Consider the following 57,671-nt stretch of genomic DNA (forward strand, 5'->3'; position numbering starts at 1 on the left):
CTAGTGAATATCTCGTCCCATCTTTCAAACGGTAAGTTTGTTGTTACTATTAGAGAGCTTTTTTCGTATCTTTGACGGATTAACTGAAAAAATAAACTCTCTTTTTCTTTATCCATTTTTAAATAACCAATATCATCTATTATAAGTAAGTCTATTTTTGATAATTTCTTAAATTTTTGTTTTAGATTACCAGACTCTATTGCATTGTATAATTCATCAACTAGTTCAATTGCATTGACAAAACGAACAGATTTACCGTTTTCACAGGCTTTAATACCTATTGCAATGGATAAATGACTTTTACCAAGGCCGGGAGGCCCAATAAAAACTACATTTTCTTTCTTTTCCATAAAACTTAAAGTAGCCAAATCAATAACTTTCGTTTGATTAATATGTTTGGGAAAGTTGAAATCAAAATCTTCGATTGTTTTATATGCATCAAAACAAGCATTTTTAATATTCCTCATTTTTAGACGTTCCATTTTTCCTTGCTCTTCGAGCACCAAAAGCTTGTACAAGAATTCTCTATAACCAATTTTATTTTCTATGGCATAATTAACTTCTTCATCATATCTATCATATATATCGGGAAGCCTAAACTGTTTTAATAGGCGCTCTATATCAGTATTTATATTAGTTTCATTCTTCATTTTTAGCCCCTTTCCCATAGTAAGAAAGATGTCTTATTAAACCTTTTTCATTCACATTAGTATTCTTATCTTTATTAGATTTAGTCAGTATTAATTCTACTCTCTCATGCTCAATTATTAGCTCTAAATATTTTTCCTTAATTAAAGATTTTATTCCATCTATTTTCAATACGTTACTATCTATACAATGTTTAAGAATGATATCCAAATCAGAAACATCATATAGATCTTTTAGTTTTAAAAATTCTCTTGCATGAAAGTGAGGCTGCTTTGTGACCCGTGAAGCCAATCTGTAAAACTCATTACCATGTTTAAATGTTTTTTCAAATACTCTTCTAATTTCAGGAATAGAACTTGGTACTCTTACTGCAATATCCTTATAATCATCTTTATCTTGAATTTTTCTATTTTTACCCTGAAGTATATTCCATTTTTTAATGAGAACTAAATCAAAATTATATATTTCTAGAATATATCCATATACTATTCTTATTTTTACTTGTCTATCCACATATTTAACGGGAACACTATACTTATTAGTTCCAACCATAACATAAGAGTCCGTACTAACAATCCTTATTTCTAATTCTGTGTCAATAACTATTTTCTTATAAAGTCCCTTTAAGCTGCTATTTTCTTCATTAAACATTTCATCAGGTATTCTTTTAGTAGTTCCATGAATCTTTTTATTCCATGACCTCATAAAATGCTTAATTTCTAAGTTAAGTTCATCCACATTGTTAAAGCTGCTTCCTTTAATGAATTGATTTTCAATGTATTGAAATGGCTTTTCTATTTTCCCTTTTGTCCTGGGTCTTAGAGGCCGGCAGGCATTCGGCTCTGTCCCAAGATATGTGAATAACTTTAAAGCACTGTGGTTAAACTCTATTTCTTCGCCTTTTTTATGACTTATTACTAATGCCTTTGGATTATCTATAAGAAGTTCCTTAGTTACACCTCCAAGTTCTATAAATAAGTCTTGTATAGCTTCATAAATGGCTACGCCATTAGCTGATAGCGAACATACTGCAGCTTTTTTTCTAGAATAAGATAGTATCATGGTAAAACAGTATATTTTAACATTTTCACCAGCTATAACTGTTATGTATTCTCCCCAGTCAAATTGTGCTTGATCTCCTGGCGGAGTTTCAAATCTAACAGTAGCTCTTTGGCTAATCCTACCTTTTTCTTCATTCAGAGTTTCAAGATATCTATATATTGGATTTATAGTTCCATCGTATCCTAATTTACACAATTCATTATAGATTCTTGTACCATTGAAATCATATCGCTTATCTAAAAACCATTCTCTAATAATATCTTTAAATTTATCAATTTTAGTTACTCTTGGTGATCTTGAATATTTTGGTTCTTCCTCCTTTTTGATTAAACTTTTAACAGTATTTTTTGACATATTAAGTTCTCTAGCTATTTGCTTTATTGGAATCCCTTTGTTATACATATTTTTCACTGTATGCCAATCTCTCAAGTCTTTCACCTACACTCTTATGCCTCCTTCATGAGTTTTTTACCTCTCATAAAGGATATTATTTTAAAGTGAAGGGGTCAATTTTCAGTGTAAAAAGGGGGTCAATTTATATTGTAAATCAACAACACCTTCAGCTATGGAAGGTGTTTTGTGTTCAGAAACAAAAATTGGAGAATTCCGGGGAACTCTCCAATTTTACATCATCTTTATGTAACTGTTTACTAAGAACAATATCATAACAAATAATAAGGCAAACAGCTCGAACAATTTATGTAATGTCTTCCCCTCCGAAAGAATTGAGCAAATACCAGGCAGGCCTTCTGGCTCGGATTCATCCTACTTCCCCGCCTTCCCGGAAATTTACTCCAGTGGCATATTGAGGTTTCGTTCTCCATACAGCAGCGGTGGGCTGCAGTGTTTGTACACTTTTCCTTTTAACTGTCAAACTGACAGCACCTGATACGAAATATTAAATTTTTACAAATAATTTGTTACTTTTATATTAATTATAGAGGATAGAATTGGCAGAGTCAACATTCTTTCAGATTATTTAGAAAATTATTCTTGATCTTATACAAAATTTATATAATATCAGCTGTATACTTATTACATACAATTATTAATAGATAAAAGTTAAAATTTAAGAGTCGACAGTATCAGTGGATTTTCGGCATTAGCTGAAATTTTCACTCTACTATCAGCTCTTTACTATACACTTCAAACCAAATTTACTAAAATATTTTTTGAAATACTCCATATTCTCCATGTCAAATCCAGCTTTTGCCGTGACTTCATTTTTAAGCTAATAAAATAATTTAGTATATTCAGCCTGCGTATTTGCAAAATGATACACATATACTACATTTTCTATATGCTTATAAATTGCCGCATATTTTCCACTAATAACCATCCTGTATCCTTGTTCATTCAGCCAATTATCAGGTATTTTAGAACCAGAATCCGGATATTCTTCTAATCTTTCAATAGCATCTAAAATACTGTCACTCACTTTAATTGCTGATCCTACACTAAATTCAATGCAGTAATAATCTTCAATAGCTTTTAGATCCTCCCAGGCAGCAGGCAGAATTTCAACCCTGTATCTCATTTACACGTTCCCTTAAAACGTTTCTAGCTTCTGCAATGCTCATAGTCTTTTCGCCATTGATTCTCTCCTGCTCTGCCTGCAAAACCTTTGCTCTAAGCTGTAAAATCTGTTCTCTCTTTTCAAAAGCATCTATACTCATTAAAACAACGTCACCCTCACCATTTTTAGTTATATAGATTGGCTCTTTTGTTTCATGAGCTAATGCCGATATTGCTGAATATCCATTTCTAAGTGCCGCCGATGCTTTAATAATCATATTTTCCACCTCTTTCATACCATTATCATGATATAATTATATCAAAATTTTTCTATGCAATCAACAGTTCCGAAAAAATCAATTCCACTATCTCGCTTTCAAAAGCCTACAGTATGGTTTTCCATACCGCATCAAAATCGTGTATTCTCGCCAAAATCTTCACGCCCTTAAATGTTTATCTCTTTGTTTTATTACACCAGATTTTTATCAGTTACTGCATTAATATTTAATTTGTAATTTTACCAATTACAGCTTACAACTCACAATTAAATTTAAGAGCCAATAATAAAAATCAAGAGCCAACAGCACCTGGCGGATTCTTGGCACCAGCCAGAAATCTTCCTCTGCCATTGACTCCTGACTCTTCACTTAAAACTCAATTTACAAAAAATATTCCTCCATTTCCTCTACCTGATATAGGGCAGAATCAGTTTCACCATGCTTTCTATTAAATCCAATTCTCTCTTGGAGCACCTTTCAAGAAGCTTGTATAATATGGCGTTGTCCTCTGTTTTCGGCAGCTGATACTTTTTAAGTTTTTCCTTTATCAGCATGTCTTTAATTTGTCCCTTATGTTCTCCGTATATTAAATAATCAGTGGTAACATGGAGACAATTGGCTATCTTAACCAGAGCTGTGAGACTCATCTGCCTCTCTCCCCGTTCCAGCTGTCCCACATAAAGCGAAGATAAATCCACTATCTCAGCAAATTTTTCTCTCGTCAAATTCAATTCTTCTCTTTTTTCACGTATTCTGCGGCCTACTTCCACCCCATCGATTGATTTCCCCTTTTTCATTTGTCTTCACTCCTGTCATTAGCCTGTTACTTTAACTTTATACGCAACAAATGATTAAATAAACAATCTATGTGATGAAAAATAATATATGCAGTGTGCATAACTATCATATGAAATCCCCGTCAATATCTGCATTGGCAGGATGAGCTCAGGCATTGAATCCAACAAAATAAAATAATATCCCGGAATTTACTCTCCAGGATATTCGGCCAAATCTCTATTTTCATTTTGTTCCAGCTGACCTATGCAGATCCTTAGCAGATTAGGTATTTCAAGTTCCCTGTCTCCTGCTCCACAGCCGCAGCTTTCCATGCTCATGAAAGGGATTTCCCCGAAATCATCACAGAGAGTTGAAATTACAGCTGCACCTGTAGGAGTAACAAGTTCCGCCTTCACTCCTTTTGAATACACCTTTATACCCCGGAGCAGCTGTACCACCGCAGGTGCCGGAAGCGGTATGATTCCGTGGGCACATTTTGTAAATCCGGTACCTATATGGATGGGGGAACAGTATATTTTTTCAATACCGAGCAGTTCCAGCCCTGCAACGGAACCACATATATCTATTATTGAATCCAGAGCCCCGACTTCGTGAAAATGTACGGCTTCCACAGTAGTATTATGTACTTTGGCCTCTGCTTCCGCAAGGTTTGTAAATACCCTCATTATGTCCTTCTTGACTTTTCCCTTGAGTTCACTTTCCTGTACAATAGCTCTGATATGGCTCAGATGTCTGTGGACATGGCCTTCCTCTACAATGACCTGCACCTTGGTGCCTGATATTCCATTTTTCAACACACGCCTTGACTTTAAATCAAAAGGTACTTTCAGTTTCATGAGCTCATTTTTCAAAGCTTCCAGACTTAATCCCGCATCCACCAGTGCTCCTAAAATCATGTCCCCGCTTATTCCTGCACTGCATTGAAAGTAAGCAATTTTCATGTTTTATCCTCCCCAGAAATGGCTGTGAAGGCATCCCAAATCCTCACCTTCACAGCCCTATTAAATAATTTGTTCTATAAAGTTCTAACACATATCCTGCCATTTTCTACTGTTGCTGCACTTCCCCTGCTGTCAGGTCCGCAGCCGTCTGTAACAATAATTGCCAGACCCACGTGGTATTTTATTATATTTGATAATACCCTCATCATTCTGTCAGTACCCGATCTATCTTCCAGCATGGATTCTTCATATATTTTCCTGGCTGTATCTTCATCGCTTCCAGCTATAAATCCGGGGCCTCCAGGTATTGAAACAACCACAAGACCTTCTCCAACACATTCAATATCCTCATTTGAAGAAGATATGTCCGCCCGGGGCGATCCAATTATGCCCCCGGTAGACTGATGAACACCGTCAATATCAATGCTGACACCCAATGCTTTTATATAGGAGGGTGATATGTTTCTCACCCTCTCAGCCAGCTGATAATCAATAAAAAATGGATCTTTTAATCCGTTGAATTTTATTTTTGTAAGCTCCAGCAGTTTATCCTGGCTTTCCTGTTTCCTGTCTCTATCACATATTCCGCATATAGCTATGGGATATGATTCCACAGTTACAGTTTTCTCCAGAAAAGTTGTAACGCCTTCTATATTATACACAACTATTCATCCTAAAATATTATACTTCTATATTCTCTTTTGCAACAAATTCGGTACTGCTTATTCTGACCGGTTTCTCCACGCCCGGCACAATCTCATCTGCTTTTGCTATGATTTCCTCTTCCGACAGCTTTTTAACCGGAGTCTTCAGATAATCAAAGGTAATACCCACACTTGCCAGCTCTGCCCGGGCCTTTTCAGTAATATTGTCAAAAGCTATGGGGCTGCCCAGATATCTGGCAACAGACAGAACCACAGGGGAACATCCTATGTGTTTTCCCGGAACCATGCCTGCCTTCAATGCATCAATGGTATATTTTGCAATGACCTCCTTGGGGGCAACTATACATGGAATATGCTTTTTAAGAGTTTTTGCATATTCTCCCGAACCATGAGCTGTATCTCCTGCTTTGAATTGTCTGGTGGGAAATACCCTGCCATATTTCTCGGCAACGGTCATTCCAATTCCCACGGATATGAATTCTCCTGTATACCCTATGAGCACATCCTGATCTTTCATTATCTGCAGCTGTCCAAAAATAGGGAGAAGTATTTCTTCCATAGTAACTACATTCATCATTTCAGTAGCTGAATTATTATTGACAGCTCTGCCTGTCATGACTGCATTGTGAACCGGTATCATCTTTTTTGCAGGATTTGGTCCTCTAAAAAGCTTTCTGCCGCTGTAATATTTTTTCCACTGTGCAAGGTGAGGTTCTTCACCTATCAGCTGATCCGTAACTTCCATTTCCTCCATGGGAATCATCCCGAATTCCCTGTGGATCTTTCCGTTGTCCGATGCGGCCATCTTGATTATGGCACTGTCCAGTACAATTCCATCACTGCTGGTGGTGCAGGCATCCATATCAAATACATTTATCCCTGCAGGTCCCTTTATCTGCTGGGCTATTTTTTCAATTGCCTCATCTATCTCCAGTCCTGAATTTTCAATATCTTTTATATCTACAAATACTATATTCAAAGGAATTAAAATGCCTCTTACCTGGCCCTGTTTTATTATTCTGTATAGCAGTTTTTTCATGACTTACTCCCCCTCAATGTTTTCCCAAAGGTGGTCTTCTGTCTTCTATCTCTTCACAATCTGCAGTTTCCACCTCTTCAGTAGGATGTATAATATTGATTACCTCCAGGATTGCCTTTTTGGCTTTCCCGTCTTTATCAATTCCCTTGACTATGACAGTGTGCATGGTTTCAGGAACTCTTGGTATGACAACGAGTTCAACTTTTTCCACATCTTCCCTCTTTGCCAGTTCCTCTACTGAAAGTTCTATTCTTCCTGTCCTAAGGGACTGCATTTTTGCAGATTTCAAATTTTCGAGACCCCTGATTTCAATAGTTTTATCCGGAGTATTTTTTACAACTGCTCTCTTCATCTTTTCAATGAATTCCGGAAGCTTGGTATGCATCAATTTCATATACTCTCATCTCCTCATTTCAAATAATAGTTTAACGTTTCTCCGCCTATAAACAGAAGCAATTTTAACTCCAAACAGGCAGCAGCACATGCTGGAATATTCAAACAATCTTTTGTTAGATTTCACTTCATCCAATGTTAGAATTATAACAGCAGATCTTCTCCAAAGTTTAAAATTCTTCTATACGCTAATCACATTTTTTGAGAAGTTCTTCCCAGTTTTTATCCACTTCTTTTTGGATTGCCTCTATCATGTACTCATTCCCGGACTTAAACAGATGCTTGAACCTTCCCTGTGGTTTCAGCCATTCAGTTATGGGAAGCTTCTTCTTTGGCCTGTAATTTAAAATATATTTACCGTCAATTATCTCGTACAGGGGCCAGAAACAGGTCTCAACAGCCAGATCAACTATGTCAAGTTCTTTCTGAGTATCACATCTCCAGCCTCTTGCACAGGGTGTAAGTACATTCATAAATGCCGGCCCTTTGGTATAAATCGCTTTTTCAGATTTTTGATAAAGATCCTTCCATTTTGAAGCAACGGTCTGGGCTGCATAGGGAATATGATGTGCAGCTATTACACTGGTCAAGTCTTTTCTGTACTGCTGTTTTCCCGGAACTGCTTTTCCCTGGGGGGAAGTGGTGGTACTTGCACCAAAAGGAGTAGCCGAGGATCTCTGAATTCCAGTGTTCATGTATGCTCCATTGTCATAGCAGACATAGACAACATCATGTCCCCTTTCCATAGTTGCAGAAAGCGATTGAAGTCCTATATCATAAGTTCCTCCATCTCCGCCGAAAGTTACAAATTTATAATTTTCCTTTATCTTCCCCTGCTTTTTAAGGGAATTATATGCGGTTTCCACACCGCTTATAGTAGCTCCTGCATTTGCAAATGCTGAATGAATAAAGGAATCTTTCCAGGCAACATAGGGATACAGGCATGTTGAAACCTCCATACATCCAGTGGCATTTGCAACAACTGCCTTGTCTTCAGGTTTCAACGCCTTAAGCACCCATTTTGCAACTATTGGTGCCCCGCATCCGGCGCACATCCTGTGGCCTGCAGTTATTCTATCAGCTTTTTTCGATAATTCTTTCAAATTCACCGCCATTTTATCTCCTCCTATTCTCTAACACCCAGATAGTTGTAAGTTTCATATTTCCCTGCGGCTATATCTTTTTGAAGTCCCGTGTAAACTTCCTTGATACTGTCTACAGTTACATCTCTTCCGCCTAATCCGTAAATATAGCTTTTCACGATCTTATTGGCTCCGTTTCCATATACGGCACTTCTCACTTCTTTGAAAAGAGGTCCTCCCGTAGTGGCAAAGGAATCCGTTTTATCCAGGACAGCCAGTGCCTTTACATTCTTGAGTGCCTCTGCTATTTCAGGTGCAGGGAAAGGTCTGAATACCCTGAGTTTGACAAGTCCCGCCCTGATTCCATTTTCCCTCAGCTCATCCACTGCCACTTTCGAAGTACCTGCAGAAGATCCAATAACAACTACGGCAATTTCTGCATCATCAATTTTATACTCTTCAAAGAAATTGTACTTTCTCCCTGTGATTTTTCCATATTCAGCTGCAGTTTCAAGAATAACTTTTTTGGCATTTATCATTCCCTGGGCCTGAAGCCTTTTGTGCTCGAAATAATACTGATTTCCGTCAAATGCTCCAAAGGCGGCAGGAGTATCTCCGAGAAGAGAATAGTCAGCTTTATGTTCCCCCACGAATTTCTTCACTTCTTCTGCTCCAAGAAGCATCATATTTTCGATTCCATGACTTGTTATGAATCCATCATAGCAAACCATTACAGGCAGTCTCACCTCCGTATTTTCAGCTACCTTAACTGCCTGTATAAAATTGTCGTATGCCTCCTGTACATTCTCGCTGTATATCTGCAGCCATCCCGAATCCCTGGCACCCATGGTATCACTGTGGTCATTATGTATGTTGATGGGACCGGACAGTGCCCTGTTAACCGCCGCCATAACTATGGGCCTTCTCAAAGATGCTGCAATATAGAGGGGCTCCCACATGTATGCAAGTCCATTTGAGGATGTGGCAGTCATTACTCTTGCCCCGGCTGCCGAAGCACCTATACAGGCACTCATCGCACTGTGCTCTGATTCTACTGGTATAAATTCTGTCTTAACCTGTCCATTATTTACATATTGTGAAAAATACTGCGGCACTTCTGTAGACGGAGTTATAGGATAAGCTGCTACTACATCAGGTTCAATCTGCATCATTGCGGTTGCAACAGCTTCGTTACCGCTTAAACTTACTCTTTTTGCCATATTCATCACCCTTTCCTGGTTATTCCTCAACCAACTGTATGGCGTCAAATTTACATTGGGCAGCACACAATCCGCAGCCCTTGCAGTGATCATAATCAATACCTTTTACTTTTTCGTCTTCAACTACTATGGACATATCCGGACAGAAAGCCCAGCATAAAAAACAATTTTTACATTTTTTATCATCCCATACCGGCTTTGCAGTTCTCCAGTCTCCAGTTTTAAATTCACGGGCATTTCCCGTATCAATAATTATTCCACCGGGAGTTGTATCCTGCCATTTACATTCTGTAGAATAATAATTTTTATCACTCATACTTTTCGTACCTCCTTCATGGATCTCCTCAAAGCTGCCATATTCCCATCTATCACCTGAGGTTTGGTTGCAAACTTGTGCCTGAAGGAACCTTCCATATTTTTTATGAATTCCTCTTCCTGCATAACCCCGGATATTTTGACTATGGCTCCCAGCATAGGTGTATTGGGAAAGTTTCTGCCAAGTTCTTCCTCTGATATCTTTCTGGCATCAATGGTATATATATCTCCCTTAAAATCATCAAAATATGATCTTATTTCTTCCGGTTTTTTCGATGTGTTTATCACCACTGCACCGGATTCTTTCAATCCATTTGTAACCTTTACACTGCTTATGAGAGTCTCATCCACCACCACTACATAATCCGGCTTATATATATTGCTGTGTATTTTAATAGGCAGATCACTTACACGGTTATAAGCAGTTATAGGGGCTCCCATTCTCTCCGGACCGTACTCGGGGAAACCCTGAACATATTTGCCTGTATTAAATGCAGCTTCTGCCAAAAGCAGAGAGGCTGTTTTAGCGCCTTGTCCTCCTCGTCCATGCCACCTGATTTCGATAATCTTACTCAATTGTTTACCTCCCTTATAAAATTTAGAATAAAAAATTACACCTTATTGTCTTATGAAAGCAATTTTAATGCCAAACTGCATGCATGAATCAGCTGATCCCCGGCTTCCGCTGGGATTTGTCCATAAAGAGGCTGCAGAGGATGCCGAACCTCTTCCCGTTAAAATGTTATAATTCAAACATTTTATAACAATATACTAACAATTATGGATACATCAGAATTTACGCAGGAGAATAATAATTGAAAAATACTTTAAAAAAGCATTTAAACAAATACGCTAATATGCTCTTGAGGCATATTAGCGTATTTTTATACAGCCATATTTATATAGCTAAAAATCTTTCTGTTTCAATCTGTATGCAACCTGATAGTACTTGATGTCTATACCCTTTTTATTAAGCACTTTAGCTATCTTCCTGGGGCCAAGCCCTTTTTTCCTCAATTCCAAAATAATATGGTTCACTATTTCAGGATCATCATTCACTTTCAATTTATCATCAGATCCTCTGTTCTTATTACTATCGGCGGTATAGATGGAATCCACGGGAAGGTGCTGGACATCCACCAGTACATTCAGATTTTGATCCTTGACATTGCTTATAAGCGGTGCAGCACAGTCTATACTCTGATTGATTATGTCCCTGAACTGTCTTATATTTCTTGGATAGTATTCATTCAACAATATTTTCTTTGCTTCATCTGAAAAAATCACATTCAGATTTATATTGTACTTGTCATATACGTTGGCCTCATACCTATTTATAAACTCAGTAAGTATTTCAATTTTATCCTCAACAGATCTTTCCCTCAGCGGCGGAAGATACAGATCATACTGACCCAGCCTCTGATATAATTCCGGCAGCAGTACTTCTTCCAAATTTTTTGTAGAAGCTGCTATCACTATGACATTTACGGGAATATCCCGGTTTCCTCCAATACGCCTTATGGTTCCTGATTCTATAGCCTTAAGCAGAAGATTCTGATAATTATTGAGAGCATGGGCCTCATCTAAAAACAGTATCCCATTATTTGCCATCTCAAACAGTCCTTTTTTATCCTTTGAACCGGTAAAAGATCCCTCGCTGCATCCGAATATCTCCATGGCAGCAATGTCGGTGTTGGTAAATTGGGCACAATTTATTTCAATAAACGGGGCATCTGGTTTTATGACCCCTATTTCCTTGGCATAATAATAGATGCACCTTGCCAGAAGTGTTTTACCCGTTCCGGATTCACCAGTTATAATACAGTGTCTGGGTCCTCCGAGAGCTCCAACGGTTTTTCTGGCTTTTTCAACAGTTGTCCCCAGACTTGAATTGGAGCCTATGATATTGGAGAATGCATCATTTTTGCTTTTCAGGGAAATCTTATGCCTCAGTTTTCTTATTTTGTTGTTCAGATTTTCCATCTCTGTAATATCAGAAAATATTGCAAAACCGCCTTCTAATTTTTTATCTATGAATATGGGTTTTGCCTTCACCATGTATTTTCTTCCATTTGTATGGTTCACCTTTCCATAAAACACCATTGTTCTCTTGTCTATTACCTCCAGCAGTGCAGCTTGAGGGTAATATTGGGATATGTGTTTTCCTATCATGTCTTCAGGCTCACATTTTACATATTGAGCAGATATTCTATTTGCAAAGACAAGATTTCCCTGTTTATCTACAACGTTTACTCCCTCATTTAAAGAATCGATAATATCTGAAAATATATTATTAAGTTGTGGAAATTCAAAACACTTTTTCATCTTATCAACACCAATCTAATTTTTAGGGTATTTCGATAAAACCGCACTGGATATCCTGTCAACTATAACGTCCAGCTCCTCCTCATTTTCAGTTAAACAACCAATGCAGGCCCTGGCTGCTTCCACTGCTTCCACATATGGTCCCGGCACGTTTACCACCAGAGTACCTCCCTGCCTTGCTGCAACAAGTTTTGACCACATATGGCCGTTTTTTCCGTATATCTCCTTATATTTATATTCACTTATACATCTTTCTATGGCACTATGGGTAAAATCCCTGGCCAAAGTGGATACATATCTGTGTCCTCCGCCGGAGCCTCCTATGAAAATTACCAGATCCACATTTTCGTCAATGCATTTTTTCAGCTGCTCCACTATTTTATCCTCATTGTCGGATACCGGCCTCACACGCTTTATTTCACATCCCGGGTACTTCTCCAGGATAAGCTGCATTATGGCGGGACTGTTGGTATCGGTTACAACTCCACTTAACACTTCATTGCCTGTAGGTATTATAACAACACTATTTATCAATATTATTCCACCTTTCCTTCTGGCATCCATACTGCTGTCCCTTCGGAATACTGTTCACATCTACTTCTACTATTTTCCTCGCAGAGTCAATTTTAGTAAGTTCCGTTGCCGTAATCCCCTCCACCGCAGAAATCGCCTTTATTATTCCACTTTCATCTTTTAATATGGCTTCCGGATCTATATTATAAATGTCCATCTCTATAGATTCACCGGTTACTCCAATTACCCTTATGCCCCTCTGTATAAATTCCGAAAGCTTTTTCTCAAGCTCAAAAGGCTTGAGTCCTCTTACATCCACTCCTTTTATTCTTACCACTGTCTTATCTATGTATGCTATTACTGAATTGTCCATATTTGGTTCACTCCCCATCAGCTAATTTTACTGTACAAAATTTAAATATACACTTTTCTCAATCTTACCACAATTCATTAAAAAATATCCATACTCTCAAACTAAAGCTTATTTATAATACTTGCAAGATATGCTGCTCCAAAACCGTTGTCAATATTAACTACACTTACTCCGCTGGCACAGCTGTTGAGCATAGAAAGCAGTGCAGTCACTCCTCCGAAATTTGCTCCATATCCCACACTTGTAGGCACTGCAATAACGGGCTTATCCACTAACCCTCCTACCACACTTGCCAGTGCACCTTCCATTCCTGCAATGACTATAATCACCTTTGCCTGTCTTATAATGTCCATTTTATGAAACAATCTATGTATTCCAGCTACACCTGCATCAAACACTTTTTCCACTTTATTGTCGAATATTCTGGCAGTTTCAAAGGCCTCCTCGGCCACCGGGATATCCGAAGTACCTGCCGTAACTATGGCTATATAGGACTCGGTTTCCTTCTGCTCTTTTTTCCTTATGGTTATGGTTCTGGCCTCCTTGTTATATCTTGCACAGGGGCAGAGTTCCTTCACTGCCTGGTACATTTCCTCGTTTGCCCTGGTTCCCAATATATTATTTTCTTTGGTAAGCATAAATTCCACAATTCCCCTTACCTGCTTCACGGTTTTTCCTGCACAATATATGACTTCAGGATATCCAACCCTTATTTCTCTGTGATTGTCTATCATGGCATATCCCAGGTCCTTAAAAGGCAGATCTTTCAGCAATTCCACACCTCTATCCACGTTCACTTTCTGCTCTTTAATGTCTTCCAGCAATTTTCTCAAATCATTTTCATCCAATTTTTTCACCTCATAGACAAAGTTTACTATTAAATTTAAATATCGATTTTATCAACAACATCAATTATATTGATTATAATTACAATTTTCAACTAATTATGCCCAGCAGCTCATCCGTCATGCCGAGCTGCTGAGTTAAAGCTCTTAATACTGAAACTCACTTTCACCTATGAACTCCCTTAAAATAGAATTTCCGGGAACAAATTTTTTATCCACTTCTTTAAAAAAATGAAGAAAGCTCTTGAGTCTCAAAGCCTCATAATACACGGAACTGGAGCTCTCTATTTTTTCCAATTCTCCAAGTGCATAATTTTTTAATACACAGAGTTCATATACTAAAGTGGAATTAAACATTACATCCGCATTCTCCTGGAATACAAAAATATTCTTTTCCTCTCCTCTTTTTACAGAAGGCCACATTTTCAGTGTATCTTCACCATTATATCCTCTGAAAAGATAATCTCTCACCATTCTTCTTATAATCCTGACATCTGTGGTGGCTATTCTGTTATGATTGTCCAAATTTAACTGGGTAAGAGCGCTTATATATATTTTGAACTTGTTCTTTCGTGGAATGGCCGAGGTAAGAACTTCATTCAAACCATGTATTCCCTCAATTACAATTACACCATTTGTGGGAAGTTTTATACTCCTGCCTTCCCACTGCCTGACTCCCTTTTTAAAATTAAACACTGGAAGCTCAACTTCACCGCCTTCCATGAGAGTCTTCAGATGATGATTGAAAAGTTTTAAATCAAGAGCATATATGGATTCAAAGTCATAGTTCCCATTTTCATCTTTGGGGGTATGCTCTCTATCTACAAAATAATCATCCAGTGATATTGGAATTGGTTTAATTCCATTTACCCTCAGCTGAACAGAAAGTCTCTTTGCAAAAGTGGTTTTTCCCGAGGAACTGGGACCTGCAATCAGTACAATTCTTACATCCTTCCTGTCACTTATCATATCGGCTATATTAGCTATTTTCTTTTCATGAAAGGCTTCTGCCACCTTTATAATGTCCCTGATTTCTCCGTTTTCCACCTTGCTGTTTAAAGATCCCACATCTCCCACATCCAGTATATTTCCCCATCGCTCTGTTTCATAAAATATTCTGCTTAATTTTTTATATTCTACAAACTCAGGCAGGTGACAGGGATCGGATTCCACCGGATACCTGAGTATAAAACCCGGTTTATAGTACATGAGATCAAATAATTTTATAACCCCTGTGGAAAAAGCCATGGAGCCATAAAAATAATCATATCTTCCATCCAATTCGTATAACTTCACTTCTTCTGTATTTACATGATTTAAAAGTCTTACCTTGTCCTCCATATTATAGCTTTTGAAGATCTCCACAGCTTTTTTCCTGTCCATACTTATTTTCTTTATGGGTATATCCAGCTTTATTATACTCTTCATTCTATCTTTTATTTTCTCTATATCTTTTTCTGAAAGTGGACTATCCTTGTGTATTTCTCCAAATATTCCCTTGCCCAGGGAATGCTCTATGGTCACCCTTGCATGGGGGAATAAATCGTATACAGACTTAATCAACACAAATTGAAGGGTTCTCACATAAGTTTTATTCCCGAGCTCATCTCTTATATCTACAATTCCAAAATTTCCAGATTCTTTTAGCGTACTCGTAAACTCAGAATATTTTCCATTTACTCTGGCCAGTACTACAGGTATATCCTGAGGTCCGTAATTGTCTTTAAATATTTTATATAAAATTGTATTATATTTTATTTTGATATTTTTACATTTCAATTTAAGATCTAACATATTATCTTTATTGTTTTTTAAGGTATCAATATCACTGTAACTTAAATCAGTGGTCAATTCACCCATAAATTTCATCCCCTTAATTTTAGTGTCATTATCATTATACTTCATATTTGTTGAAGAATGTTCTTATTTTGCTTATATTTTTTTGTATTAATGTAAGAATATAAGTGGATAGAAAATTTATGAGCACTTAACTTGAAAGGTGGTATTTTATGTTTACAATACTTTTTAGAACAATTATATTATATTTATTCGTAGTAATATCCATGAGACTCATGGGCAAAAAACAAATAGGTGAAATGGAACCTTTTGAACTGGCAATAGCAATAATGATATCGGAACTGGCATCTCTTCCAATGCAGGATACCAGGGTATCCATAACACATGGTATAATTCCTATAATCACCCTTTTATCCATGCAGACGCTGCTGGCGGTTCTTCAGCTCAAAAGTGAAAAAATGAGACTTGTCTTCAGCGGCAAACCCAGCATATTGATCAATAAAGGCAAGCTGGACTTAAAAAAGTTGAAAGACGATAAATTCAACATAAATAATTTGATGGAAGAGCTCAGAATGCAGGGGTATTACAATTTATCGGATATAGAATATGCCATACTTGAAACCAGCGGCCAGCTTTCAGTCATACCTAAAACAGAACTCTCCCCTGCTACCAAACAGGATTTAAAGATAAAACCACCACAGGAAGGCCTGCCTGTGACTCTCATATTGGACGGCAAAATAAATTTTAAAAACCTGATTACGGCAAATAAGGATGAAAACTGGTTGAATCAGATGATGAAAAAAAACAGCATATCTTCTGTAAAAGATGTCCTTGTAGCTGTGCTGGATTCAAAAGGGAAATTCTACTGCCAGTTAAAAGAAAAGAATGAATAGGACGTGATCACATGAAAAGTACAATAATATCCTTTTCCATATTCGTGCTGATGCTTTTCTGCATAATATTTTCAATAAATTACCTGAACACCATATGTACGAAATTGCAGGATTCAAATATAAAAGTAGAAAAATCCATACAGTCAAGCTCCTGGAAGGAGGCATATGAAAACTCCCAGAATTTTATGGAGGAATGGGAAAAATACTATCCAAAATTATCTATTTTTTCAGATCACAATGAAATAGAAGACATCAGCAATGAATCCCAGAAACTCCTGCAGCATATAAAACATAAAAACTCGGAAGAATCACTATCCTCTGCAAATGTAATACAAAATTCACTGAAACATATAAGGGAAATGCAGCAGTTGAATATTCAAAATTTATTCTAGCTTCTATATATAAATACAGCTTCATGTTAAATGCCGCAAATAATTTTCTAAAGGCTGCAAGTCACTATGAAAAATAACAATTAATAGGTTATAATGTAAAGTGAACAAACAAAAGATACAATTCTTTAACATAAAATATTTTATATTGAAAGGTGGAATATCAAATGGCATTAGTTACTACTAAGAATATGTTCAAGAAAGCATATCAGGGGAAATATTCAATAGGTGCTTTCAACATCAACAACCTGGAGATAATTCAAGGTGTGGTGAATGGGGCAAAAGCTAAAAATTCCGCTGTCATTTTACAGTGCTCTGCAGGAGCATTAAAATATGCAGGTCCAAAATATTTAAAAGCCATGGTGGATGCCGCCATAGAGGAAACTGGAATTGATCTTGCTCTCCATCTGGATCACGGCCCTGATTTTGAAACCGTAAAATTATGTGTGGAAACAGGTTTTACATCAGTGATGTTTGACGGTTCACATTTGGATTATGAAGAGAATATAGCAAAAACAGAAGAAGTTGTAAAATATGCTCATGAATACGGTGTTGTAGTAGAAGCCGAACTTGGTGTACTAGCAGGTGTGGAGGATGACGTGTCTGCAGAAAAACACACATATACGGATCCTGACCAAGCAGTGGATTTTGTGGATAAAACAGGTGTGGATTCTCTGGCCATAGCCATAGGGACTTCTCATGGAGCATATAAATTTCCGCCAAACTTCAAGCCAAAATTGAGATTTGACATATTGGAGGAAGTTCAGAACAAGCTGCCTAATTTTCCCATAGTACTCCATGGAGCTTCATCTGTAGATCAAAATGATGTGGCAACCTGCAATAAATACGGCGGAGACCTGGCGGGTGCCAAGGGAATTCCAATAGACATGCTCAGAAAAGCTTCCTCCATGGCAGTCTGCAAAATAAACATTGATACAGATTTAAGATTGGCCATGACTGCTGCTGTAAGAAAAACCTTCGGCGACAGTCCAAAAATCTTTGATCCTAGAAAATATCTGGGTGCCGGAAGAGATGCTATACAGAGAGTAGTGGAATACAAAATAGAAAATGTACTGGGTTCGGAAAATTCTCTAGAATAGCTTATTACCCAATGTATCAGGAGACCTTCCTTTAATTTAAGAAAGTCTCCTATTTCTGCAAATGGAATATATATGATTTTCATAGAATTAATTTTTTGCAGCTTGTTTTTATGGTATAATTCAATAGTAGTGTTCTATACAGGGAGATGAATTTTCTCATGGAAGAGTGTGAAACCAGAATAATAAAAATAGATCCTGAGGATATACGCATGAAATTAAAGGGCGCTGCCGCCTTAAAGGTCAAGATGGAAAATCAGATAAACTATATATATGATTTTGAAGATGGAAGCTTGATAAATAGCAAAGGTTATGCCCGTATAAGGGTTGTGGAAGATCTAATACATAATTCCAGACATTTTTATATGACTACAAAAAAAATGCTCAGTCAGGATACATATAAAATAATGGAAGAAAATGAAACAGAAATATTGAATCCTGAAGCCGGGAAAAAAATTTTTGAATCCCTGGGGCTGAGATTGCTGCAGTCCGTAAAAAAGTACAGGGAAAGCTACAGATACAGGAACAGCCTAATTGAGATTGACATAAATGACAAATCCTTCTGCCCTTTTGCCTACGTGGAAATAGAGACCAAAAATGACGGAGACCTCTTTGAAATAGTGAATTTACTGGGTTATTCCATGGAAGATACCACCTCGGAAACCATATATGAAATACTGCACAAGGAATGAAATGCTCTATAGTTTAAAATACAAAAACGGGTGAATGTATGTTTGGTTATGTAACTCCTTATAAAATGGAGCTTAAAATAAAAGATTATGAAAAATTCAAGGCATATTACTGCGGATTATGCAGATCAATAAAGCACAACCTTGGAAATGTGCCCAGAGTTTTTTTAAACTATGACATGACTTTTCTGGCAATACTTTTAGATTCTCTGGAAGATGGAAGACAAAACTATAAAAAGGAAAGATGTGTCCTTCATCCCATGAAGAAAAAGGTGATTTTGAAAGATAGTGAAGCTCTGGAATATGCAGCTTTCTGCAATATATCCCTTGTCTATTTCAAACTTCTGGACGATGTCAGCGACGATATGTCTTTTTCAAGCAGGATACTTTCGTTTTACTTGAAAAGATATCTGAACAAAATGCCGGAGGATTTCAAGAAAAACTTCACATACATGAGCCGTAAACTCAAAAATTTATACGATCTTGAAAAAAATTCGAAAAATAAGTCCATAGACGTACTGGCACATCCTTTTGGAGAACTTACAGGTTTTATACTCAGTTCTTTTAAAGATGGAGAATTTAAGGATAAGATATATTCTCTCGGTTATAATCTGGGAAAATGGATATATATTATAGATGCACTGGATGATTTGAATACAGACATGTATCATGGAAAATTCAATGCCATAGAACACTGTTTTAACTGTGAAAATCTGCATTTTAAAGAATTCTCCAGGGAAGTAGAACCCAGGATAGATTTTATTTTGGGCATATGTGCTTCACAGTGCATGAATGCTTTCAATGAACTTCCTGTAAAAAGAAATGAGGAGCTTCTTTACAATATACTGCAGTATGGACTTTTAGATAAAATGGATAAAGTTTTTAAAAGGGGCGTTTACAAAGATGAGAAATCCATATGAAGTACTGGGAATAAAAGAAAATGCTTCAAAAGATGAAATAAAAAAAGCATATAGAAGTATGGCTAAAAAATACCACCCTGATCAATATGACAACAACCCGCTGAAGGATTTAGCCGAAAGCAAGATGAGAGAAATAAATGAAGCCTACGACTATTTGATGAAAAATGGATCAAATAATAATACCTATAACACCTCAAATGATACCAATACCTACAGCGGTGAAAGCTCCACCATGTATCAATCAGTGGAAAACAATATAAACAGCGGTAATTTCAGAGATGCAGAATCAGAACTTTTAAGAATGGGTACAAGAGATGCGGAGTGGAATTATCTCATGGGAATTCTGAACATGAGAAGAGGATGGTACAATGATGCCTACAACAATTTAAGTACTGCCTGCAGATTGGATCCCAACAATTTTAAATATCAGAGTGCATTTAATAGATTGTCCGGAATGAACAGTTCCTATAGACAGCCTTATTATGGAAACCAGAGAAGAGATCCTGATATATGCAACATATGCGCTACCTTATACTGCCTGGATTGCCTTTGCGGCGGTGGAGACTGCGGCGGCTGTTAATAGTTAACGAATTAATGAGGTGATTTTAAAATGTCAGTAAAAACAAATGCGGCTTCCAGTATAGCCAAGGGAGGACTCTTGACTACCATCGGTGTCATTCTGATCTATATAAGCAGCGTAGTTCCTATAAACAAGGGTTCCATACTGACTTTGTCCTCACTTATCATACCCCTGGCTGTACTGATTACAAATTTGAGAAATGCTTTTACAGTTTATGCTGCTACCTGCCTTTTATCCCTGCTCATATGCGGACTTAAAATGACGGTAATATCATATGTAATATTTTTTGGTCTCTATGGACTTGTTAAATATTACATTGAAAAGCTGAGAAAACTGCCTTTTGAAATTATACTGAAGCTGATTTTCTTCAACTTGTGTATAACCTTGCTGTTTTTAATATACAGTCTGTTTTTTCCAGGACTTTTAAAAATAAATTTTCATTTTTATGCAATTATAATAGGACTCCAGGTAGTATTTTTAGTATACGATTATCTTCTGACCCTGTTTATAAATTATATAAGCAAATATTTAGCTAAAAGGCTCAAATAATACAAATTTCGTATTTTGTGCTATTGACATATAAATTTTTGATGATATAATATTTAGTGTTGAGATTTACAGGATATTGCCCATTCGCCAAATGGTAAGGCACCTGTCTCTGGAACAGGCATCTGTTGGTTCGAATCCAGCATGGGCAGCCATAAAAGAGAGAACCCTTTGTTAAAAGAGTTCTCTTTTAAAATAATTTTGAATTAATTATTGACAAAGTATTACCCAATATTATAAAATATAAAAAAGTTAATACGGAGCTTAGAAGAAGGAGTAGTAGTATTTATACCACTAAAGAGAACTGTTGCCGGGTGAAAAACAGTGTGAATATAATATGAACTCACCTTAAGAGCTTATCTGAGAAAACAGATACGGTAGAAGCCGTTATTTTTTAAGGGAAACTGATTTATTGGTTTAATTAGAGTGGTACCGCGGAAGCTTAGCTTTTCGTCTCTTAAGATTTAAGAGATGAAAAGCTTTTTTAATTTGATATCAAGTGATTCTAAATTGTGAGCAAAGGAGAAGATTTTATGTACAGTGTTGAAATTGATAAAAAGTGGCAGAAAAAATGGGAAGAAACAAATCTTTACAAATTTGATGAAAAACATATGGAGAATAAATTATACGTGCTGGAGATGTTTTCATATCCATCCGGAAGCAAGCTTCATGCAGGTCATTGGTTTAACTACGCTCCTGTGGATTCCTGGGCCAGACTGAAAAGAATGCAGGGATACAATGTATTTCAGCCTATGGGATTTGATGCCTTTGGACTCCCTGCTGAGAACTATGCCATAAAAACCGGAATTCATCCAAAAGACTCCACTGAGAAAAACATCGATACCATGGAAAAACAGCTCAAATCCATGGGGGCCATGTTCAATTGGGACAATGAAGTCATCACCTGTCATCCTGATTATTACAGGTGGAATCAATGGCTGTTTTTACAGCTTTACAAGCACGGATTGGCCTATAGAAAAAATGCACCCGTAAACTGGTGCCCAAGCTGCAAGACAGTGCTTGCCAACGAACAGGTTAAGGAAGGTTGCTGCGAACGATGCGGCACGGAAGTCACCAAGAAGGATCTAACCCAGTGGTTTTTCAAAATTACGGATTATGCAGAGGAACTGTTACAGGATTTAGACAAAATAGATTGGCCATCAAAGACAAAAGCCATGCAGAGACACTGGATAGGCAAATCCACAGGTACCAATGTAACCTTCAAGGTAGTTGATTCTACCGTTGAATTCAGTGTTTTTACTACCAGAGTTGACACACTGTTTGGTGTCACCTATGTGGTCATATCTCCTGAAAATAATCTGGTGGATGAAATAACTCAAAATGCCTATAAAGGCGAAGTTGAAAGATACAAGGAACAGGCAAAAAAACAGACTGACATTGAAAGACAGTCAATTACAAGAGAGAAGACCGGTGTGTTTACCGGCTCTTATGCGGTAAATCCTATAAATGGCAGAAAAGTTCCCATATGGGTTGGAGATTATGTACTAAACACTTATGGTACCGGCGCTGTAATGGCAGTTCCAGCCCATGATGAAAGAGATTTTGAATTCGCTACAAAATATAATCTCCCTATTGAAAGAGTTATAGAGGGTGGAGATTCCCTTCCCTACGTAGAATATGGCAAAATGATCAACAGCGGTAAATTCAATGGCTTATCCACTGCAGAGGGCAAAAAAAACGTGACTGAAGAGCTTGAAAAAATGGGGCTTGGTTCCGGCAAGGTAAATTACAGATTGAGGGATTGGCTGATATCAAGGCAGAGATACTGGGGAACTCCAATTCCAGTAGTATATTGTGATAAATGCGGAGTGGTTCCAGTACCGGAGGATGAACTTCCTGTAAGGCTTCCCTACAATGTGGAATTTTCTCCTGATGGTAAATCTCCTCTTTTAAAGTCGGAGGAATTCATAAATACAACCTGTCCTCACTGTGGAGGACCTGCAAGAAGAGAGGCCGACACTCTGGATACCTTTGTATGTTCCTCCTGGTACTATTTAAGATATGTAGACAATAAGGACAGCAGCCAGGCTTTCAGTAAAGATAAAATAGATAAAATGCTTCCTGTAGATATGTACGTAGGCGGCCCGGAGCATGCCTGCATGCACCTTCTATATGCCAGATTCATCACCAAGGCACTTAGAGATATGGGATTCCTGGATTTTGATGAACCCTTCCTGTCTTTAAGACATCAAGGTATAATACTTGGACCTGACGGCCAGAAAATGAGCAAATCCAAGGGGAACACCATATCTCCAGACAGCTGCATACAACAGTATGGTTCTGATGTATTCAGAATGTATTTGATGTTTGGTTTCGACTACGCGGAAGGCGGTGCCTGGAGCGAAGACGGTATTAAATCCATGGATAGATTTGTGGACAGAATAGAGAGGCTTGTAAATTCCACAAAAGAAATACTCAAAAACACAGAAGCTGGCAGGACTTCCATGGATAGTGCGGAAAAAGAATTGAATTATGTAAGAAATTTTTCAATAAAATCTGTATCGGAGGATACGGGCAAATTTCAATTCAATACGGCTATTGCCAGAATTATGGAGTTTACAAACGCCCTTTCCAAATATCTTCAGGAGGATAAAAAGAATTTATCCCTGCTAAAAGACAGCATACTTGATTTTATAAAGATTCTGGCTCCCTTTGCCCCTCATTTTTCGGAAGAACAGTGGCAGAGTCTGGGAATGGATTATTCCATATTCAATGAAAAATGGCCTGAATTCAACCCGGATGCACTTGTAAAAGAAGAAGTGGAGATAGCTATACAGATAAACGGAAAAATAAGAGCCAAGATAAATATTCCTACAGATTTAAATGAAGAAGAGATAAAAGAATTGTCCCTTTCCAATGAAAATATAAAACCATTATTAGAGGGCAAAGATTTAAAGAAAGTCATAGTTGTAAAGGGAAGACTTGTAAATATAGTGGCAAAATAAAAGCAGGCTTAATACTCACTATATAAATATAAGTGCAAATGCTAAATAATCATTAATTTGGCATCTGCACTTTTTTGTGGGCAGTTTTCACCTGAACCTGAGAATAACTCGATGACATCACCTGTAAATCTGAAGCATTTTCTCCGTAGAGCGCAGCAGATTGACAAGTTCAAACACCTCTCCCTCTTCAGTCAATTTATTTAACTGTACCTGATATCTGGTAGCCTCAGCTAATTTTCCCATGGAAGACAGTGTCAATATATTGTTCATTATATCTGAAACCAGACTGGATTTGACTTCAAATAATTTTTGGGCATCCTTTATTTCATCTTTGATCTCAAGCATTTGTTCATCCAGTTGAAATGCAGCATCTGCCGCACTTTTCAACTTGAACTTAATGGCATCCGGTATGTCATGCTTATATTTGTAGTTTAGAGAATGTTCCGCAGTAGCCCAAAAATTCATAGCCAAAGTCCTTATTTGAAATTCCGCCAGTATCTCTACCTCTCCTTTCGACATATTGACAGGATATTTAATTACCATATGATAGCTTCTATAGCCGCTTTCTTTTACATTGGTTATATAGTCTTTTTCATACATTATCTGCATATCTTTTCTCTTTCGCACTATATTGACAACCTTTCCTATGTCATCTACAAACTGGCACATTATTCTGATGCCGGCTATATCTTCCATCTCACGTCCTATTCTGTCCAGCGGTATATTGAGTTTATTAGCTTTTTCCAGTATACTTGATATTTCTTTTACTCTCCCCGTAACAAATTCTATTGGTGAATATTCATTTTTTACTCTATACTCTTTCCTTATACTTTTAAATTTAACTTTGAGTTCTTCAACAGCTTGATTATATGGCAGCAAAAATGTCTTCCATTCCCTTATTGCCATGTAAAATCACCCCCAATAGATATTAAAATTAATTTACCCAGTACATATTACTATTATATTAAAAATATCCAAAATACTATAGCTAGGATTTTAATTGAATCTTTGATATAATAAAAGAAATTGATTTAATTAAAGAATTTATAGCAAAGGTGATAACGAATATGCCAAAAAAAAGTTTTTCTGAACCAGATGATTTAAATTGCAGAGGTGGACTAAACGAGCTTTGGGAAAAAGACAGACAAAAACCGCTGCTTTACAATAAAAAAATAATCTGTCCTGTCTGTGGCACTGAATTCAATGCCAAAGCCATTAAAAAATCTTCATATAGAATAGTAAAAAAGGATTCTGATTTTTTTATCAGATATTCTATAATAAACCCCTATTTTTATGATGTATGGGTGTGTGACAACTGCGGCTATGCTGCCATAAAAAATGATTTTCCCAATTTAAGTGATCGTGATGCCGATATAATAAAAGAAAAGATTTCTTCCAGATGGCACCCCAAAAATTATCCTGAAGTATATGATGTTGATCTGGCTCTGCAGCGATACAAATTATCCCTGTTGAACTATCACGTGATAGGTGCAAAGGCCAGTAAAAAAGCAATCAATTTTCTTAAAATTGCATGGATGTACAGGCTTAAAGAAGACAGCGAAAATGAAACTAAATCTTTAATACAGGCACTTGACAATTTCAGCACTGCATACTACAATGAACCTTCTCCAATATGTGGCATGGAGAAATTTACCACAATGTACCTTATAGGTGAACTTATGAGACGTACAGGAAAAGGAGAAGACTCATTGATATGGTTCAGTCAGATATTGACTTCCATCACAGCACCTGCAAAGATCAAAGATATGGCCAGAGATCAAAAGGACCTTGTGAAAGACTCTGCTGAAGATAGGCCATTATCTTCTGACGAACAATATAACAATATTCTTAAAGATAATAAAAGCCACAGTTTATTCGCTAAATTTCGCAAATAGCGTATGCATTGGCAAATAAGTTTTTTCTGCAGAATAAAATTTATTTGCCGATTATTATTTTAGGATCAAAATCTATATAATCTGCAGAAGTCAATATATATTCCACTCCATTCAGCTCCCCGGTTTCTGCTTTCATGGATGCATTTCCATGAATATGGCCATATATGACTTTTTCCACTGAATACTCCTCAAATATATCCCTAAAACCTGAATTCATAAATCTTTCACCTATAGGCGGATAGTGAATAAGAACTATAAATTTGCTGTACCCGGCTTCCTCTGCCCGGCTCAGTGAATTTCTCATTCTCATGAGCTCCCTGTTGTATATTTTCTCATCGTGCTGGGAAAAATTCTCACTGCCGGGACAACTCCATCCTCTGGTTCCACATAGTGCATAATCTTTATATACAAAAAAATTATTCTGTATAAAATCCATATCTTCATACAGATTATTCAATTTTGTAATACTGCCCCACCAGTAGTCATGATTTCCCTTCACCATAACCTTCCTGCCTGGAAGATCATGAATCCACTCCAGATCCAAAAAACCATTTCCCATATTCATGGACCACGACATATCTCCTGCTATAAGAACTGTGTCCTCATCTTTTACCTTATCAATCCAATTTGACTTTATTTTTTCATCATGTCCTATCCAATTGTCTCCAAAAATATCCATGGGCTTATTACCTGTCATATCCAGGTGCAAATCTGATATTGCGAATAAAGCCAAGCCATCACCTTCTATTTATGTTTTTATCTATATCCACTACATACGCTATGACCTTCGCCACTGCATCATATAGTGCAACAGGTATGTAATCCCCTACATCTACATTGCTCAAAAGATCCGTCAGCTCTTTGTCATAGACTACAGGCACATTACTCTCTCTTGCTTTATTTAATATATTATCTGCTATCTGCCCTATACCTGCAGCAGTAACTATAGGCGATTCATAACTCTGTTCGTATTTTAAAGCCACTGCTTTTTTTCTCTCACTCATTTTTCTCTTTCCTTTCCCTGCTCCCTATCTGTGACAAATCCTAAGCCCTTGTATTTATTATACCCATTTCATTATCCTGAAAAAACTCCCTGCAAGTTGATATATTCATATCTTCCACTTTTTCATGAAATTTTACATCTATATTATAACCTATATCCGACAAGCTCTCCAGTATTTTTTCACGTCCCCTATCCAATAAACCAAGCCACTTTTTATTACATTTGATATCTATATCCATATTGTAATTACTTACAGACAAATAGGCATCTACCACTCCCATATTTTCAGTACTTATAGAAGCTGCTATCTTTACATTTGTGGAATCTATTTTCTTTCCCTTTCCTCTTTCATCCCTTATTATAAGCTTGCACTGATAATTCTTTTGATTTAAATTTATGGGCAGATCCATATAATAATAGGAATTGGAAATGGTATTGAATATTTTGAAATCATTTATATTATTATTCAATACATAATTTATATTTTCAGAAGAATCATTTTTCCCATTATTCTTTTGATCCAGAATTCCCTTTATAATGTCTTTCATATCATTGGTCTTTATATTTATTTCATCCTTTATCTGCCCTGCAATTTGATCTATGTCTTCCCGGTTTAACATGCCATCCTTACGTGATATATGAGGCATAATCTTATCTTTTACAAAAGAGCCTAAAATAGTTCCAGAATCCTTACCTATGCCTTTTTCCCCGCTGTCAGCTGCAGCATTATTATTTACTTCTCCCTGGTTAAGAGTTTCTATAGATTTATTTTTTATATTGATTTTCTCACCGGCGTTTTCTCCGGAATCAGGTTTTTGAGCATGGTCCAGAATTTTCAAAATATTCACTTTTTCACCTGTATTGTCTTTTTCACCCTGCTGCACTGCTGATTGATTTTTGCCATAGACATTCACCTGCTCATCTGCCGGGCTGTTCACTACATTCTTAGAAGCCTCCTGAAGCTGTACAACTGACTGGTTCTTACCGACGGCATTCATTTGATCGTCTGCCGTGCTGTTTACTATACTCTTAGAAAGATTCTGAAACTGACTGCTTTCCTGAACAATATGTTTGGGCAAAAGCTGCCCCATGGTTTTAACCTCACTGTATATAGCCCCCTGGTTTTTAAATATGCTGTTAAAACTTTTTATGTTGTCCTCGCTTAGCTCCAGATTGTTTTCTATAAAGGTAAGCAAATCACCCGTAGTCATATTTTTCAGCTGACCGAAAAAGTTTTTCAGAGTAGTATTTACGAAGTTTCCCTCTTCGCTGTTGGGTGACAGATTTTTGCTTGCTAAATATTTCTGAATAAATGCATCCTGTTCTGCTGGATTCTGTTTCACTTTATCTATAAACTCCAATATGCTTTTTATATTTGAAATATTGTCTTTTGTAAGGGGAATATCTCTTTTAACCATTTTATCTATCAGATCATAGTCTTCACTGCTGAAATTTAAATCATTTTCCTTAATAAACAGGCTTATCAGATCACTGCTGTTATTGCTGTTCTCTCCCGAGTTAACAATCCTCAATTTAAGTTTTCCATCTTCAAATCCTTCTACTTCCAGCCTTATCAGTTGGTTCTCCAATATATTTTGAAAGTTTTCCAGCTGTCCCGAGAACTGCCAGCCATCCAGGAGCTTTAGAAGTATTTCCCCCGTAGATCTATTCAGCTGCATGATCCTGGCGGAAAATTTTTCTCCCACTTCAAAAGATAGTTTTGCGGATATCTTCTTATTATTTACATTATAGGTGCTATTTATATTCCATATTCCTGCCAAATTCATCACCCTTTATAATTTACTAAAAATTTTTTGCTCTATATACATTTTATCGTACGAAATCTATATTTCATAATAAAAAAATCCGGAAACATGCCGGATTTTCTTATTATGAATCATTATATTCAATTAATTTTTATTTTCTGCCAGATTTCCATCCTTTGCCTGCTCCTGCTTCAGTATTGGAGATACACTCTTATAGAGAACAAGCGTTAGAGCTGTGAGGACTATTCCTTTCAGCAGATTAAATGGTACAATGGCAAATAATACCAGCGTATTTAAGTCAGTTATACTTCCATTTATCTTTCCTGCCATCGCCACCACTTGACTTATAGGAAAATTAAGTACTTTTTCATAAAGAGGAAGCAGTATAAAATAATTTAACAATGCAGCTGCTATGGACATAGTTATTGTTCCAGCCCCCAGGCTGACCATTGCTGATTTTTTAGTCTTCTTTTTACTGTATATATACCCTGCTGTAAAAACCAAAACCGAACCCACTGCAAAATTAGCAACTTCTCCTATGAAAGCAGTCTTTCCATTGAATATTCCATGAAGTATATTCTTTAAAAATTCTATGGCAATTCCCGATCCTGGTCCCAGTGCAAAAGTTCCCACCAAAGCTGGAAGATCGCTTATATCAATTTTGAGAAAAGACGGGAATATTGGAACTGCAACCTCTATAAACATGAGAAGAAACCCTATTACTCCAAGTAATGATACTTTCACCAACCTGTTTAATTTATTACCTTTCATCAGTTAACCCCTCCCAAGATACACAATATAATCTTCCAGGTGAGTAAACATAAAAAAACCCGATACATAAATATCAGGGCTGCCAAACATTACATTATCACTTCTTTCATCCAGACTTTACTGTCGGCCTCGGAATCTCACCGAATCATACCATTTACGGCTCGCGGGCTATACCGCCGGTGGGGAATTACACCCCGCCCTGAAGATTACTTTTTAAATTTTCAAATTCATTATAATACTTTTCATCTCATATTTCAATATATTTTTTAATATCATTGTAAAAAATGCAGTATTTTGATATATAATTAAATTGTAAAATGCAGATATTAATAGAAAATATATAAGGTTAGGTGATGATAGCATGAAACCTGTACACATGTTTGTAACAAGCTGGTGTCCTTACTGCAGGCAGGCACTGTCCTGGATGAAGGAAATTCAAAGTGAAACTCCAGAATATAAAAATATAGATGTGAAAATAATCGATGAAGAAAAGCATCCTGAAATAGCGAAAAAATATGATTATTATTATGTGCCTACATATTTTGTGGGAGATACCAAGATTCATGAAGGGGTTCCATCCCAGGAGATCATAAGAGAAGTTTTTGAAAAATCCCTCCACTAGAAAACTGCAGACAAAAGAGGATTTGGTGACTTAAAAAAGCACCAAATCCTCTTTTGCCCCTCAGGCTTCAATTTATTTCATGCTGAGTGAAATTCTCTTTCTCTTTTCGTCCACCTCAAGTACGGTCACCTGTACTACGTCTCCCACCTGCACTACATCAAGTGGATGTTTTACAAACTTATCTGAAAGCTGGCTTATATGTACAAGTCCATCCTGGTGTACCCCGATATCCACAAAAGCTCCAAAATCAGCTACATTTCTCACCGTTCCTGTAAGTACCATCCCGGGTTTAAGCTGACTTATCTCCATGATGCCTGTCTTGAGTACCGGCTTTGGAAGTTCTTCTCTCGGATCTCTTCCAGGCTTTTTTATCTCCTTCACTATATCCTTTAGAGTGGGTATCCCTATATTGAGTTTTTCAGAAAGAGTTTGCATTCCTACCTTTTCCAATCTGTCATCTATATGGGAGACATCTTGTTTTTTAAGATCCTCTGCAGTATACCCCAAAGTCTTTAAAAGTCCTCTCGCTGCATCGTAGGATTCAGGGTGTACTGAAGTGTTATCCAAAGGCTCAGCACTTTCCATTACTCTTAGAAATCCGGCACACTGCTCAAAAGCCTTGCTGCCAAGTCTCTTCACCTTTAAAAGTTCCTTTCTGCTTTTAAATTTTCCATTTTCCTCTCTATAAGCCACAATATTAGCTGCTATAGTTGAATTTATACCTGATATATAGGATAAAAGAGATGGTGTTGCTATATTTAAATCCACTCCCACACTGTTTACACAATCTTCTACCACACCTTTCAAGGATTCATCCAATTTTTTAGGAGCAATATCATGCTGATACTGTCCCACTCCTATGGATTTAGGATCTATTTTCACCAGCTCCGCAAGCGGATCCTGAAGTCTTCTTCCTATGGATATGGCACCCCTCAAGGAAACATTTATCTCCGGATATTCTTTTGCTGCAAGTTCAGAAGCAGAATAGATGGAAGCTCCCGCCTCAGACACTATGACATAATAGAGATCCCTGTTTTTCTCCTCTTTTACTTCTTTTACAAGCCTTCCTATTATTTCTTCAGATTCTCTGCTGGCAGTGCCATTCCCAAGAGATATCACATCAACACTGTATTTATAAACCAGTTCTTTGAGCTTTCTCATGGATCCCTCTATATCGTTTTGAGGTGCAGTAGCATAAACTATAGCAGTATCCAGGAGTTTACCGGTATCATCCAGTACGGCAATCTTGCATCCATTTCTAAAGCCCGGATCATAGCCAAGTACATTTTTACCTTTTATAGGAGGCTGCATCAGCAGTGCCTTTAAATTGGCCTTGAATATCTTTGTGGCCCCTTCTTCTCCTCTGTCTGTGAGTTCAGATCTTATTTCCCTTTCAATAGAAGGATAAATAAGCCTTTTTAGAGAATCTTCCACGCTTTTTTCTATGTATGAATCAGTTATACTGCTGCCCTTTAAACATTGATTTTTCAAATATATTATTATATCATCCATATTACAGGTTATTTTCACTGATAAAACCTTTTCTCTTTCACCCCTGTTTATGGCAAGTACTCTGTGGGCAGGAATGGATTTAACCTGCTCCCTGTAATCATAATACATCTCATAGGGGGTAGGCTCTTTGCTTTCTCCTCTTGTTTCAATCACACCACTGTCATGAACAAATTTTCTTATCCATTTCCTATACTCAGCCTTGTCTGAAATAATTTCACTTATTATATCCACAGCACCCTCCAGTGCCTCCTCTGCGGACTGCACGCCTTTTTCCCCATCCACAAACTGTTCTGCATATTTTTCCAGGTTTTCTTTAAAATCCCCCTTCAAAATCACCCGTGACAGCGGTTCCAGACCTTTTTCCTTTGCAATAATGGCCCTGGTTCTCTTTTTTGGTTTGTAAGGTCTGTATATATCCTCTACTTCCGTAAGAGTAGCGGCATTCTCTATAGATTTTTTCAAATCTGCTGTGAGTTTATTTTGGTCTCCTATTATTCTTATTACATCTTCTTTTCTGCCCTTAAGATTTCTGAGATATACAAGCCTTTCTTCAAGCTTTCTCAAAACCACATCACTCATACTTCCAGTCAGCTCTTTCCTGTATCTGGCTATGAAAGGCACCGTATTCCCTGAATCCAGAAGTTCAATTACATTATCTACGTATTTTTTATTTATTCCCAGCTCAAGTGCCAGGATATCTGTTATATTATCCATATTTTCCTCCTGATAGATTTTTGCCTGAAATAAGACAGCTAAAAATATATTACAACAGTTATATACGTCTTGGCAAATTAATATATTTATAAAGACATTAATTGGAGAGGTTTGTTTACAATGAAAAATTTCATGCTGCATTTATTACTTGCCCTGTTGTGCCTTGTCTGCTCTTTAAGCTTTCAATACTGCTATTTCATAACTCCACTGGATTCAGCTCAGGTAAAACACAATATATCCTATTTATCCTCTGATTCATTTAGGGGAAGACTTCCAGGTACTTTAGAAAACTATCAGGCGGTAACTTTCATAAAAAATTACTTTGAAAGCCAGCACTTAAAACCCTATAAAGACAGTTACCTAGAAAAATTCAGTGTACTTTACCCCAAAAGAATAGAAGGCACTCCCTATCTCAGAATAATGGATCAAAACGGCTTCATAGTAAAACAATATAAATATGGAACAGATTATAAAGAGGATATGCTGAACTTCAGAGACAATAAAATATCCTTTAAAAAGTCCGATATTCTGTTGGAAAAAGGAAATGCCTTTCAAGTACACAATGGAAATAAATATTTTATATTCTATAATCCTGAAGATGATAACCTGAATTTCAGAAGTTCCTTTATGGCAAACTCCAGTCAGTCCATGTATATAATGATACAAAAACAAACTGCCCGGGACATAAAAAAATATATAGATTCCGGATATGAAGTCAGCTGTTTTATACCTTTTGAGAACAAATTAACTTCCATATACAACGTAATAGGGTACATAAAAGGGAAAGATCCAAATCTTCCGCCGCTTGTTCTATCAGCACATTTTGATCACCTTGGTACTGATCTGTCCGGGAAAGTATACCGCGGATCTCTGGACAATGCCTCCGGCACCTCTTTTTTACTGGGACTCGTAAAATATATAAACTCTCTTGGTAAACCTGACAGAAATATAATAATAGCATCCTTCAATGCAGAAGAATTCGGCTGCCTGGGTTCAAAAGAATTTGTCCAAAAGTACTCAAAAGAATTAAAAGGCGGCAGAGTAATAAATTTTGACATGATAGGCAGCAATAAAAAAATACCCTTAACCATAATGGGAGGAAGATGGGACACAAAAAACTCCGGCTTCATATATGAAATAGCTGACTTGTGCCTTGAAAACAAAGTGAATTTTAAATATATATTTCAAAATTCCAGTGATCATGAATATTTCAGAGCTTATGCCATAGACGCAGTTACCCTGTCAGACGAAGACATGTCAAAAATACATACACCAGAAGATAAAGAACAGTATATAGACACGGCCTCCATAGACAGATGTTTCAACATAGTCTCAAAAGAAATAATAAACTATTCGTTCCACAATAATTTCTTTGTTTTATATTGCGGCAGGCTATTTATATTATCTTCTATAGGTATAATTTTAATGCTGAGGTCTATTGGAAAAAGGTTTTAGAGAATCCTTTTTGAATTCAATAAAACACATTATCACTGCGGTAACCAAAAATATAATTGATCCACAGCTGAAAAAGCCAAATTTTCCACCGAATTTTTCCATCACTGCGCCTGCAAAGGCGCTGCCAAGAGGAGTACTTCCTATATTCAACAAAGAATATATGCTCATTACCCTGCCCCTGTACTTATCCTCAGTGTTAAATTGAATTATGGTATTGGCTTTATTTAAAAAAGTAAGATTGAAAAATCCTATGAATACAAAAGTTATGCCTGCAGATATATAATTTTTCGTAAACAAGGTCATTATCTGCAAAACTGCAATTATAAAGGAATTTACGATGAGATAATATTTACCTCTGACTCTTCTGCCCTGTCCTGCCATAAACATAGCTCCAAGCAGGGAACCCAGCCCTATAAGGCTCATCAGCAAACTATAAGTTCTGGCTCCGCCCTCCATGACTTCTTTTGCAAAAACAGGAACAATAACATTGCTGTTGAACGCAAAAGTACATACTATTGCCATCATGAACATGGTGGACATCAATATTCTTTTATGCACTGTATACAATACACCATCTTTCAGATCTTTAAGCAGATTGGATTCAGTGCTTCTAATTACGGGATTCCCCATATGCTGTATCTTGACTATCCCATATATTACAGGTATGAAGCTGACAGCATTCACCAGGAAGCACTGAAACGCTCCAAGATCATCCATTATTATTCCTGCCGCCGCAGGTCCAATTATACGTGACATATTGAACACGGTGGAATTTAAGGATATGGCATTTGGCAGATCACTTTTTCCCACAAGCTCAATAAAAAAGGACTGCCTGGTGGGCATATCAAAGCTTGTTATAACTCCATTTATAGCAGCCAGCGCCGCAAGTACCCAGTATTTACTTTCTCCCATATACACAAAAAAGCTCAATGCAAAAGCCTGGAGCATGTAAGATACCTGGGTTATAAGAAGTATCTTCTTCTTGGGATGTCTTTCCACTATCACACCGCTTAAGAGAGTTATTAAAAGCACCGGGGCATATTGAAACACACCTATGAGCCCAAGCAGGAAAGGAGAATTGGTTACTTTATAGACGTACCAGCTCAGTGCCGTATTCTGAATCATGGTTCCCATGAGCGACAAAAATTGTCCGGATAAAAAATATCTAAAATCTCTATGATTAAGTGAAATAAATGTACCTTTGAACCTCATCTCAGTGCCCGCTGCCATATAGCCCCTCCCAACTGTTTAAAATTAATATACTGCCTGATATTAAAATCTGACAGTATATTAGAATTATACCTATTTTGTTTGCTGTTTTAAATATCCTTTTATAAAATCATCTATATTACCATCCATTACGGAAGATATATTTCCACTTTCAACACCTGTCCTGTGATCTTTCACCAGGGTATAAGGATGGAATACATAGGATCTTATCTGACTTCCCCATCCCATGTCTTTAAGCTCTCCAGTTAAATCCTCTATCTTATCCTTATGTGCTCTTTCTTTAAGCTCTACCAGCTTGGATTTCAACATTTTCAGTGCCTGCTCCCTGTTGTAATGCTGACTTCTTTCATTCTGACACTGGACAACTATACCTGTAGGTATGTGGGTTATTCTTACGGCGGACTCAGTCTTATTTACATATTGTCCTCCTGCACCTCCTGCCCTGAAGGTATCCACTTTAAGATCCTCGGGTCTTATATCTATATTCTGACTCTCTGTAAGTTCAGGAAGCACCTCCACCGATGTAAAAGAAGTCTGTCTTTTTCCATTTGCATTGAAAGGAGATATTCTAACCAGTCGGTGAATTCCCTTCTCTGCTTTTAAATATCCATAGGCAAATTCTCCAATAATCCTGAGAGAAACACTTTTTATTCCAGCATCATCCGCAGGAAGCATATCCAATGTCTCAATTTTATACCCTTTTTTTTCCGCCCATCTTGTATACATCCTTAGAAGCATTTCTGTCCAGTCCTGGGCATCTGTTCCTCCCACTCCCACATGCAGATTCAATATGGCATTATTCCTGTCATATTCACCGCTTAAGAGGGTTTCAGTTTTCAATTCTTCTATTTGAGACTGTATATCATCTATTTCACCCGAGATATCCTTAAGTGAAATACTCTCATCTTCCGATGCAATTTCAATAAGAACCCTGGCATCTTCTATCCTTTGAAGAAGACCCTTGTATTCATTGAGTTTATCCGCAAGATTTTTTTCTTCACTGGATATTTTCTGGGCTTCTTCTATATTATTCCAGAAATCTGCCTCCTGCATTTTCATCTGAAGCTCTTCTATTCTGTTTTTAGAACCTTCTATGTCAAAGTGAATCCCTTATTTGCTCTATACTCTGTTCCAAATCATTCAATCTACTTAGATCTTCTTCCAGCTGAAATATCATTTAATCACTCTCCATTATCTATCTGTAATTTTAACTAGTTCTTCCGCAGCAATTTTTATATTTTTTACCGCTGCCACAGGGACAAGGATCATTTCTTCCCACAGTCTTTGCCTTCCTCACAGGTTTTTTCTTTACCACACTGTCTTCCTGCTGATTAGTGCTTACGTTTCTAACTACTCTTTCTCTTTCCGGTGCCTTCTCTATTTGTACATGAAGCAGATACTTGATGGTATCAACCTTGATATTGTAGATCATTTCATCAAACATCTGGCTGCCCTCAAACTGATATGCCTGGGCAGGCTCCTGCTGCCTGTAGGCTCTGAGTCCGATAGCTCTCTTTAAATGTTCCATGTCATCTATGTGATCCATCCATCTTGTATCAACAACCCTGAGGAGAATAACCCTCTCGATTTCCCGCATCTGTTCCGAAGTAAATTCCTTTTCCTTCTCTTCATACATCTTTATGCCTATATCTGTAAACTTAGCCTTAATTTCTTCATTGGAAAGATTTATAATATCTTCTTCCTTGACGGAACCCTTAGGTACATAGATTTCTTCCATATAGTCAATCAATTTCGTTATTTCATCATCAAATTCCTCTTCTACACCGGATATATGGGAATCCACAACAGAAGATACCAAATCCTCTATCATCTTCAGCATATCTTCCTTCAGATCTTCTCCTTCAAGAACCTGAGATCTCTGTCTGTATATGATCTCCCTCTGCTTATTTATAACATCATCATACTGAAGAAGCGTCTTTCTTATATCAAAGTTATTTCCTTCCACCTTTTTCTGTGCATTCTCTATAGCATTTGTAACCATTTTGCTCTCTATGGCTTCGTCATCTTTAAGTCCCAATTTTTCCACTATACCCTGAAGTCTGTCTGAACCAAATATCCTCATCAGATCATCCTCAAGGGATACATAAAATCGTGAACTTCCCGGATCTCCCTGACGGCCTGAACGACCTCTGAGCTGATTGTCAATTCGCCTGGATTCATGCCTTTCCGTACCTATTATCTTAAGTCCTCCCAGAGCAACAACACCTTTTCCCAGCTTTATATCCGTACCACGGCCGGCCATATTGGTGGCTATGGTAACAGTTCCCTTTTCACCTGCATGAGAAATTATCTCAGCTTCTTTTTCATGGAATTTGGCATTCAAAACCTGATGGGGAACTCCCTTTTTTTTCAGCATATCCGAAAGCAGTTCGGATTTCTCTATACTTACAGTACCCACCAGTACCGGCTGGCCTTTTTTATATGTTTCATATATTTCATCGGCTATGGCATTGAATTTTCCCTTTGCACTCTTATATACCACATCCGGAGAATCTATTCTTATGACTGGCTCGTGTGTAGGTATGGCTATTACATCCAGTTCATATATCTCTCTGAATTCATTTTCTTCAGTTCGGGCAGTACCTGTCATACCGGATAATTTATTGAACATTCTAAAATAATTCTGGTAAGTGATAGTGGCAAGGGTTTTCGATTCTCTCTCCACCTTGACCCCTTCTTTAGCTTCTATGGCCTGGTGAAGTCCGTCACTATATCTTCTTCCCTCCATCATCCTTCCTGTGAATTCATCTACTATCAGCACTTCCCCATTTTTCACCATGTAGTCCTTATCCCGCTTCATTATATAATTGGCCTTCAAGGACTGAACCACATAATGCTGTATTTCCATATTTTCAGGATCTGCATAATTGTCAAGGTGAAAGAAGGTTTCAGCTTTTTTTACACCTGTATCCGTAAGTATTACCGCATTTGCCTTTTCATCTACAGTGTAGTCTTCTTTCTGCAGAGACTTTGCAAAGCTGTCCGCAACATTGTAAAACTCAGTTGATTTTTCCCCTTCTCCTGAAATGATAAGCGGCGTTCTGGCTTCATCAATTAAAATTGAGTCAACTTCATCCACTATGGCAAAATTCAATCCCCTTTGAACTCTTTCTTCTTTGTATATAACCATATTATCTCTCAAATAATCGAAACCAAACTCGCTGTTTGTTCCATAGGTTATATCACAATTATAGGCCTCCTGTCTCTGCGCCTGATCCATGTCATGCAAAATAACACCCACTTTAAGGCCCAATGCCTCATATATCGGTGCCATGGAATCCCTATCTCTTTTTGCAAGGTAATCATTTACCGTTACTATATGTACTCCCTTGCCGGTAAGAGCATTTAAATAAGCTGGTGCAGTGGCAACAAGTGTTTTACCTTCACCGGTTTTCATCTCTGCAATTCTTCCCTGGTGCAGCACTATCCCACCGATGAGCTGCTCTTTGTACTGTTTTAAACCCACATTTCTGTATCCTGCTTCCCTGACTACTGCAAAAGCCTCAGGCAATATTGAATCCAAAGACTCTCCTTTGGAAATTCTATCTTTAAACTCATCTGTTTTAGCTCTCAACTCTTCATCACTGAACTGTTCCATTTTGGAATCCATACTATCTATTTTATCCGCTATAGGGATAACTCTTTTTACTTCCCGCTCACTGTACGACTTAAATAATTTCTGAAAAAGTTTCATTTTTTTCATCCTCACCACATTAAATTTTATAAAAATATATGCTTTATAAATTATATCATCTAATTATAAGCTATTCAACTCATAGAAATAATAGTTTACTTTAGTTTAATAATATAAGCTGTATTTTAAGATGCAAAGAAGAGGAAGCTTTTGCTTCCTCTTCAGCTATAATCTAAAATTCAGGTTCTATCAAACCGTAATTTCCGTCCCGTCTTCTATAAACTACATTTACCTCTCCATTTTCAGCATCCCTGTATACAAAAAAGCTGTGACCTAAAAGCTCCATTTGAAGAACTGCCTCTTCCGATGACATAGGCTTCACTGCAAACTTTTTAGTTCTGACTATTTTATGTTCTTCTTCATCTTCTTCCACATCATTTGGTATAAATTGAAACCTTAAAGATTCAGAATTATTTCTTTTTAAAAGTTTCGTTTTCTGTTTGCGTATTTGCCCCTCTAATTTATCTAAAACTAGATCTATTGAAGCATACATGTCACCATTTTCTTCTTCGCCTCTCAGTATAACCCCATTAAAGGGAATTGTAACTTCGATTTTCTGTCTGTTTTTTTGTACACTCAATGTAGCATGTGCTTCTACATCAGGGTTGAAATACTTATCAAGTCTAGACAGTTTTTTCCTCACAACACTTTTCAATGCATCAGTTATCACAATATTTTTTCCAGTTACAGTTATTTTCATATTTTCAGCCCCTTTCTTATTGTTGTTTTAAACAGATTAAATATATTCAGGTTCAACTTGCTTTTCTGTTAATATTATTGTAATACTACTTATTGTAAATTACAATAGTCACCTATTTAAACACTTTCACTTCATATTAAGTGATTCTTAAATTGAATTATAGTTCACTTAAAAAACTGCATAAAAAAACCTGCACCTTGTAAAAAGCACAGGTTTTTTCATAACATCTACCTTAAATTTTGTTCATATGCTTCTATCATTTTTTTAACCATATTTCCACCTATTGAACCAGCTTCTCTAGCTGTTAGATCCCCATTATATCCATTTTTCAGGTTTACTCCCACTTCTTTTGCTGATTCCATTTTAAACTGGTTTAAAGCTTCCTTAGCTTGCGGAACTACTGGTTTATTACTATATGCCATAGTACTCACTCCTTTTTATAGTAAATTTTACTGCTTACAATTACAGTTTGTACATTATCACAAAAATTATTCTAGGTAATTGATGGGTTTTTCAAAAACATCTATTACCAGAAGCATCCTGAAATCATTTCAACCATTTTGGTATCAGTCTGACTCTTTCATTCATAACTAAAACCAGAATAGAGTTTATTGTATCTATCGATTTTGCAGCAAATGCATCGAATCCTCCTAAAAAGGCAAGAGTTCCAAGCAAAATATTGAATAAATTCGATATTTCAATATTTTGCTGTATGGTGCCATATGCTTTCCGAGATAATATTATCAGATCATTTAATTTATTTATATCTTCATCAAAAATTATACAATCTGAATTAAATTTGATATAATCACTGGAACAATCTGCAAAACTGACACTTACATCTGCAGCCCTCATTGATAAAATATCATTTATTCCATCTCCAACCATCATGACAGTTCCCCGGGGTTTTTGCTTCAATACAATTTGGAGTTTTTCATCATTATTACAACGGCCATAGACATTTTCTATTCCCAATTTATCAGCGACATATCTACCCTTCTCACAGCAGTCACCTGTTGCCAGGGATATATTATCTATATGATTGGATCTAAGTTTTTTAATTAAATCACAAGCGCCTTCCCGTATATTTTCCTGTATTACAATTAAACCCACCACCAGGTTATCTACACTTACAAGCATAGGATTATATAGACTATGTTCATAGTACGTATATCTATCCAGCACATCATCCAAAACAATGCTGTTTTCTCTAAGAAAATCATCATCTCCAATCAATACTTTGTGGTTATTATATTTTGTACTTATTCCCTTTGAAGGTACTAAAATTACTTTCTCCAGTTTTTCCCTTACATTATTGAAGTCTGTTTCCCCTGACATATTTCGTGGAGTATCTGTGATTTTCTTACAGCTGTCACTTTCGCAGAAAGCACATATCCTCAGTAAATCTTCATCTGTATAATTTTCATCAAAGGATTCAATATGGGCAATGCTCATATCTTTATAAGTAAGAGTTCCCGTTTTATCAAAAACTACACTGTCAGTAGTGGCAACTTTTTCAAAAGTGTTTGGATTTTTAATATATATGTTATGCCTGCTCATCAAATATACATAATTCTTTAATGCCGTACTCAATGCCAATTCCGATGATGCAGGACACAAAAGCAATATTATTGACAGAGCATTTAATAAATTACCTGTAGCCGCATAATTCAAAACTGACAGCACCACTGCAATAGACACTGCCCTATTCTCATATACTAAAATCTTCTTTCTTAAATGTAATTTATCAACAGAAATATCCTTTTTCTCAAGAGGTTCAGCCAATCTCAATATACGGACTTTAATCTCTCCGGACATTACAATAATTCCCTCATATACTTTACTGCCTTCTTCCACCAGGGATACCAGAGGCTGACCTGTATAGTAAAGACTATTTACTGCAGCTTTTCCCTCCAGAACTTTTCCATCTACAGGGATAACCTCACCTTCATGGACCAGTATAGTATCCCCTATCTGTAATGATTTAACTGAAGTCAATATCTCACTGCCATTATCCGCAGCAATCCAGGCTGTGCCAGGGGGCCTGATTATACTCTTTTTCAGCAGGCACTGACACTTCAAATCTGCAGATGCTTTCATATAATCTTTAAAATCAGTCAGCAAAATCAAGAACAGACCTTCTGTGCTTTCTCTGGAAATGGTCAGAATCAGGCCAGCTAATTTCAAGAAAACATCCGGATGGGGGTACATACGTCCTGCAAGTCTGTTATAAACGCTTCTGAATATGGAATATCCCCCCACTATTGTCACAAGAGACGCTATTTCCACCATGGCAAGGCTGCCGCTTAAAAAAAATTTGCCAAATATCCTCTGCTTGATTTTAAAAAATAAATAGACCAATATGGATCTTATAAAATTGGTTTTAACAATCTCTTTTTTATGTTTAATATTATGGTATGAACTATACTGTCCGAAAACTTCATTATAATCTATTTCAGAAGTCAATGTCTGTTCAATACTGCCTTTAATTGATTTAAGATTTGTCTTCGTTTCATCATATAAAACCAGAATAGTTCCACTATTGTAATTTACTTTGCTGTATTCTACTCCATACAAACCTTCCGTATATACATCGATATATTCCGCCAATTCCTTGTTTAAGTACATTTCATTACATTTAAATCTTACTCTCCCAGGCAGTACACTTAATTCCCTCAACTTTAAAATTCACCCTCCTTACCGGGCATTAAAGATCAATGCTTGAATATCAATGACCTTACTATACGCTTATATAATCTCTTATTATCTATTCTTTCACATTCTTGAAAAAAGAAGTTACCTAAATCCACCATGGATTCAGACCATAATGACAATATTTTTTCTTCAGATGAAGGATTATTCTTGATTTCCTCCAGACTAAAGAGTAACAAGTCCTGCAAAACCGCTTCAGCTTTATTCAAGCTGTCATTTATTAAAATTGCATTAGTCGAAATGCCTGTATTGTTTTCCATTATAAAACTCCTCGTATAATATTTTAATCCGTCAAATAATTGAATTTAATGCGGGGTATTTCATCAAAATTTTTACAAGAGTTAAATCTCAATTTTAAAATCAAAGTCATAAACAGAGTATTTAAAATATAGTAGATCACAGAATATAAGGGTGTTAAATAATTTAATACTGCAAACAGCATTCCCAGTATATTTAATGTAATTGCCGTATTTTCGGTTTGAGTATTTATTTCACTGCAAAAATAACTCAATTTTATCAATGAAGGTAATTTATCAATATTGGAATATTCCAAATTAATATCTTCCTTCAAGCCAGTCAAGTTATTATCTCTGTATAAACATATGGTACAGTTGCTGGATAAATATTTTGATCTATTTTCAAGAGATTTATCTGTAGTTACTAAAATTGTGTTACTACTATCATATTTGTCTGTCATTAAACAATTATTCTCTCTCTCTAAATCATCTCTATCCAATATTTTTATTCCCAATACATAAGCAATATATTGTATAATCCTATCTTCATTGTTTCCGATTATAAATATGTTGCTGATACCCAATGTGCGTATATCATTTATGATTAATTTCATGCTGCTGCTGACCGGATCATTTAATTTCCCTAATATAACCATTTTCTGTACATCATATTTGTTTAAATCCAGAAGGTCTATACTATGTTCATTAAACTCATTTCTAAAAACATCATCTTCTATTAGAAAAGTATCAATGCTGTTGAGAAAGCTCAATGAAGTATTATTTTTCATATATATTTTTTTCATATTCAATTTAACTCGTGAGCAATAATAGGTAAATGCACTCACAGCAAATATAATTCCCGGATAGCCTAGTATAAATACAGAAATTGCATTAGCGGCATTACCTGTAAACAGAAGTATACCAGCAGATATACCTATTGAGGCTCTAAGTATTTTACTGGAGATTCCATACTCATTTCCATACACTTTTTCTGAATGTTTTCTCTTAAATAAAAATAAAGGGTTTAACGCATCAATAAACATCTTCAACAGGGATGAATTATCTTTATTTTCAACAGCTGCTGTCCTGGGACTGTTAAAAGCTTTTTCTACTGCGGTCACTATTTTATCCTCGCTGATTTCAGCGCTGTTGTAATATATGAGAACGTTTCCAGTATTCTTACTGACGCCAGAAGACAGTATGCTGTTATATCCGGTCAGCTCACCTTTTATCTTAAGTGCCATTTCCTTGCTTCCGAGCAAGCCCTTCACATTAACTCTGATTCTACCCGGAAGTGATGAGATGACTTTTACTGTACCTATTTCTAAATCATCCATTTCATGCCCTATGCCTCATCCATCGAAACCTTGCGCTTCCTTTTGCGCTGATATTGTGCTTCCGCCACTATATCCTCGAATCCTTCTTTTGCTCCACAGGCCAGTTCGGCAGTCTTATCTATTACTGCAAGAACTGAACCCACAGCCCCTACCGTCAGCTTTCGCAGAGGACTAAATATTGCTTTTCTCGCTGAAAAATCTGTCTTTTCACCTTCTGCATCATCATCCAGACCCCTATTGTTTTCACTGATATTGTCAAGCTTAGCCAGTATATCTTCTACATTTTTATTCACATGCTCAAATCTATCATTCATAGTTTTAATACTGTTTTTCAAATCAGATTTATCATCCTGAAGTTTCTTCATCTCAGTACTTATCTGACTGTATTTCTGCTCAAGGGTATCCAGTTTCTGCTGCATTTTTTTCTGTAATTCCTCTGCATGAATTTCATTATTGTCGCTGTTCATCTTTACACCAACCTCTTTCTGAAAATTATAATCAAGTTTATTATTCACAATTTTTCTTTAATAATACATAATTACAACAATTTTTTTAATGGGTAAAATAAAAAGAAACCTTGATAATACAAAGTTTCTTTCAGGTATCCGCTCTTTATTCACCCGGCAAATTTTAATTACTGATGAGTATCAGATCACAGGCATCATATGTATTCTCAATACTGTTTATACTTGCAATGCAGGTTTCGATTAATTTATTTCTTAAACTAATCTTCATATTCATCATCAGTCCTTCTATCTGTCTGTATATTAATTCCCGATGTTTTCTTCTTTGATTTGCCAGATTATTCTTGTCCAATATCTTTCTGCCGGAAATATTTCTCTTCAGCAGTTCATTTACCATACTGATTCCACATATCTCATTTAAAATAAACGAGATGCCAGAATCTATAATATGTTCACAAATTCCAGCTGTTACTTGAGTAATTCTAGCACTGCTGATTGTCTCTTTTAAAATATGATTATCATAATGATCTTCTACTGATTCCACAGATACATCATCTAAATGCAATTGCCCCATATTTTCAGCAATCTTCATACCGATCCCGGCTAATATACCCTTCACACATCCTTTAATCTGACAATCTGACAGCACCTTTTCCTCAAAGTTTTTTCTTCCATGCAATGCAAGATTGTCAGACAGCATGTGAGAATAAGCAAGTGCTGGTTCCATGCGTGAAGAAAAAAACACATCCAACTCTTTTTCTATGAGTGAAATACAGGATATTTCAAGTTCATCTATACGATTTTGAGAGTAAAAATACGAACTTTTCATAAATAATTCCTACTCCTTTGCAGAACAATTTTTCAATAGATATATGATTAGGCATGTCCATAATTTATTCAGTTTTGAAAACCTGAATAAATTGCTGCAGTTCTTTCGTCATATTATTGATAGTGTGAACCTTATTACATATTTGTTCCATACCTGCTAATTGTTCTTCCATTGTGGCGTTGACTTCTTCAGCAGTTGCGGATCCTTCCTCAATTATACTGGAGGTATTCTCTACACACTCTTCAACTTCATCTTTGCTATTTCTCATCTTGCTCATTTCCCCATTGAGAGTTTCAATATCCTTTACCAATTCATCAGAGTTGTTTATTATGGACTCAAATACTTCTATAGTGGTTTCCAATTTTTCATTGGAATTCTCGGCTATCTGTGTCGTATGAATAAATTCTTCCCTGATCCTGTTTACAAAAACTCCTATTTCAGTTATTATATCATGTATTTCCCTGGCGGAATCTGAAGATTGTTCTGCAAGCTTCCTCACTTCATCAGCTACTACGGCAAAACCTTTACCCGATTCTCCTGCTCTTGATGCTTCTATAGCTGCATTTAATGCCAGCAAATTGGTCTGTTCAGCAATGGATTTTATTGAATCCGTAATTGTCTCTATGGATTGGGATTTATCTGCCAGATTTTTTACGTGTACCGCAGCACTTTGTATGGACTCATAATTTTTATTAAATTCTTCCTTCAATTCTTTTGCAGATATAATTCCCAGCTGATTTTTATCTTTAGTCTTCTCACCATACAAAGTAATTTTATTTGCACTCATATCAATATTATCCAGACCATTTTTGAGTATGGAAAATCTATTTACTATTCTGGACATATAATTAGTCTGTTGAACCGTACCAGTGGCAATCTCTCCCATAGCCCTGCCCACACTTCTGCTGGCTTCAATCAATTCATCCACCTGCTGACTTGTATCCTCGTTATAATTCTGCACATCTCTAATCATGTCTTTTACTTTGTCAATAAGCGTAAGCTGCTTAGCCGTTACATCATTAAAATTCTTTGCTATTTCACCTACTTGATCCTGACGTTTTAGAAATTTTTCTTCAACTCTGGCAGTGAGATTTCCCATAGAAACAGCATCCATAGCTGTATTGAGACTACACAGTGGTTTGGTAACAAATTCCGAAATAAATAAAGCAACTAATATACTGATTATAAGCATAAATATTACTATCATCAAGAAAATATTATTCTGTGCTTTTACATCCGCAAAGGCAACATCATAGGGAACTGTCGTCACTATGCCCCATTTAAGATCTGACACAGGTGAATAAATTGCCAATAGAGTCCTGCTGTTAAAATCATAGATACCCTGGCCGCTTTTACCTGCAGCAGAATTCTTTGCCGGCAAAAAATTCTTGTACATGGATATTCCATTGAAATTTGCCCAATCTTTATGGGCAACTACTATTCCATTATTATCTACTATAAAAGTATTGTCGTTTTTATTCTTCTGTACATCATTGATAATTTTACTCAAGGCATTTACATCAATAGTTGCGGTGATACATCCTACAACATTTGTACCTACCTTCACAGGTACACTATAATAAAATTCCAGAGGCTTTTTATTGATCTCGGATATTTTTACATTTGAATACTGTACCCTGCCGGAAACTGCATTACGGAAATATTCTTCTTTAGAAATATTTTTATAGACTCCAGAGGTGTTATAGATGATCTGACCTTTTGCATCAGCAATGGATATGCCACCGATGGATCCATTGGACTTTGCTCCTTGAATCAAAATACTCTGCATAGCATCATAATTCATTGATTTAATATTGGGATTGTCGGCCATCGACTGCATTTGATTTTTGATGCTGTCCAAATTAAACTTTATATCATCATTTATTCTGCCTATCAACTGTTCATTTGAAGAATATATATTTTTTTTGATTAGATTTGAAGAATTTATGCTTATATACGTCCCACTGCTTACAAGCGGTACAATAACAAGAAGTGCAAGAATAATAACCAGCATTGCCTTGAAATCCTTTTTTACATTCAATGAACTGAAACTTAAGAGCTGCCTTGCATTATCGTAAATTTGTTTTCTATTTATAAATTTCATAATCATATCTCCCTGCAGATTTTTAGTTTTTTCAATGTAACTTACTCTCTATCAGATTTTTATAATTTATGGAATAAATTCATGAATACTTCTTGTTTGCAATCAATATGTTTGATGAAAATTATTATATTCTTCTTCTGTTTCTGGAATTTTCAACTGTCCTGATGTTACCTTTGCTTTAATATTGTTCACTTCATTCAAAATACTTTCCGGAACAAGTTTATTTGTAGTGGGTGCTATATCAACTCCCCCTTCAGCAAGGCCGTACTGCAGTGTGGCTCCTCCGTTCCATCTGCCATTTTTAAGATCCTCTGCAACATCATACACTGCATTATCCACTTTTTTCATGGCTGAAGTTATGACATTGTCCGGCGCCAACGCACTCTGGTCCGAATCCACGCCTATACAGTATTTACCCATCTCCTTGGCACACTCTATCAACCCATTTCCCGTTGCTCCTGCAGCATGGAATATTATATCCGCTCCACCGCCGTACATTCTGGCGGCAATCTGCTTTCCTTTGTCCGGTTCAGAAAATGAACCCGCATATTCGCTTACAACTTTACAGTCGGGATTTGCATACCTGACTCCTGCCATATACCCATACTGAAATTTCTGTATTAAAGGGCCTTCAACACCTCCTATAAATCCCACAGTATTTGTCTTCGTCATCTTACCAGCTATGTAGCCTACAAGAAATGAACTTTCATTTTCCTTAAATGTAACTCCTATTACATTTGATGGGGTATCACTGCCATAACTGTTATCTATTATTGCATATTTCTGATTTGGATGCTTCTGAGCTTCAGATTTAATAGCATCTGCCATCATAAATCCAATGCCCCATATGAGATCCTTTTTTCCATTTAAAGCTGTTTCCATATTTTTGGTATAGTCATTCTCATTTTTCGTCTCTATATAGCTTGCTTTCACACCAAGATCCTTCTGTGCTTTTTTGAGACCCTCCCAGGCAGATTCATTAAAAGACTTGTCTTTAATACCTCCCATGTCCGTCACAATCCCTATATTTAGAGGAACTGAATTTACCTGCTTCCCGGAATCCAAATATTCCTGGGTATTCTTATTTGAGCAACCTGCAAAAACAATAGAAATACACAAAATCAGCAAAAATACCTTAGAACCAATTTGTTTCATTTTATTCATCTCCTGTAACATTTTATAAATTAATACAAGCAATACAGCTTACATATTAACAACTATTTTTTTATAGTTCTATTTTTCACAGATGAAATGAGATATTTATTGGGCCTCATAGTGGCAACTGCTGCAACTTGATGGACTTATTTAATTAAATCTTGTTTTAGTATATTTCTATATAAACTTTGTATAGCTATAAATTAGCCGTCAATTATACGATTGTTGATTTATAAAAATGATATCATAGGAATATTAATAACTCATTATACCTTTGTTAAATCCAACACTACTATAATAAAATCAGCACATAGAACAGATATTAAATCAATGCCAAAGTAAAAATCAAGGAATAATTTACAGCTTTATCGGAAAATATAATTAAATAGTTTAGGATGAATTTGTCTAACGTTTTATAAATTTTGGAAAGGTGATGTGACAGAGTGCTTTGTGCAAATAATAATGCCAAAAATCATATAAATGATTATAATTTCTTATATAAACGAATAAGAATACCAATTAAGTCTGTTTATAGAAACCAGTCAGCAGCAGATTCAATAACTAAATATATTCTGTCTCTGAGAGGAGTGAAGCTGGTTAGGGCCAATACTATAACTGGTAAAGTATTGATTTTATTCGATGAGGATATAGTATCAGAGAGATACATTGAAAAACAAATCAACATTCATATGAAAAAAACCAAGATCAGCCATGACTCCAATATAATTAAAATCAATAATATGAATGAAGAAACTGCCCTGCCAATCGGCTTTGAAAATATTAAATCACCGGTATCCGGTGCTTCAAAAACTATCGATTCAACACCATGGCATACAATGGACAAAAATCAAATTGGAACTATATTAAATACGAATCTCAAATATGGTTTAACCAGCAAAACAGTATCAAAGAAGATAAAGGAACTTGGCCTAAATGTACTCTCGGAGAAAAAAAGGACTTCATTAATGTCCAAAATTTTAAAAAGTCTCAATAATTTTTCAGTAAAATTACTTCTTGGAGTCAGTGCAGCTTCTTTTGTGCTGGGCCAAATTCCAGACGCCATAGCCATACTCAGTATAGTGTGTATTGAAACTGTGCTTGAAACTGCTCAGCAGCATAAAGCTGAAAAATCCCTGTACTCCCTTAAAGACATAATTGTTCATAAAGCCAGAGTACTTAGAAATGGACATGAAACTTATATAGATGCCAAGCATTTGGTTACCGGAGACATAATCCTGATTCAAGCAGGAGATAAAATACCCGCCGATGCCAGAATAATTGAAGGTTATGACTTGAAGACCACAGAAGCTTCACTAACTGGTGAAGCCACCGCAGTATCTAAATCCACTGAGCTATGCAATAAATACACCGAACTGGGAAGCAGACATAATATGTTGTTTATGGGAACCAACGTTATCTGTGGTACAGGCAAGGCAATTGTGGTAGCTACCGGAATGAATACCGAAATAGGAAAGATTGCGGCAATGCTTCAAAGTATAAGATCCCAGGCAACTCCTCTTCAGACAAAAATGCAGAATTTCACCACTAAGCTAACCAAGATATGTCTGGCTTGCTGTGCATTTATCGGCTTCGGTGCTCTGCTTGCCGGCAAAAGTCTTACTCAAGTTTTAAACATGTCAGTGAGCTTTTCCATAGGAGCTCTGCCTGAAAGTCTTCCAGCTATCGTAACCGTTGCTATGGCTCTGGGAATTCAGAGGATGAGTAAACATAATGCCATCGTAAGGAAGATGAACTCACTGGAAACCTTAGGCTCCACTAATATAATCTGCTGCGATAAGACAGGAACTCTTACTATGAATGAAATGACGGTCAGGAAGATTTATGCAGATAGATGTCTGTATGATGTAACCGGTTCAGGTTACGACCCGGAGGGTGATATCAACCTTATTGAAGGAGATCCTGCAAGAAGAGCCATCCTTAAGAAAATGTTGACTACCGCAGTGATCTGCAACAATGCATCCTTGACAAAATGTAATAATAAATGGACTGTGGAAGGAGATCCTACGGAGGGAGCCCTGATAGCTGCCGCCCACAAACTGGGATTAGATGAATATGTGCTTAGGGATTTCAATTCCCGTTTAAAAGAAATTCCATTTGACAGTTCCAGAAGATTCATGACTGTAATAACAGAAACTTCAGAGGGTAAAACCGCTTTTTGCAAAGGTGGCCTGGATTGTGTTATTGAAAAATGTAAAACCATTTACGAGAATGGAGTTGAAAGACTTTTAACATCAACAGATAAGGAAAGAATCATGTCAATAGGCGATGAAATGGGAGAACATGCTCTCAGAGTTTTAGCTTTTGCATATAAAAAAATCAATGGGAAAAATTTTGAAAACGTTGCCAACAATTTTGTGTTTCTAGGAATGGCCGGAATGGAAGATCCTCCAAAAAAAGGTGTTAAAGATTGTATAAAAAAATGTCACAGAGCAGGTATAAAAGTCGTTATGATTACAGGTGATCATAAAAATACCGCAGCGGCTATAGGAAAAAAATTGGGCCTATTGACAGACGGTCTTGTTATGTCCGGAAATGAACTGGACGCTATGACCGATGAAGAATTGGATTATAAAATCAGTAAGGTACAAGTTTTTGCAAGAACTTCTCCCGAACAGAAATACAGAATAGTAAAGGCTTTTAAACGATTTGGCTACGTTGTAGCCATGGCAGGTGACGGCGTTAACGACGCTCCTGCTATTAAAGAAGCCAACATCGGTATAGCTATGGGAAGCAATGGCAGTGATGTGGCCAAAGACGCCGCATCTATAACTCTTGTTGACGATGATTTCTGTACAATAGTAAAAGCCATCGAGGATGGCAGGACTGTCAACAACAACATAAAAAATTCCATGAGGTATCTGCTGGCAGGTAATCTGGGTGAGATAATTGCTATTGCCCTAGCTTCTACTGTGGGAGGAATTCTTCCTCTTATTTCCATCCAAATACTATGGACGAATTTAATTTCAGAAAGTATTCTGGGCTCTGCTCTAACTACAGAACCATCCAGTGATGATGTGATGAATTCAGCTCCATTGAGAAGGGATGAACCTTTAATCAACAAAAAGCTTGGAGTACAAATTGTCAGAAGAGGTGTTGGAATAGGTTTAACTACTTTTGGAATATTCAAAGGGTCCCTGCTGCTGGGAGCAGGTCTAAATAAAGCTCGAACTTTAGCCTTTTCCAGTTTAATCTGTTCTCAATTTTTAAATCTATATGATTGTAGAGGAAATAAAGCTGCATTGTCTAATAAGTATATAAACATTGGAGTTGCCTCTTCTATAGCTATGTTATTGAGCATAATATATCTGCCGTTTATAAGCCCATATTTTGGTACACAGGCATTGACATTGATGGATTGGGGTGCTGTAGGAGGAATGTGTATGATCAGTAGAATATAACTAAAGACTATATCTGAAAATTATTTATTTCATTTTTAATTCAAAATAAAACAAGATCCTAAAGCTATTTTCGCTTTAGGGTCAAAATTATCAATTGATGTATTATCTAAATTATATCTTTACATATCATACACTAATCAATGGTCTATTGCCTTGTATCCTCCAGCTTCTGCCTCTGCAATGGTTTTAAAATACACCGCATTATTGGCATTTTTCACTTCCTCAGAATAATACGCTTCTCCAGGAAGATAATATATTTTTTTGCCGGTGTCACCTACAATTGTTCCATTACCATTTGCATCTACATATTGGTTTCCACTATTTGTAGTAGTACTTGTATTGGACGTAGAAACATCCTGTATTGGTGTAACATCAATTTCCTGAACGGGAATATCTTGAAATACCGACTGTTTTGCGCTTCTAGGTTCAAGTGCCGTTACCGAACCATTCACAGTTGTATTGGATGTCTTTGCATTAACTGTTTTTGCATTACTTGTTGTTGCATTATATTCTCCAAAAAATATCAGGAAAAATAACCCTAGATATAGAGCAGCACTTATTCCATATCCCAATCCTGCTTGCCATTTTTCTTTAAAAAGTATCGGTTTAACCATAGATATTATAAACAATACCAAGAATATAATCCCTGCAGTATAAAATATCCACTTAATCATAAGAATCTCTCCCTGCTAAGATGATATTATTTATACATATTGTATCATATTTTAAAGAATATTGGCAGTTCCCGTCAATTTACATTAAAAAATTCCTCAGATAGTTCACCTATCCAAGGAATAAAACATTCATTAATTAAAGAACAGTAATATTTTCTGCCTGTGGTCCCTTTTGTCCTTCTCCTACATCATAAGAAACCTTCTGTCCTTCATCAAGTGATTTATAACCATCTGAATTGATTTGAGAAAAGTGTGCAAAAATATCTTTTCCATCTTCTCCTGTAATAAATCCAAATCCTTTGTTTCCATTAAACCATTTAACTGTACCTGTCATAATAAGTACCTCCTAAATTTTATTTCTTAAACTCTTTGTAATAAACCCATCAAATAAAATTTCCATATAAGCGTACATATTATAAACATAAGTACTCATTGAAATATATTTTCATTTAAATTAATTACGATTCATTTAAGTTACTGATTTAGTATATCATACATCATTGCATAAAGCAAATTATTCTTTTCACTTGTCATAAAATAAGCACCTTACACAACAGGCGCTTATTTAACAATAGAATTTATTTTTTGATCACCTGACATTCTTATCTAGTAACACTCAGCATTCCATCATTTTTAGCATCTTTTTGACAATTCATGCACAACATTTTTCCAAACCTTTTGGCACTATAACTTGCTACTTTTTCAGATATAATATTTCCACACTTTTCACAGTGATATTCATTTTGATTTGATTTGCTCCGTGCATTTTCATTATTGTTAATAGCATTTTTACTATCCTTAATAATTGTCTTACTCTGATCACCTATTGATTTTCCTAAAGAATATCTTATTCTGTAATGATTATCTTGAATCTCCAGTTTATTAATTTCTCTGCTTTTACTATATCCTATTGACTTGACTTTAAAGCGTACTCTTGGAGATAGAATTATTTTGCCATCTCTTTCATCAAATTCTCCCTGTTGTAAGTTGATCCATATTAAAGGAGCCGTATAAAGTTCCCTTCCTATTCCAATGTTAAACCCCGCTCTTTTAAAACTGTCACTAGCCTGCCCTTTTTCTTTTTCTGTATGACTTTCAACTCCAACATCCTGTTTTCTGATCCATTGATTCTTTTCACCATCCCATATATCTATATTACAGAACAATCTGCCATTTATAAGTTCATGCGTCCTTCTCCAGCCTGTCACGCCAAAAGTTTCGTCAAGTATTCGCATATCAACTCTTGCATCTTTATACAACAGCAAAATACACGCTGCACCATTTATAGTCTTCTTTAAACTCTGTACCCTTACTTCAATTTCATCTGCATTTAAAAGCCTTATTTGTTTCTCCATAATTACTGCACCTCCTATCTAATACTTAAAGTCGTAGTCTGCTTAATTTCAGCTCCATTTATTTCTATTTCTTTTTTTAAATCTTCTAATATGGCTACTTTGTCCAATTTATCTGGCTGAGGTATTTTATATTTTTCTGGGACAGCTTCTTCATCTATTATATTGACAGCAGGTGCATTTTTTTTAATTGAAAGAGTGAACAGATTACCTTTTATTTTGTTCTTCCTTAAAATCTGCATATGCTCAAATAAATAACCTTTTAAATTAGCTATCTGGTTTCCCACAGCTTTTCTTCTAGCCTGCAATCTTTTTATTTCTTCATCCAGCCCTTTAGAATCAATTTCCCTTGATTTTATAATTTTCGCAATATTTTCAGCTTTAATATCAAACTCTTCATCTATTTTGTTCAAAGACTGCTCTATAGCTTTTTTCGCATCTTCTAATTCCGGATTATCCAATAATTCATCTAAATTTTTATATCTTTTGGATATCTCATACAGTTTTGCCATAATTACACCTCCTCTGCTATTTCTTTAAAGCTATTTATGCAATCATTACAAATAGACAAATTTTCAATTTTATAATAACTATCTCCAACAAAAATACTCTCACCACACACATCACAAGTTGTGAATATCTTAGCTATTGGAGCTTCATATCTATAGTCATAGCAACAATCCGGCAGCATATTTATCACTCCTCTAATAAGATATACTTATTTTTTGTATATCTCTAACTTTATTTTGAATGGTTTTTAATATGCCTATACTTATTTATTTTTTCCATTCATTAAAGCCTGAATTGATATCAGGCCTGCAGTTGAATATTTTATTATTTTTCTTGTATTCCATATTTTGCATATGTTTTTATTTCCAAATTAAAGCTAAAATCAGCATGCTAAAACATTATAAAAATTTGGCCATTAAAATAGACACCCTATTAAAGGATGCCTATTTTAAAATATAATTAAGGGAGATCTAATTAATTAAGTATCTGTTGGTGGTTGCATTTAATTTTATCATGCCCTGCAACCACAGGCACCAATTACACTCATAATTATCTTTAAAGGAGACAATATTTGAAAATAATCTATAATAAACTAAGGGTATATCTCATCTCCTTAGAACACTTATAATTATATAAAGTATTTATTACATCTTAATGTCATATTAATAAACTATTTGTTAACATTATGAAATAAGCACCTGTAACTTAGGTGCTCACTTCATTGTATAATTTTTAAGGAGAACAACTTTTGAAATTATTTAGAATGCCCTCTGGAATAGTTATTATTATACTTGTAAATTATTAACAAGATAAGTATTAAATGTTAACTATTTATTAACTATTTTACTGCAATACGCATACGATAACAAAAACCTATTTCAAATTCACTATTGCCAAATATATCAGTAATTTTTTCTTTAAAAGAAAGTAAAAAAGGCTTAATTTCATCCTTCTCAGCTTTAAGAATAGCTTGAAGTCCCCCCTGACTTAAAGCAAGTGCAATAAATCTCTGCGCATTGCAATTTTCAGAATTCAAGAATACTATTTCTCTTACATATTGAAATTTACCACTATTTTTTATATTTATAAGATGACTATTTTTATCCCATCTTTTAAGGCTATTTTTAATATTGGGATCTGTTAATTCAATCTCCTTTACTTTGTCAAAAAGCTTATTGTATTCAATTTCCGCTTTTAAATCACATACTGGCGGCCAATCACAATCATAGGTTGCAAAAATACCATTCTTCTTCAATATTCTTGATACCTCATTCAACGTAGTTTCTGGATTCATCCAGTGAAATGATTGTGAACACGTAACAACATCTGCAAAGTTATTATCTAATCCAGTATTATCTGAAAACGCAGAAATAAATTCTAAGTTCTTTAAACAATTTGACTTTTTTCTAGCTACACTGATCATGTCGGTACTTGGCTCTAAACCAATAACCCTATCGCTTACATCACTCCAAATTCTTGTAGAAAGTCCTGTACCACACCCTAAATCTACTACAGCAGAAGGTTTTTTACTTAAATATTTCAATATCAATTCTATAACTTTTTCTGGACATTTAGGCCTCGCACTATCATAAATATCAGCAAACCCTTTAAATCTATCTGCATTAAGTTTCAGATTTCCCATATTTAATATTCTTCCTTTCATACTTTAATTAATATAGTATATTATCATAATAGCAATATTATTTGTAAACAATATGCAGAGCAGACATCCGCCGTATAGGGCGCCTACTCTGCAATATAAACACTATTGAAAATATTTCAACTAACATGGCAGCCCCTTATAAGAGACTGCCATACTGCACTATCAGTGCATTGTCAAGCTAGCTGACCTGGTCTTTGACCCCACACTCGCCTGCTGGAATTTTCACTACCCGGATTTACCCTCTCATTACTAATCCTCTCGCATTTATGGCGGCAGGACTTACCTCTAAGCCGCACCGTGCTCATTAAATATTTTATTTAACTTACGTGGATCGTTTCGCCTGCGACTGGCATCGACTTTCAACCACAAACCTAGCCCAACTATTAAATTATACCTTACTTTTTGCTCCAGTCAATACATTAACTTTTTTTGCTCCATTTTTCAGGAGCTCAAAACTACAGCAAAAAACAGTAGCACCAGTGGTTATAACATCATCCACCAACAAAATACTTTTATTTTTAATATGATGGACATCACAGACTTTAAAACTCCCGTACATATTATTCCATCGTTCTTCTCTGCTCAGCCCTATTTGATCCATGGTATCCGTGGTTTTTGTTAAACAATGTACAACAGGCTTTTTAAAATATTTTCCCAAAATTTTTGCCAGATACTCTCCTTGATTATACCCTCTATTTTTAAAAGATTTCTCTGTCATGGGAACATAAGTCAGCACATCAAAGAATATATTGTTACTGCATATGGTATCCTTCATATAAGATGCTATTACATCTCCTGATCTAAAAGAACTCTTATACTTTAATTTTATTATAAGCTCCATCATGACACCCGAATAATATGAGCTGCTGTAACAATCAAATTGACAATTATTTTTTTCAATTTTAAATCCAGTCCTACAAATTTTTATATCCTTTTTACAGACTTCACATATATTTTCATCATCATATACATCCCTTTTGCAGATTACACATTTTTCATCACCACAATATATCAGCCCCAATATACAATCCCACAAAAAAACTAACTTTTCAGTAAACCCATGTCCCATGCTTCTCTATTAAAGTTCCTGGTTATATTTCTAGCCTGTTCCATATCTTCCGTTTCCAAATTGGCCACCATTATAACCTCTCCCTTTACATTCATTTCACCTCTTTTTATACTTCCACATAAGTAAACAAATTTTTTATAGCTGAGATCTGCATTATCAGCAAAATACACCATTATATCTGAATTTTTTGCATTGGCTATAATCTGTCTGAAACTGTCAGTTATCAATATCGAATCCTTCACCTGAAAAAATTTATTCATAGATTTCCTACCGGATTCTTCTTCAATAAAATATATAATATTTTTGCATAAATTTTTACAATAATTATGTATATATGAATAGACATTTGCCACTTTAAATTCATCCGGCACATATATTATGGCTTTTCTCCCTTCACTTAAAGACCATTTTAAATAGTCATATACTACAAATGGTATGTCTTTATTCATGTCAAATCTAGTAAGTATAGTCCTGGGTTCTACTATAGGACCCTCCTTTGAGATAGGCAAAAATAATTCTCTGCCATTTCCAAATATATTTTCTATGGAGTACACAATTACCTTGCCATTTTTATAAATAAGCCTATCAATTAAATTAATTATCTCATATCTGTCATACACCGAAAAACTATTTATGTCATCATATATCACCAATTGGAATTTCTTCTTTAATTTGAGTGCATTATGAAAACTGGATATTTCAAACAAACAATTTACATTGTTTTCTGGCTTTTTTATATAAGCATAATCCCTGAAATCTGTATATTTTTTTATATTTTTTATTATATCAATGTTATTGGGCTCCTCATCCGTAATATAGATTACATTTCTATTTTGTCTGACACAGTTCATAATAATATCTATAAAAAAACTGGA

The 57,671-nt window shown here is 36.0% G+C and carries 56 protein-coding genes, 1 tRNA gene, 2 riboswitches and 1 other annotated feature (1 of these 60 running past the window's edge); of the genes, 13 read left to right on the forward strand and 44 right to left on the reverse strand.

Annotated features, from left to right (window positions below; all coding sequences use genetic code 11):
* From istB to CLLU_RS04030, 18 genes are all read right to left on the reverse strand, one after another.
* On the reverse strand, positions 1 to 650 hold a 650-nt coding region (istB, locus tag CLLU_RS03945; protein WP_106008281.1), incomplete at its 3' end, for an IS21-like element helper ATPase IstB.
* Entirely contained in the window at positions 640 to 2,148 is a 1,509-nt protein-coding gene (gene istA / locus CLLU_RS03950) for an IS21 family transposase (protein ID WP_106008282.1), read from the reverse strand. The genes istB and istA, both read right to left, overlap by 11 nt.
* A gap of 284 nt (positions 2,149 to 2,432) precedes the next feature.
* Positions 2,433 to 2,614: riboswitch (cobalamin riboswitch) on the reverse strand.
* Between the two features lie 327 nt (positions 2,615 to 2,941).
* Positions 2,942 to 3,247 carry a type II toxin-antitoxin system RelE/ParE family toxin gene (locus CLLU_RS03955; RefSeq protein ID WP_106008283.1) on the reverse strand — a complete coding sequence of 102 codons (306 nt, stop codon included), beginning with the start codon at positions 3,245 to 3,247 and terminating at the stop codon, positions 2,942 to 2,944.
* Positions 3,231 to 3,503: a type II toxin-antitoxin system Phd/YefM family antitoxin gene (locus CLLU_RS03960; protein ID WP_106008284.1), complete on the reverse strand. Its 273-nt coding sequence runs from the start codon at positions 3,501 to 3,503 to the stop codon at positions 3,231 to 3,233. Before CLLU_RS03960 ends, CLLU_RS03955 begins: the two co-directional genes overlap by 17 nt.
* 407 nt (positions 3,504 to 3,910) lie before the next feature.
* Positions 3,911 to 4,300 carry a helix-turn-helix domain-containing protein gene (locus CLLU_RS03965; protein ID WP_106008285.1) on the reverse strand — a complete coding sequence of 130 codons (390 nt, stop codon included), beginning with the start codon at positions 4,298 to 4,300 and terminating at the stop codon, positions 3,911 to 3,913.
* A 189-nt stretch (positions 4,301 to 4,489) separates the two neighbouring features.
* A complete protein-coding gene (gene larC, locus CLLU_RS03970; protein WP_106008286.1) occupies positions 4,490 to 5,242 on the reverse strand; it encodes a nickel pincer cofactor biosynthesis protein LarC in 753 nt (250 codons plus the stop codon).
* 74 nt (positions 5,243 to 5,316) lie between these two features.
* Entirely contained in the window at positions 5,317 to 5,904 is a 588-nt protein-coding gene (locus tag CLLU_RS03975) for a hypothetical protein (RefSeq protein ID WP_106008287.1), read from the reverse strand.
* 19 nt (positions 5,905 to 5,923) lie between these two features.
* The gene (locus CLLU_RS03980; RefSeq protein WP_106008288.1) at positions 5,924 to 6,946 is read right to left on the reverse strand and encodes a hypothetical protein; all 1,023 of its coding nucleotides are present in this window, start codon (positions 6,944 to 6,946) and stop codon (positions 5,924 to 5,926) included.
* A 13-nt stretch (positions 6,947 to 6,959) separates the two neighbouring features.
* A complete protein-coding gene (locus CLLU_RS03985) occupies positions 6,960 to 7,340 on the reverse strand; it encodes a hypothetical protein (protein ID WP_106008289.1) in 381 nt (126 codons plus the stop codon).
* Between the two features lie 187 nt (positions 7,341 to 7,527).
* On the reverse strand, positions 7,528 to 8,454 hold the full coding sequence (locus CLLU_RS03990) for a thiamine pyrophosphate-dependent enzyme (protein ID WP_106008290.1): 927 nt from the start codon (positions 8,452 to 8,454) through the stop codon (positions 7,528 to 7,530).
* A gap of 11 nt (positions 8,455 to 8,465) precedes the next feature.
* Entirely contained in the window at positions 8,466 to 9,641 is a 1,176-nt protein-coding gene (porA, locus tag CLLU_RS03995) for a pyruvate ferredoxin oxidoreductase (protein ID WP_106008366.1), read from the reverse strand.
* A gap of 19 nt (positions 9,642 to 9,660) precedes the next feature.
* On the reverse strand, positions 9,661 to 9,957 hold the full coding sequence (locus CLLU_RS04000) for a 4Fe-4S binding protein (RefSeq protein WP_106008291.1): 297 nt from the start codon (positions 9,955 to 9,957) through the stop codon (positions 9,661 to 9,663).
* Complete coding sequence (locus CLLU_RS04005) at positions 9,954 to 10,532, reverse strand: 2-oxoacid:acceptor oxidoreductase family protein (protein ID WP_106008292.1); 579 nt, start codon at positions 10,530 to 10,532, stop codon at positions 9,954 to 9,956. Before CLLU_RS04005 ends, CLLU_RS04000 begins: the two co-directional genes overlap by 4 nt.
* Before the next feature lie 330 nt (positions 10,533 to 10,862).
* The gene (locus CLLU_RS04010; protein ID WP_106008293.1) at positions 10,863 to 12,281 is read right to left on the reverse strand and encodes a sigma 54-interacting transcriptional regulator; all 1,419 of its coding nucleotides are present in this window, start codon (positions 12,279 to 12,281) and stop codon (positions 10,863 to 10,865) included.
* Positions 12,282 to 12,296: 15 nt separating this feature from the next.
* The gene (locus CLLU_RS04015) at positions 12,297 to 12,815 is read right to left on the reverse strand and encodes a molybdopterin-binding protein (RefSeq protein WP_106008294.1); all 519 of its coding nucleotides are present in this window, start codon (positions 12,813 to 12,815) and stop codon (positions 12,297 to 12,299) included.
* A complete protein-coding gene (locus CLLU_RS04020; protein WP_106008295.1) occupies positions 12,805 to 13,167 on the reverse strand; it encodes a hypothetical protein in 363 nt (120 codons plus the stop codon). The genes CLLU_RS04015 and CLLU_RS04020 overlap by 11 nt, the downstream gene beginning before the upstream one ends.
* A 101-nt stretch (positions 13,168 to 13,268) precedes the next feature.
* The gene (gene larB, locus CLLU_RS04025) at positions 13,269 to 13,991 is read right to left on the reverse strand and encodes a nickel pincer cofactor biosynthesis protein LarB (RefSeq protein WP_420536061.1); all 723 of its coding nucleotides are present in this window, start codon (positions 13,989 to 13,991) and stop codon (positions 13,269 to 13,271) included.
* Between the two features lie 168 nt (positions 13,992 to 14,159).
* The gene (locus CLLU_RS04030; RefSeq protein WP_106008367.1) at positions 14,160 to 15,806 is read right to left on the reverse strand and encodes a nucleoside kinase; all 1,647 of its coding nucleotides are present in this window, start codon (positions 15,804 to 15,806) and stop codon (positions 14,160 to 14,162) included.
* Positions 15,807 to 16,021: 215 nt separating this feature from the next.
* On the opposite strand from CLLU_RS04030, the gene CLLU_RS04035 reads away from it, so the two are divergent.
* The 9 genes from CLLU_RS04035 (at position 16,022) to leuS (ending at position 23,889) form a co-directional block, all read left to right on the forward strand.
* Positions 16,022 to 16,702, forward strand: a complete 681-nt coding sequence (locus CLLU_RS04035) for a YetF domain-containing protein (RefSeq protein ID WP_106008297.1) — start codon at positions 16,022 to 16,024, stop codon at positions 16,700 to 16,702.
* 11 nt (positions 16,703 to 16,713) lie between these two features.
* Entirely contained in the window at positions 16,714 to 17,094 is a 381-nt protein-coding gene (locus CLLU_RS04040; RefSeq protein WP_106008298.1) for a DUF4363 family protein, read from the forward strand.
* Between the two features lie 164 nt (positions 17,095 to 17,258).
* Entirely contained in the window at positions 17,259 to 18,191 is a 933-nt protein-coding gene (gene fba, locus CLLU_RS04045; RefSeq protein ID WP_106008299.1) for a class II fructose-1,6-bisphosphate aldolase, read from the forward strand.
* A 158-nt stretch (positions 18,192 to 18,349) separates the two neighbouring features.
* The gene (locus CLLU_RS04050) at positions 18,350 to 18,880 is read left to right on the forward strand and encodes a class IV adenylate cyclase (protein WP_106008300.1); all 531 of its coding nucleotides are present in this window, start codon (positions 18,350 to 18,352) and stop codon (positions 18,878 to 18,880) included.
* 38 nt (positions 18,881 to 18,918) lie between these two features.
* Entirely contained in the window at positions 18,919 to 19,797 is an 879-nt protein-coding gene (locus CLLU_RS04055; protein WP_106008301.1) for a DUF5685 family protein, read from the forward strand.
* On the forward strand, positions 19,781 to 20,377 hold the full coding sequence (locus tag CLLU_RS04060) for a DnaJ domain-containing protein (protein WP_106008302.1): 597 nt from the start codon (positions 19,781 to 19,783) through the stop codon (positions 20,375 to 20,377). Before CLLU_RS04055 ends, CLLU_RS04060 begins: the two co-directional genes overlap by 17 nt.
* Positions 20,378 to 20,407: 30 nt before the next feature.
* A complete protein-coding gene (locus CLLU_RS04065; protein ID WP_106008303.1) occupies positions 20,408 to 20,926 on the forward strand; it encodes a hypothetical protein in 519 nt (172 codons plus the stop codon).
* 77 nt (positions 20,927 to 21,003) lie between these two features.
* A tRNA-Gln gene (locus CLLU_RS04070) sits at positions 21,004 to 21,078 on the forward strand.
* Between the two features lie 101 nt (positions 21,079 to 21,179).
* Positions 21,180 to 21,384 (forward strand) — a binding site (T-box leader).
* 72 nt (positions 21,385 to 21,456) lie between these two features.
* Positions 21,457 to 23,889 (forward strand): leucine--tRNA ligase, encoded by a 2,433-nt coding sequence (leuS, locus tag CLLU_RS04075; RefSeq protein ID WP_106008304.1) that lies wholly within the window; start codon positions 21,457 to 21,459, stop codon positions 23,887 to 23,889.
* 117 nt (positions 23,890 to 24,006) lie between these two features.
* On the opposite strand, the gene yjbM is transcribed toward leuS, so the two are convergent.
* Positions 24,007 to 24,795, reverse strand: a complete 789-nt coding sequence (gene yjbM / locus CLLU_RS04080) for a GTP diphosphokinase (protein ID WP_106008305.1) — start codon at positions 24,793 to 24,795, stop codon at positions 24,007 to 24,009.
* 161 nt (positions 24,796 to 24,956) lie between these two features.
* Here yjbM and CLLU_RS04085 point away from each other — a divergent pair, with 161 nt between their 5' ends.
* On the forward strand, positions 24,957 to 25,784 hold the full coding sequence (locus CLLU_RS04085) for a DUF2225 domain-containing protein (RefSeq protein ID WP_106008306.1): 828 nt from the start codon (positions 24,957 to 24,959) through the stop codon (positions 25,782 to 25,784).
* 40 nt (positions 25,785 to 25,824) lie between these two features.
* Here CLLU_RS04085 and CLLU_RS04090 read toward each other — a convergent pair whose 3' ends face one another.
* The 4 genes from CLLU_RS04090 to CLLU_RS04105 form a co-directional block, all read right to left on the reverse strand.
* Positions 25,825 to 26,517, reverse strand: coding sequence for a metallophosphoesterase (locus tag CLLU_RS04090; protein WP_106008307.1), 693 nt, complete (start codon positions 26,515 to 26,517; stop codon positions 25,825 to 25,827).
* Between the two features lie 4 nt (positions 26,518 to 26,521).
* On the reverse strand, positions 26,522 to 26,788 hold the full coding sequence (locus tag CLLU_RS04095; RefSeq protein ID WP_106008308.1) for an EscU/YscU/HrcU family type III secretion system export apparatus switch protein: 267 nt from the start codon (positions 26,786 to 26,788) through the stop codon (positions 26,522 to 26,524).
* 40 nt (positions 26,789 to 26,828) lie between these two features.
* Entirely contained in the window at positions 26,829 to 28,574 is a 1,746-nt protein-coding gene (locus CLLU_RS04100) for a hypothetical protein (protein WP_242977466.1), read from the reverse strand.
* Positions 28,575 to 28,697: 123 nt separating this feature from the next.
* Positions 28,698 to 29,324 carry an ECF transporter S component gene (locus CLLU_RS04105; RefSeq protein ID WP_106008310.1) on the reverse strand — a complete coding sequence of 209 codons (627 nt, stop codon included), beginning with the start codon at positions 29,322 to 29,324 and terminating at the stop codon, positions 28,698 to 28,700.
* 94 nt (positions 29,325 to 29,418) lie between these two features.
* Positions 29,419 to 29,535, reverse strand: a riboswitch (FMN riboswitch).
* Positions 29,536 to 29,685: 150 nt separating this feature from the next.
* Between CLLU_RS04105 and CLLU_RS04110 the strand changes: the two genes are divergently transcribed.
* Positions 29,686 to 29,946: a glutaredoxin family protein gene (locus CLLU_RS04110; RefSeq protein WP_106008311.1), complete on the forward strand. Its 261-nt coding sequence runs from the start codon at positions 29,686 to 29,688 to the stop codon at positions 29,944 to 29,946.
* Positions 29,947 to 30,018: 72 nt separating this feature from the next.
* On the opposite strand, the gene CLLU_RS04115 is transcribed toward CLLU_RS04110, so the two are convergent.
* Entirely contained in the window at positions 30,019 to 32,172 is a 2,154-nt protein-coding gene (locus CLLU_RS04115; protein WP_106008312.1) for a Tex family protein, read from the reverse strand.
* A 120-nt stretch (positions 32,173 to 32,292) separates the two neighbouring features.
* On the opposite strand from CLLU_RS04115, the gene CLLU_RS04120 reads away from it, so the two are divergent.
* Positions 32,293 to 33,627: a M28 family metallopeptidase gene (locus CLLU_RS04120; protein WP_106008313.1), complete on the forward strand. Its 1,335-nt coding sequence runs from the start codon at positions 32,293 to 32,295 to the stop codon at positions 33,625 to 33,627.
* On the opposite strand, the gene CLLU_RS04125 is transcribed toward CLLU_RS04120, so the two are convergent.
* The 12 genes from CLLU_RS04125 to CLLU_RS04180 form a co-directional block, all read right to left on the reverse strand.
* Complete coding sequence (locus CLLU_RS04125) at positions 33,595 to 34,857, reverse strand: MFS transporter (RefSeq protein WP_242977467.1); 1,263 nt, start codon at positions 34,855 to 34,857, stop codon at positions 33,595 to 33,597. The two genes, CLLU_RS04120 and CLLU_RS04125, sit on opposite strands and share 33 nt — an antisense overlap.
* Positions 34,858 to 34,929: 72 nt before the next feature.
* Positions 34,930 to 36,034 (reverse strand): peptide chain release factor 2 gene (gene prfB / locus CLLU_RS04130; protein ID WP_106008314.1). Its coding sequence is split into 2 segments (ribosomal slippage): positions 34,930 to 35,967 and positions 35,969 to 36,034, totalling 1,104 coding nucleotides; the frame shifts between segments, so codons are not numbered across the junction.
* Positions 36,035 to 36,064: 30 nt separating this feature from the next.
* Positions 36,065 to 38,572, reverse strand: a complete 2,508-nt coding sequence (gene secA / locus CLLU_RS04135; protein WP_106008315.1) for a preprotein translocase subunit SecA — start codon at positions 38,570 to 38,572, stop codon at positions 36,065 to 36,067.
* Between the two features lie 172 nt (positions 38,573 to 38,744).
* Positions 38,745 to 39,272 (reverse strand): ribosome hibernation-promoting factor, HPF/YfiA family, encoded by a 528-nt coding sequence (hpf, locus tag CLLU_RS04140; RefSeq protein ID WP_106008316.1) that lies wholly within the window; start codon positions 39,270 to 39,272, stop codon positions 38,745 to 38,747.
* 227 nt (positions 39,273 to 39,499) lie between these two features.
* Positions 39,500 to 39,694, reverse strand: coding sequence for an alpha/beta-type small acid-soluble spore protein (locus CLLU_RS04145; RefSeq protein ID WP_106008317.1), 195 nt, complete (start codon positions 39,692 to 39,694; stop codon positions 39,500 to 39,502).
* Between the two features lie 124 nt (positions 39,695 to 39,818).
* Entirely contained in the window at positions 39,819 to 41,951 is a 2,133-nt protein-coding gene (locus CLLU_RS04150; RefSeq protein ID WP_106008318.1) for a heavy metal translocating P-type ATPase, read from the reverse strand.
* 35 nt (positions 41,952 to 41,986) lie between these two features.
* Positions 41,987 to 42,244 carry a hypothetical protein gene (locus CLLU_RS04155; RefSeq protein ID WP_106008319.1) on the reverse strand — a complete coding sequence of 86 codons (258 nt, stop codon included), beginning with the start codon at positions 42,242 to 42,244 and terminating at the stop codon, positions 41,987 to 41,989.
* Positions 42,245 to 42,267: 23 nt separating this feature from the next.
* A complete protein-coding gene (locus CLLU_RS04160; RefSeq protein ID WP_106008320.1) occupies positions 42,268 to 43,557 on the reverse strand; it encodes an HMA2 domain-containing protein in 1,290 nt (429 codons plus the stop codon).
* Between the two features lie 8 nt (positions 43,558 to 43,565).
* Positions 43,566 to 44,072 (reverse strand): hypothetical protein, encoded by a 507-nt coding sequence (locus CLLU_RS04165; protein WP_242977468.1) that lies wholly within the window; start codon positions 44,070 to 44,072, stop codon positions 43,566 to 43,568.
* 115 nt (positions 44,073 to 44,187) lie between these two features.
* Positions 44,188 to 44,850: a hypothetical protein gene (locus CLLU_RS04170; RefSeq protein ID WP_106008322.1), complete on the reverse strand. Its 663-nt coding sequence runs from the start codon at positions 44,848 to 44,850 to the stop codon at positions 44,188 to 44,190.
* Positions 44,851 to 44,914: 64 nt separating this feature from the next.
* Entirely contained in the window at positions 44,915 to 46,954 is a 2,040-nt protein-coding gene (locus CLLU_RS04175) for a methyl-accepting chemotaxis protein (protein ID WP_158255873.1), read from the reverse strand.
* Between the two features lie 102 nt (positions 46,955 to 47,056).
* Positions 47,057 to 48,109: a BMP family lipoprotein gene (locus tag CLLU_RS04180; protein ID WP_106008324.1), complete on the reverse strand. Its 1,053-nt coding sequence runs from the start codon at positions 48,107 to 48,109 to the stop codon at positions 47,057 to 47,059.
* A gap of 443 nt (positions 48,110 to 48,552) precedes the next feature.
* Here CLLU_RS04180 and CLLU_RS04185 point away from each other — a divergent pair, with 443 nt between their 5' ends.
* The gene (locus tag CLLU_RS04185; protein WP_242977469.1) at positions 48,553 to 51,528 is read left to right on the forward strand and encodes a cation-translocating P-type ATPase; all 2,976 of its coding nucleotides are present in this window, start codon (positions 48,553 to 48,555) and stop codon (positions 51,526 to 51,528) included.
* Positions 51,529 to 51,665: 137 nt separating this feature from the next.
* Here the strand turns inward: CLLU_RS04185 and CLLU_RS04190 are convergent, their stop codons facing one another.
* The 8 genes from CLLU_RS04190 to CLLU_RS04220 form a co-directional block, all read right to left on the reverse strand.
* On the reverse strand, positions 51,666 to 52,202 hold the full coding sequence (locus CLLU_RS04190) for an NADH-quinone oxidoreductase subunit J (RefSeq protein WP_106008325.1): 537 nt from the start codon (positions 52,200 to 52,202) through the stop codon (positions 51,666 to 51,668).
* Positions 52,203 to 52,338: 136 nt separating this feature from the next.
* Complete coding sequence (locus CLLU_RS04195) at positions 52,339 to 52,536, reverse strand: cold-shock protein (RefSeq protein ID WP_106008326.1); 198 nt, start codon at positions 52,534 to 52,536, stop codon at positions 52,339 to 52,341.
* A gap of 268 nt (positions 52,537 to 52,804) precedes the next feature.
* Positions 52,805 to 53,557: a hypothetical protein gene (locus tag CLLU_RS04200; RefSeq protein WP_106008327.1), complete on the reverse strand. Its 753-nt coding sequence runs from the start codon at positions 53,555 to 53,557 to the stop codon at positions 52,805 to 52,807.
* Between the two features lie 14 nt (positions 53,558 to 53,571).
* A complete protein-coding gene (locus CLLU_RS04205) occupies positions 53,572 to 54,066 on the reverse strand; it encodes a siphovirus Gp157 family protein (protein ID WP_106008328.1) in 495 nt (164 codons plus the stop codon).
* 2 nt (positions 54,067 to 54,068) lie between these two features.
* Complete coding sequence (locus tag CLLU_RS18840; RefSeq protein WP_170065729.1) at positions 54,069 to 54,245, reverse strand: hypothetical protein; 177 nt, start codon at positions 54,243 to 54,245, stop codon at positions 54,069 to 54,071.
* A 657-nt stretch (positions 54,246 to 54,902) separates the two neighbouring features.
* Entirely contained in the window at positions 54,903 to 55,706 is an 804-nt protein-coding gene (locus CLLU_RS04210; protein ID WP_106008329.1) for a class I SAM-dependent methyltransferase, read from the reverse strand.
* Between the two features lie 409 nt (positions 55,707 to 56,115).
* Positions 56,116 to 56,748: a ComF family protein gene (locus tag CLLU_RS04215; protein WP_242977470.1), complete on the reverse strand. Its 633-nt coding sequence runs from the start codon at positions 56,746 to 56,748 to the stop codon at positions 56,116 to 56,118.
* Positions 56,749 to 56,768: 20 nt separating this feature from the next.
* Positions 56,769 to 57,671, reverse strand: partial view of a hypothetical protein gene (locus CLLU_RS04220; RefSeq protein ID WP_106008331.1) — the 3' portion only. Its footprint extends 120 nt past the window's final position; only the last 903 of its 1,023 coding nucleotides appear in the window; its start codon lies beyond the right edge, outside the window; its stop codon occupies positions 56,769 to 56,771.

Origin of the sequence: Clostridium luticellarii (genome assembly GCF_002995845.1) — a bacterium.
GTDB lineage: Bacteria > Bacillota > Clostridia > Clostridiales > Clostridiaceae > Clostridium_B > Clostridium_B luticellarii.

Bases quoted from the DNA above. Each gene is read 5' to 3' on its own strand.
- CLLU_RS03955 (WP_106008283.1), bottom strand. From the start codon at position 3,247: ATGAGATACAGGGTTGAAATTCTGCCTGCTGCCTGGGAGGATCTAAAA.
- CLLU_RS03960 (WP_106008284.1), bottom strand. From the start codon at position 3,503: ATGATTATTAAAGCATCGGCGGCACTTAGAAATGGATATTCAGCAATA.
- CLLU_RS03965 (WP_106008285.1), bottom strand. From the start codon at position 4,300: ATGAAAAAGGGGAAATCAATCGATGGGGTGGAAGTAGGCCGCAGAATA.
- larC (WP_106008286.1), bottom strand. From the start codon at position 5,242: ATGAAAATTGCTTACTTTCAATGCAGTGCAGGAATAAGCGGGGACATG.
- CLLU_RS03980 (WP_106008288.1), bottom strand. From the start codon at position 6,946: ATGAAAAAACTGCTATACAGAATAATAAAACAGGGCCAGGTAAGAGGC.
- CLLU_RS03985 (WP_106008289.1), bottom strand. From the start codon at position 7,340: ATGAAATTGATGCATACCAAGCTTCCGGAATTCATTGAAAAGATGAAG.
- CLLU_RS03990 (WP_106008290.1), bottom strand. From the start codon at position 8,454: ATGGCGGTGAATTTGAAAGAATTATCGAAAAAAGCTGATAGAATAACT.
- porA (WP_106008366.1), bottom strand. From the start codon at position 9,641: ATGGCAAAAAGAGTAAGTTTAAGCGGTAACGAAGCTGTTGCAACCGCA.
- CLLU_RS04000 (WP_106008291.1), bottom strand. From the start codon at position 9,957: ATGAGTGATAAAAATTATTATTCTACAGAATGTAAATGGCAGGATACA.
- CLLU_RS04010 (WP_106008293.1), bottom strand. From the start codon at position 12,281: ATGAAAAAGTGTTTTGAATTTCCACAACTTAATAATATATTTTCAGAT.
- CLLU_RS04020 (WP_106008295.1), bottom strand. From the start codon at position 13,167: ATGGACAATTCAGTAATAGCATACATAGATAAGACAGTGGTAAGAATA.
- CLLU_RS04030 (WP_106008367.1), bottom strand. From the start codon at position 15,806: ATGTTAGATCTTAAATTGAAATGTAAAAATATCAAAATAAAATATAAT.
- CLLU_RS04035 (WP_106008297.1), top strand. From the start codon at position 16,022: ATGTTTACAATACTTTTTAGAACAATTATATTATATTTATTCGTAGTA.
- CLLU_RS04040 (WP_106008298.1), top strand. From the start codon at position 16,714: ATGAAAAGTACAATAATATCCTTTTCCATATTCGTGCTGATGCTTTTC.
- fba (WP_106008299.1), top strand. From the start codon at position 17,259: ATGGCATTAGTTACTACTAAGAATATGTTCAAGAAAGCATATCAGGGG.
- CLLU_RS04050 (WP_106008300.1), top strand. From the start codon at position 18,350: ATGGAAGAGTGTGAAACCAGAATAATAAAAATAGATCCTGAGGATATA.
- CLLU_RS04055 (WP_106008301.1), top strand. From the start codon at position 18,919: ATGTTTGGTTATGTAACTCCTTATAAAATGGAGCTTAAAATAAAAGAT.
- CLLU_RS04060 (WP_106008302.1), top strand. From the start codon at position 19,781: ATGAGAAATCCATATGAAGTACTGGGAATAAAAGAAAATGCTTCAAAA.
- CLLU_RS04065 (WP_106008303.1), top strand. From the start codon at position 20,408: ATGTCAGTAAAAACAAATGCGGCTTCCAGTATAGCCAAGGGAGGACTC.
- leuS (WP_106008304.1), top strand. From the start codon at position 21,457: ATGTACAGTGTTGAAATTGATAAAAAGTGGCAGAAAAAATGGGAAGAA.
- yjbM (WP_106008305.1), bottom strand. From the start codon at position 24,795: ATGGCAATAAGGGAATGGAAGACATTTTTGCTGCCATATAATCAAGCT.
- CLLU_RS04085 (WP_106008306.1), top strand. From the start codon at position 24,957: ATGCCAAAAAAAAGTTTTTCTGAACCAGATGATTTAAATTGCAGAGGT.
- CLLU_RS04095 (WP_106008308.1), bottom strand. From the start codon at position 26,788: ATGAGTGAGAGAAAAAAAGCAGTGGCTTTAAAATACGAACAGAGTTAT.
- CLLU_RS04100 (WP_242977466.1), bottom strand. From the start codon at position 28,574: ATGAATTTGGCAGGAATATGGAATATAAATAGCACCTATAATGTAAAT.
- CLLU_RS04105 (WP_106008310.1), bottom strand. From the start codon at position 29,324: ATGAAAGGTAATAAATTAAACAGGTTGGTGAAAGTATCATTACTTGGA.
- CLLU_RS04110 (WP_106008311.1), top strand. From the start codon at position 29,686: ATGAAACCTGTACACATGTTTGTAACAAGCTGGTGTCCTTACTGCAGG.
- CLLU_RS04115 (WP_106008312.1), bottom strand. From the start codon at position 32,172: ATGGATAATATAACAGATATCCTGGCACTTGAGCTGGGAATAAATAAA.
- CLLU_RS04120 (WP_106008313.1), top strand. From the start codon at position 32,293: ATGAAAAATTTCATGCTGCATTTATTACTTGCCCTGTTGTGCCTTGTC.
- CLLU_RS04125 (WP_242977467.1), bottom strand. From the start codon at position 34,857: ATGGCAGCGGGCACTGAGATGAGGTTCAAAGGTACATTTATTTCACTT.
- secA (WP_106008315.1), bottom strand. From the start codon at position 38,572: ATGAAACTTTTTCAGAAATTATTTAAGTCGTACAGTGAGCGGGAAGTA.
- hpf (WP_106008316.1), bottom strand. From the start codon at position 39,272: ATGAAAATAACTGTAACTGGAAAAAATATTGTGATAACTGATGCATTG.
- CLLU_RS04145 (WP_106008317.1), bottom strand. From the start codon at position 39,694: ATGGCATATAGTAATAAACCAGTAGTTCCGCAAGCTAAGGAAGCTTTA.
- CLLU_RS04155 (WP_106008319.1), bottom strand. From the start codon at position 42,244: ATGGAAAACAATACAGGCATTTCGACTAATGCAATTTTAATAAATGAC.
- CLLU_RS04160 (WP_106008320.1), bottom strand. From the start codon at position 43,557: ATGGATGATTTAGAAATAGGTACAGTAAAAGTCATCTCATCACTTCCG.
- CLLU_RS04170 (WP_106008322.1), bottom strand. From the start codon at position 44,850: ATGAAAAGTTCGTATTTTTACTCTCAAAATCGTATAGATGAACTTGAA.
- CLLU_RS04175 (WP_158255873.1), bottom strand. From the start codon at position 46,954: ATGAAATTTATAAATAGAAAACAAATTTACGATAATGCAAGGCAGCTC.
- CLLU_RS04180 (WP_106008324.1), bottom strand. From the start codon at position 48,109: ATGAAACAAATTGGTTCTAAGGTATTTTTGCTGATTTTGTGTATTTCT.
- CLLU_RS04190 (WP_106008325.1), bottom strand. From the start codon at position 52,202: ATGATTAAGTGGATATTTTATACTGCAGGGATTATATTCTTGGTATTG.
- CLLU_RS04195 (WP_106008326.1), bottom strand. From the start codon at position 52,536: ATGACAGGTACAGTTAAATGGTTTAATGGAAACAAAGGATTTGGATTT.
- CLLU_RS04200 (WP_106008327.1), bottom strand. From the start codon at position 53,557: ATGGAGAAACAAATAAGGCTTTTAAATGCAGATGAAATTGAAGTAAGG.
- CLLU_RS04205 (WP_106008328.1), bottom strand. From the start codon at position 54,066: ATGGCAAAACTGTATGAGATATCCAAAAGATATAAAAATTTAGATGAA.
- CLLU_RS18840 (WP_170065729.1), bottom strand. From the start codon at position 54,245: ATGCTGCCGGATTGTTGCTATGACTATAGATATGAAGCTCCAATAGCT.
- CLLU_RS04210 (WP_106008329.1), bottom strand. From the start codon at position 55,706: ATGGGAAATCTGAAACTTAATGCAGATAGATTTAAAGGGTTTGCTGAT.